The organism is Myroides gitamensis, assembly GCF_029894455.1.
Taxonomy (GTDB): Bacteria; Bacteroidota; Bacteroidia; order Flavobacteriales; family Flavobacteriaceae; genus Flavobacterium; species Flavobacterium odoratum.
The window spans coordinates 345,244-402,914 of record NZ_JARYHN010000001.1; the positions used below are offsets into that span (position 1 = coordinate 345,244).

Below are 57,671 nucleotides of genomic sequence, written 5' to 3' on the forward strand. Positions count from 1 at the left end.
TAAATTGACTATTGTTTTACCTAAAGGACAGCCTATTACAGCTGAGGTAATCGAAAAGAATATTGGTATCAGTAAGGATTATAATAATTTTGAATTGATGAAAGCGATTGTCGATCGAAATCAATTACAAGCTTATAAGATAGCTAACCACTTTGCACAAAACCCGAAAAATAATCCATTTGTCGTAACGATTGGTATTGTTTATGCCTATTTCTCTAAGTTGCTATTGTATCATGGACTGCAAGATAAGTCACCGCAGAATGCGATGAGACAGTTAAAAATCGTACAGTACGCAATAAAAGATTACGAATTGGGTTTTAAAACATATCCAATGAGGAGAGTAAGCCAAATTATTGCTCACTTAAAAGAGGTAGATTTAAAAGGAAAAGGAGTTGGAGCAGCACAATTGCCACAAGGTGATTTGTTGAAAGAAATGTTGATGAAAATCTTTAATTAAAACAAAGGAAATGGCGAATAACTTGAATAAGAATAAAATATTAGGGTATGCAACCTTAATTATGATTTTGATGGGAATTGTATTAATTGCCCTAGGAACATTAAAATACTACGAAATAGCAGGATGGGGGTTTGCAGCTGTTGGAGTTGGCTTCTTGGCCATCGCTTGGGTATTTAATGCCTTAAAAGGACGCGTATAAGTTTTTTTGACTGATGTTTCATTCAACGTCAAAAAATAAGAAAGCGTACTATACGGTCTAGCTTGAATTAAAACTACAAAAGCTAGTTAAAAAGAAGAAAATAGTTAAAAATAAAAAATCTTGTAATTGATTGTTGTTTTTTTGTCAAAAACGAATAATCAGTTACAAGATCCTATGTGCTTAAATTCCAAGGTGCTCTGCGTACTCATCGTAATAATCTATTTCTTCCTCTTCTAAATCTACGTACAGTCCAGCTGGCATATCAGCCTCACCTAGTGGATAGTTTAAGTTTTCGCCTACAGATTGGTTTGTATCAACATCCTGCTCTTGTAGGTCTTTAAAACGGATCGTTCTAAAAAATCTTTCCATACAATTTCTGTGTTTTTATTACTTTAAATATACAAATAAAAAATCGATTATTTTGGGTGTTTTTGAACGATTAATTACTATTTTTAAAAACTTTAACATATAGTGGATTTTCAATTGTATAAAAGGAGTTGATTTAACCGTTTTTAAGATTTGAGCAATGAAAAGAAAGACGCGTTTAACTCTCCAGTTGGGGTATAATCATGTTTGATATTAAAAATAGAAGATACGTAGTTTGGGGATTGGTCGCCATTCTCTTTGCAGTCAGTATGGTTTTTGTCGATTTATTCTTGTTTCCCTATCAGGAGTCTGAGGAAACAATAGTGGCCTATAGCCTCATCAAACAAGGCAAAAGCGACACTGTTACCGGCTATCATTTTTATACCGATAAGGGAACGGAGTTTTCGTTAGAGCAAGATTTTGTCAAAGAAGATGTTGTTGTTTTAAGTCGAACGACTTTGTATAAACAAGTGGTCCGTGTGAAAACGGAAAAACGCGATTACTCCTCACTTTTGTCCTCTGGATTTAATGGATTTAGTCTCGTTTTGATTGTTGTATTGACTTTTTCAACGATTATTGGATTGATCAAACTCTCGGGTACTGAACCTTTGACCGTCAATCAGTATCAAAACTATGTTTTGTTTACGGGCTTTATGTTGTTTTGTGTGGTGTCTATCTGGCTGGTTTTTAATTAAAAATAGGGGTAAAAAAAAGAAGCTACAAATGAGCTTCTTTTTTAGAAATAGATTAGAATCAACTTACATTTTTTTCAAAATCAATGCACTTGATTTCTGAGGGAATAAAACATATTCAAATAATGTCGCTTTGATTTCATTTGCATGGAGAAATTCCTCAACTGTTAAGTAATACGTATAGGCACCGTTACGGTTTTCTAAAATAAGCGTATTAGCGGAGTATTTTTCGTATTTACTCATGTACTGTACGGTTTCCATATTTGCAATTCCTGTTGCATTTTCTGCTTGGATTACGGAACATGAACCGTTGTCATTAAATGTAATGGTAAAGACTTTTTGCCCATTGAGCTCTGCTTTCCAAGTACCAATCATTTGTTGTACATCTAGGGTAACATCTTCTTTTTGGCGGATTAAACGACCAGCTTGTCCTTGTTCATGGATACCAGATACGGTTAATAGTACATTCAATTCATTAGTAGAAATGTACTTTTTAACTTCAATAATAGAATAATCTGTCATTTTCATACCAGAGGAAATCACATCTAAGTGCACTTTATCTCCAAGTATTCTGTATTCTCCTTGCATTAACGTACCGAAGTATACAAAGTTGAACGTATCATCAGCATAAAAATTATAGATGATATCGTGTGAAGCTGCATTCTCTAACTTCCATTTTCCACGGATTAGTTGCGCTAGATCGTGTTGTTCTTGCTCTATTTGAATGGCAATTTCATTGGATTTAATGTTTGTTCGCGCTGCGTAAACTTTAAGATGTGGGACGTCTGTTACTTTAACGGTGTAAGTATTACCTTCAATTGGTTTAGCATTAACGTAAAAAATCACCTTGGTTGTTATGTCTTTTTGCTCGCTATTAAGAGCAGAGAATGTGATAGTATCATTAACCTTAGCTACTTCTTTATTGGCTTTAATGGTTAACGTTTCTTCTGCAACAGTGATGCTAATAGGAGCACTGCTTTGGTAGTTTTGTTTCGTTGCTACTACTTGGTATATCGCCGCGGCTGGTGCTTTATACGTATATCCTACAATAGCTTTGTTGTCAACTAGAATGGTAGCGTCTGTGATTGCTTTCCCCTTGTTGTCTAATACAACAAAAGAAACGTCTTCTCCTAGTAAAATGTTTTTAGTACTCGCTTCAAGTGTTAAGGTTAGTTCTTCTGTTGTTGAGTCGTCACTACTGCAACCGAAAACAAAAACGCTAAGCAGTAAAATCACTGCGAAATTGGTGAATTTTTTGGTAAACATAATTGATTATTTAATGATGGGGCAAATGTAATACAACTTATTTTTATTTAGATTAAATATTGATAAAATAATATAGCGTTGTATGCTGTTGTTTATCAGTTGCTTGTTTTGATTTTCGTCTGGTTGAAGAAAAAAAGTGTACGTGAAGCAGTGGTAAAAAAGGGGAGGCGGGGGAGATGAGGTGGTGTGACGGTGAGAGGGTGAGGTTTGTTGTTTGCTCTTTGTGAAGTCGTAAGATTTCTCGATTAAAGGGTATTACTGTTTGAAAAACTCGTCTGGAAATAGATCCTTTGTTTCCATAATTTATCTTGTTAGTTGGCAAATTGCCATTTGCCACTACGGGATTTTAATTGTAAACCGTTTGAAAAACTCGTCTGGAAATAGATCCTTTGTTTCCATAATTTATCTTGTTAGTTGGCAAATTGCCATTTGCCACTACGGGATTTTAATTGTAAACTGTTTGAAAAACTCGTCTGGAAATAGATCCGTTGTTTCCATAATTTATCTTGTTACTTGGCAAATTGCCATTTGCCACTACGGGATTTTGCCTCTCATCGCCTCACGACCTCACCGCCTACCACCTCACCCTCTCATCGCCTTACCTCACCGTCTCACCCCCTCATCGCCTCACCACAAGAAAGAACAAGATATTCTTTTCGCCCTATTGAAAATTATTTCTTATCTCCGTAATAATGTGTATTTTTGGGGTATTCGATGCTATTGTTCGTACTCAGGGTGAGTGATAACAAGAGCATTACATCATTATTCAATCAATTTTTTACTTTATGTCAGACGATAAAAAGGTAATTTTTTCCATGTCGAAGGTGAGTAAGACGTACTCATCAACAAACAAAACAGTTTTAAAAGACATTTATTTGAGCTTCTTTTATGGGGCTAAAATTGGTATTTTGGGTCTTAACGGTTCAGGTAAATCTTCATTATTGAAGATTATTGCTGGTGTTGATAAGAATTACCAAGGGGATGTTGTATTTGCGCCAGGGTTTACTGTGGGGTATTTAGAGCAAGAACCAGAATTAGATGAAGAGAAAACGGTAATCGAAATTGTTAGAGAAGGTGCTGCAGAAGTTGTAGCTGTTCTCGATGAATTTAATCAGATTAACGATATGTTCGGTTTGCCAGAGGTGTATGAGGATGCTGATAAGATGCAGAAACTCATGGACAGACAGGCTGTACTACAAGATAAGATTGATGCAGTAGGTGGATGGGAGCTGGAAACTAAATTAGAAATCGCGATGGACGCTTTGCGTACGCCAGATCCAGATACACCAAATTAAAGTGTTATCAGGAGGAGAGCGTCGCCGTGTGGCTTTATGTCGTTTATTGTTGCAAAATCCAGACGTATTATTATTGGATGAGCCTACCAACCACTTGGATGCAGAATCTGTGCATTGGTTAGAGCAACACTTACAACAATATGAAGGAACAGTTATTGCTGTAACGCACGACCGTTATTTCTTGGATAATGTTGCAGGATGGATTTTAGAATTAGATAGAGGAGAGGGTATTCCATGGAAAGGAAACTATTCTTCTTGGTTAGATCAAAAAGCAAAACGCTTAGAACAAGAAGAGAAAACTGCATCTAAACGCCGTAAAACGTTAGAGCGCGAGTTGGATTGGGTTCGTCAAGGAGCAAAAGGTCGTCAAACGAAACAAAAAGCAAGGTTACAGAACTACGATAAGTTGTTGAATGAAGATCAAAAACAACTAGAAGAAAAATTAGAGATTTACATTCCAAATGGACCTCGTCTAGGTACGAATGTAATCGAAGCTAAAGGCGTTGCAAAAGCTTTTGGAGATAAGTTGCTTTATGACAACTTAAACTTTACGTTGCCTCAAGCGGGTATCGTTGGGATTATTGGACCGAATGGTGCTGGTAAATCAACTATTTTCCGCATGATTATGGGAGAACAAACACCAGATGCTGGAACATTTGCTATTGGAGATACTGTGAAGATTGCTTATGTCGATCAGTCACATTCTAATATTGATCCTGAAAAATCAATTTGGGAAAATTTCTGTGATGGACAAGAATTGATGATGATGGGAGGTCGCCAAGTGAATTCAAGAGCGTATTTAAGTCGCTTTAACTTCGCAGGATCTGATCAGAATAAAAAAGTAGCTACGTTATCTGGTGGGGAGCGTAACCGCTTGCACTTAGCTATGACGTTGAAAGAAGAAGGAAACGTGTTGTTACTGGATGAGCCTACGAATGACTTGGACGTTAATACACTACGTGCATTAGAAGAAGGGTTGGATAATTTTGCCGGATGTGCAGTAGTGATTTCCCACGACCGTTGGTTCTTAGACCGTATTTGTACACATATTTTGGCATTTGAAGGAGATTCACAAGTGTACTTCTTTGAAGGATCTTTCTCTGAATATGAAGAAAACCGTAAGAAACGTTTAGGAGATGTTGCTCCAACGCGTTTGAGATACAAAAAATTAGTTCGATAATTCGATATTTCTACGATAAAAAAGGGATGGTTTGCAATCGTAAACCATCCCTTTTTATTTTTATACTATTCTTTTTACCTCAAGATAAATTTTATCCATAGTTCATAATCTTCACTTACATAATAAATTAATAACTATTTCGTAAGGTTAAAAATAAGGAATTAACATTTTTACCGCTTAACTTTAAATAAAAGAAGTAAGTCTATGGAAATCCTTTATGTTATTATAGCGCTACATGCCGAGAATAAACAAGCTTTTACCGCTGAATTGAGTGCTTTATTTCCTTTTGCAACGATGGATTATGTCGTGCATAAAGATGATTCTTTACTGTTGTTATCTGTCAATCTTGATGAAATATGTTGGACGAATTTTGATATTTCGGTGTTGTTCTTGGAGGATAAAATCACTTCTTTTAGTCGGAAGCATCCCTATCTGAAAGTAGGTGTAATCAATAAAATCGGACAGCTACACACGTGTTTTTACGATGGGTATATCATGAAAAACAAGCAAATTGTTTTTGAATATGCTGCATTATACCAGGGATATGCCCCGGTATTGAAGCAATTGTTAGGACAAAGTGATGATGCACCACTTACTGTTTTTGATGCTATTTTTTCCAAGCAGTAGCAGGGCAGAAAAATTTGGTCATTTTTCTGTGAGAATCTCTTGTGAAAAGGTTAAAAAAGAGCAATTTCAAAGTTTAATACTTACCTTTGTAGGATTGAATACAATCAAAAAATATACTTATGCTATCATTTAATAATGAGACTAAACAACTGATTATTCAGGATAATTACAAAGGAAGGTTAACCTCTTCTCGATTGATGTCTGCTGTTATTTTGGCGATGTCTTTAGTGCGCTTATTTATGGCGAATTGGGAGAGTCCAAAAGAAATGGATTACGTTTTTTGTATTATCGCTGCGGTGTTTTTGTTTTTAGTTTATAAGAATTTTCTTACTAAAACTGCAGCCGAACAAATAGATAAAGTAGCAATTAAGTATGTGAAAATGCCTAAAGGTTTAGCTACAAAAGCTGTGGTGAAATTGAACAATGGCAAGGTAAGAGAGATTTTCAACTTGAAGACAAAAGAGCAACAAGGGGTATTGAGAAAAATCTTGACAAATGCCAAAATAACAATGAAATAAGACTGAATAATAGCGTATAAAAGAATAAAAGAAGGGATTTTATCCCTTTTTCCTTTTAGTAGATTTAGGGTTTGGTAAAACCTATCAGAAAGTTTACTTTTAAGGGAGCAATTCTTTTGACTAAATAAGAACATAAATTGATGAATAAATCATTTGATTTAAGAAGTGTAGTGGTTACACGTTATGTCACTCCTTTGAGAGAAGGAGGATCTTTACCTGCCTTAGCAGATGCGGATGATGGCTTTAAATATGTCATTAAGTTCCGCGGGGCTGGACATGGTGTAAAGGCTTTAATTGCAGAATTATTAGGCGGACTATTGGCTAAGACTTTAGGTTTGCCCGTGCCTGAATTAGTTTTTGCAACTTTAGATGAAGCATTCGGTAGAACAGAAGCAGATGAGGAAATACAAGACTTATTAAAGTTTAGTCAAGGGCTGAACTTGGGGCTACATTTTCTATCAGGGGCTTTGACATTTGATCCACAAGCCTATGAAGTAGATGAAAAATTGGCTTCTCAGGTGGTTTGGTTGGATGCTTTTATCACGAATGTCGACCGTACGTTTCGCAATACCAATATGTTGGTTTGGCATAAAGAATTATGGCTGATTGACCATGGTGCTTCTTTTTATTTTCATCATTCTTTTACCAATTGGGAAAAAAGTGCTTTGACTCCTTTCGCCCTGATTAAGGATCATGTGTTGTTGGGTAAAGCATCCCAACTAGATGAAGTAAACGAAGTGTTTACTCGTATCTTAACGGATGAGGTCTTACAAGAAGTGGTACAGCAGATTCCAGTAGATTGGTTAACTTGGGAAGAATCGGAGTTAAATCCAGAAGAAATAAGAGCTGTTTATTATCAGTTTTTACAGCTAAGACGCGATCATGCATCGCTATTTGTTAATGAAGCAAAAAAGGCACGTCATGTTGGTATATGAGTATGCAGTGATTCGATTCGTTCCTCGTGTGGAACGTGGAGAGTTCATTAACATTGGACTTTTGCTTTTTTGCAAACAAAAAAGAGCACTGCGTGGGCAGTATTTTTTAAACCGTGAAAAGTTAGCTTGTTTTGCTACAGAAATCGATCTGGATGTTTTAGAAAAACACATCCAAGCGTTTATCGCTATTGCACAAGCGGAAGCAAAGGCAAGCCCTATAACGGGATTTGATGCTGCTGAACGTTTTAGATGGCTAGCCGCAACAAAGAGCTCGTGTATTCAAGTTTCGCCTACTCATTGTGGTTTAACCGCAGATGCAGAACAAACGTTTAATCAACTTTTTGAAGAACTAGTCTTGTAGCTATGCCGTTATTTTACCTCAAGGATGTCGTTGTGAATAAAATAAAGTACTTTTTAGTTCGCTTGCCGTTCTTGCTTAGTTTTATTTCTTTATTTGTCCTGATTTTTGATTTAGGCTTCAATACGTTGAATGATTATCACAGCCATTTACACCATTTGTACAATGTGTGTTTGACTTTTGGTATGGTGATTATTATTTACCGGTATTACAGTGCTTTTCAGAAAAAGAAATTCCCTAGTTTAGGAGTCAAGATCTTCGATGTTTTTAGCGTGCTTTTATTTTTAACGCTGGTCGTTGTTCGTTGGCAACCCGAGCATACTATTCGTTTTTTTGATAGTAATGCGGTTATTTTCTTTGCAGTATTTATCATGCTTGTGCGTGAGTTTTCTATGTTGCAGCTCAACTTGAAGAAAACAAAACTAACACCTCCTCAGTTGTTTATCGTCAGTTTTTTGCTGATTATTTTCATTGGGGCCTTTATGCTGTCTTTTCCAAAGGCTACAGTTACACCAGGGAGTTTGCGCTATATCGATGCACTATTTACCGCTACAAGTGCTGTATGTGTTACGGGATTATCAACCGTTGATATAGGAAGCCAGTTTACCCTTTTCGGGAAGACGGTGATGATCTTTTTAATGGAATGTGGAGGATTGGGAATCATGACTATTGCGAGTTATTTCAGCTATTTCTTTAGAGGAAAAGCATCGTATGGGAATCAATTGGTTTTAAAAGATGTGTCGTCTATTGATAAGTTAGGGGATGTTTTTGGAACCTTGAAACGCATTATGATTATCTCTGGAATTATCCAATTGATTGGAATGATTGCCATTTTTATTAGCATTCGAAATCAAGTATTTGATTCTATTTACGAGCGAATATTCTTCGCTATTTTTCACGGAGTTTCCGCTTTTTGTAATGCGGGATTCTCTACTTTACCTGAAAACTTATATACTCTAGAATATCGATTCAACTATCCGTTGCAATTAATTATCGCTGGTTTATTTATTATGGGTGGTTTGGGCTTTCCCATCGTCTATAATGTGTATAAATACGTCAAACACCTTATTGTAAACCGAATACTTCCTTTTAGTTTGAAGGAAGCAAGTGTATATGTACCTCGCGTAATTAATTTGAGCACAAAGATTATTCTTATCACAACAGCGGGATTAATTGTAGGAGGAACGCTTTTGGTTTATTTGTTGGAATATAACAATACCTTATCTGAGCATCACGGTATCGGAAAAGTGATAGTGGCCTTTTTTACTGCTACTTCGCCGCGTACTGCTGGGTTTGCTTCGGTAGATAATAATTTGTTTACTGTACCTACGTTTTTAATTCTGATGCTTTTGATGTGGATTGGAGCGTCTCCTATTTCTACAGGAGGGGGGATTAAAACGACGACATTTGCTATTGCGTTATTGAATATATGGACGTTGATGAAAGGGAAAACGAGAATCGAAGTCAACCGTAGAGAAGTAGATGAGTCTGCTGTAAGACGCGCATTTGCCATCATTTTTTTATCGTTGTTTAGTATCGGAATTGCACTATTTGCTTTGACTTTTTTTGAGCCTAAAATCGATATTGTGCGTTTGGCTTATGAAGCATTTTCAGCCTATAGTACAGCGGGATTGAGTACAGGTATTACAGCAAAATTAGCAGACCCTAGTAAAGTAACACTCATCATGTTGATGTTTGTAGGACGCGTGAGTATCTTGACAATTTTAATTGCAATTAGCAAAAAAGAAACGATAACCAATTACAGGTATCCAACAGAAGAAATTTTGATTAACTAATAGGAAAGTTAGGATGAAATATATAATTATCGGTTTAGGAAATTTTGGTGCTTCTTTGGCTCAAAAGTTAACCGAACAAGGAAATGAAGTCATCGGAGTTGATAAAAATATGGCTCGCGTCGATGCAAATAAAGACAAAGTATCGCATACGATTTGTTTGGATTCAACGGATCAGTATTTAGTTGCAGGTTTACCTTTGGCTAATACAGATATCGTTATTGTTGCCATTGGAGAAGATCAAGGGGCTAATATTATGACTACTGCAGTTTTAAAGAATTTAAATGTCAAGCGTTTAATTAGTCGTGCGATTACACCTTTACATGAAAATGTATTACAGGCGATTGGCGTTGATGAGATTGTACATCCAGAAGAAGAAACAGCAGAACGTTGGGCGAAGAAATTATGTATCAAAGGGGTGGTCGATTCGTATGAAATTAACGGACGTTATAGTATTGTTGAAATTACAATTTCAGATCGTTTTGCCAATAAAACACTTGGGGAAATAGGCTTTAGAACCAATTATAACTTAGTTGTATTAACTACGTTGAAGGTGAGAGAAGAACGCAATTTCTTTGGTGCACAACGAAAAACTCACGAGGTACAAGGCATCGCTTCTTATGATACGGTTTTACACAAAGGAGATATCATGGTATTATATGGCGATAATAAAGATATTAAGCGCATATTGAATGATTAGTGAGGTTTGTTTTTTGTGAGGCGATGAGGTTTGCTTTTTTGCAAATCGTCTTTAATCGATAAACCCAACAACTTCACAAAAAACAAAAAAGCGATCTACCTATCATATAAGTTATGAGATAATGCGAGAGGCTTTTTTGCAAATCGTCTTTAATCGATAAAGCCTACAACTTCACAAAAAAACAAAAAAGCGATCTACCTATCATATAAGTTATGAGATAATGCGAGAGGCTTTTTTGCAAATCGTCTTTAATCGATAAACCCAACAACTTCACAAAAAACAAAAAAGCGATCTACCTATCATATAAGTTATGAGATAATGCGAGAGGCTTTTTTGCAAATCGTCTTTAATTGATACACCCTACAACTTCACAAAAAAACGACCTACATCTTCTCCTAACCCATAATGATGAGACATTCTTCTTTACCCGAAGAAATCATCAAAAAAGCTTCTAGCAAAAAAGCGAAAAAGCAATACTCTAATCAAGTGCTCTGCTCTGTATGTCTCCTTGAGGCACGAAGGGTCGCATTGCGCGCTCATACCATGCTGTGGACTATTGTTTTTTTGCAAATCGTCTTTAATTGAAAATTTACTTCTTTCCCTTTTCCTCTCTCCAATTGGTTTGTGAAGTCGTAAGATTTATCGATTAAATAAAAAAAAGAGTTGTAATTTACATTACAACTCTACATTTCCGACAGAATAATCTCCTAAATAATGAGATAAATCGATTGTCTTATACGTTAATTTCGAATACTTGTTTGAAAAGAGAATGATACAAGCATTAGAATCAGCTAAGCGAATATAAGAAGATGTATTTCCTCTCCACCAACCGTTGTGGTAGGTATAGTTTTTATCGTTCTTCATTTTGATTAAACGCATACCTAAGCCATAGTTTCGTGTGCCTTTGCTCTCAAAGCTATACCCTTTTGTCATTTGCTCTTTTAAATCAGCACTTAAAAAGTCATCCGAATACATCGCTGTATCTAATTTGAGCATATCTCTTGGGGTGGTATAAATATTTTTATCCCCATAGGTACCATCCATATAATCCCAATGCATTTCGCGGTAATTTGAATTATACGATTGGGTTACTTCATTTTTGTGTGTAATATCATCAAAGACAAAGCTGTGGTTCATTTCTAGTGGATCAAAGATTAAATCGCGAACCACTTGTTTAAACTTTTTACCTGTTACTTTTTCAGCAATGGAAGCAAGAACAACATAATTGGTATTGCTATAAGTAAAACGCGTGTTGGGTTTGAAATCCAATGCAACAGTTTTACTGTTGATTACTTCCAGGACTTGATCATTGGTAATTACATTTTGGCTGGTCCATTTGTTTGGGTAGTAGCCATAATATTTTAAACCACTGCGGTGACTTAGTAAAGTACGCACCGTAATATTTTCATAAGGAAAACCTTCGATAATTTCTGAAACAGGTTGATCTAAGCTCAATAGATCCTCTTGTACCAAGCGCAAAATAGTTATCGCTGTAACTACTTTACCCACAGAGGCTACGTGAATAGGTGTGGTTTCGGTAATGGCTTCATTTTGTCTTTTATTCGCATAACCGGAATAGTTTTCATATAAAATTTTACCGTTTTGTGCTACTAAAAAACTTCCTGTATAACCACTTTTCTTGATATATTGATTGTAGAAATCTTCGATTTGTTGTCCTTTTTCAAGGATATACTCTGGTTTTAGTTCTTGAAATGAAGTTTCATAAGGCTTATCAACAAAGACATTATGTTCTTTGATGATGGGCATATTCAAGGCTAAATCCATAGTAGCTTCTTGTTGCTGTTTGCAAGAAGCGAAAGCTAATAAGCTAACTAAAGAGATTGCGAGTTTGGTATTCATTAGTCTTGCTGTCTTTGTAGGGATTTTTTTTTAAGAAAAAACCAAATTAGTAAAAGTTATCGAATATCAAAGGAAAATCTCATTAAACTTTCAATTTACACATAAAAAAAATAGGAAGTACGCAATCCATCTTCTTTTTTAAAACGATAAATGCAAGATTGGTGATTTACTTCTACGGATAAGTTGAAGGAGTGGATTCTCTTGGTCTTTGTTTAGATATGAAGTAAAAAAGCAGTAATTTTACTCACAAATAGTAAAAGATATGAGTAAAATAGAATGGAAAACGGCGATCGAGTTTGAAGACATTACCTATAAAAAGTGTGATGGAGTAGCTCGTATTGCGTTTAATCGACCAGAAGTTCGAAATGCTTTTAGACCTAAAACAACAAGTGAGTTGTACCGCGCTTTTTACGATGCGCAAGAAGATACTTCTATTGGCGTTGTATTGCTTTCTGCAGAAGGGCCTTCACCAAAAGATGGTGTGTATTCTTTTTGTAGTGGTGGAGACCAAAAAGCGAGAGGACACCAAGGATATGTAGGAGAAGATGGAATGCACCGTTTGAATATATTAGAGGTGCAGCGTTTAATTCGCTTTATGCCTAAAGTGGTAATTGCTGTAGTACCTGGATGGGCTGTTGGTGGAGGACATAGTTTACATGTAGTTTGTGATATGACCTTAGCGAGTAAAGAACATGCTATTTTTAAACAAACAGATGCAGATGTAACTAGTTTTGATGGTGGTTATGGTTCAGCGTATTTAGCTAAAATGGTTGGACAGAAAAAAGCGAGAGAGATTTTCTTTTTAGGAAGAAACTATTCTGCTCAAGAAGCTTTTGAAATGGGGATGGTTAATGCGGTAATTCCACATGCTGAGTTAGAAAATACAGCGTATGAATGGGCGCAAGAAGTATTAGCGAAATCACCAACTTCTATTAAGATGTTGAAATTTGCGATGAACTTGACAGATGACGGTATGGTAGGACAGCAAGTATTTGCTGGAGAAGCTACCCGTTTAGCTTATATGACAGAAGAAGCGATTGAAGGACGCAATGCATTCTTAGAAAAACGCAAGCCGAATTTCCCTAAGAAATGGATTCCATAATAGAGATAAAAATAAAGTAAATAGTTTGTTCGCCTTTTCGCGGAAAGCTGTACTTTTGCAATCTTATGCAGATCGCCTTATCGCTGGTTTAGCAATAAACGAGAGGAAAGTCTGGACACCATAGAGCGGTATAGTGGGTAACACCCATCCGCGGAGCAATCCGTGAGGACAAGTGCAACAGAAAGGATGTACAGGTAATGCTGTAGTGAAATCAGGTAAACTCTATACGGTGAAATGCCATGTATATTTAGCGTTCGAGGGCTGCTCGCCCGATGCTTTAGGGGTAGGCAGATGGAGCCATTGAGTAATTGATGGCCTGGATAAATGATAAGGGTGCATTTCGGTGCATACAGAATCCGGCTTATAGATCTGCATTTATTTTTAAATCAATGTATAAGAATAAAAAAAATCCACACCTAGGTGTGGATTTTTTTTATTCTTCTTCGTTTGTATCTTCGTCCTCTTCTTCCGATGCGTATTCAAAAAAAGTAAAGACAGATCCTCCGTAGTTCTTTTCAAAAGAAAAATGAGGGAGGTGTTCTAATTTTGTGAATTTAGAGTGCTCGACCACTAACATTCCCTCTTCATCTAAGAGGTTATTGTTTAAAATATCTGTTACAATTTTTTCAAATTGCTCTTGCGTGAAATCATAAGGGGGGTCAGCAAAAATAATGTCATAGGTTCCTTGGTGTTTTTCAAGAAATTTGAATACATCCGATTTATAAGGAACGATATTTAAATCAAAATCCTTTGCTGTTTTCTTAATAAAGTTGACACAACCGTAATCAGCATCAATGCTGACAATATTTTCCACGCCTCTTGAAGCAAACTCGTAGCTAATACTTCCTGTGCCTGAAAATAAGTCTAAGACTTGTAGCTCAGAGAAATTGAAGTGATTGTTTAAAATATTAAACAAAGCTTCTTTACTCATGTCTGTAGTTGGGCGAACAGGTAAGTTTTTAGGTGGACTTAGTTTTCTTCCTTTTAATTTTCCTGAAATAATTCTCATAGATGGAATAAAATATAATGTTGTTTGGGTACTTGATAATGTAAGAGGAGGGAAGGGGCAATAGTTGCTTGTTCCTCCAAAATTTCTACGTGTCGAATGTACGTATAGGCTTGTTCAAACAAGCTGTCGTCTTTTTCGATACGACTTAACAGCTTCAAAGGAACCGTTTCTGCATCCAGTTTGAGCTGTTCATATACGAATAATAGGTAGTAGATAAAATCTTGTGCTGTGTTATATAAGAAGGAGTTGAATAAAATTAATTGCCCTTCTTGTACAACGATGAGTTTGAAGTGATCTTTTTGCACGTAGGCATATACTTCGATTCCTTTATTGTTCGCTGAAAGATCTAAGACGCGATCAACTAAAGCGGTATTAATATGTTGATACGTAAATGTCCCAAGTTGATCTAACAAAACATTGTTGATCTGTACATAGGGAATATACACATTGTTGATGTTTTTAGCTGATAATTCATCAAAAGCAAAAAAATCAGTAGAAAATACTTTGGTGTTGTATTGTAAATATGATCCTAATGCCTGCTCGTCAAATAAGGCAGTTGGCACAAACGTATTGAGGTTGCTATCGTGTAAAACTAAAATATCCTCGAAAGGAGTAGATAAAATTTCATGTTTAGCAAAGAGGCTGTGCAACTGATCTTCAATTGGTCTATTTTGGTTGAACCCTTCCGAAGTAAAATGGTGAATTTGTTTCGATTCAATTTCTTGAATGATAAACGTAAATTTCTGAAGGGATACCTGAATGATAAGTTTGTTTAAGCTTTGCTCCATCGTTTTTGCACTAAATTTCTAACTGCGAATGCGAGAGACAAATTTAAACAATTTTAAGGGAGTATATTAGTCTTGGGGTAAAAAGCTTAGTATCTTTGTGTTTTAGGTGTATTTAGGAGAATAATAGCATGAGAGGAACTGAATTTTACAAGGTATTACGACATCAATTTCCGTATGAACTGACGTTAAAACAAGATATTTTTTTACAGAAGATAGCCGAATTTATTACGGCAGATCAACAGGATGAGTTGTTTGTTTTGAAGGGATATGCAGGTACAGGAAAGACGACTTTATTATCTGTAGTGGTGAATCAACTGCGTTCGATTCAAAAATACGCCGTGATGTTAGCACCAACGGGACGTGCTGCTAAAGTGATTAGCAGTTATGCTCAGCGTTCGGCCTTTACCATTCACAAGTATATTTACTATCCTAAACCATTAAAAAATGGAGGAGGGATGCAGTATACTATGCGTCAAAATAAGCATAAAAACACCATTTTTATTGTCGATGAGGCTTCGATGATTGGCGATGGTTCTGCAGGTGATAGCAGCATGTATCCACATGGTTCTCTTTTGGATGATTTGATTTACTATGTGTATACAGGGCAAAATTGCAAGCTAATCTTGATTGGAGATGTTGCACAGCTTCCGCCAATTAATATGACGGTGAGCCCTGCGTTGGATACGGATCAATTGGGGTTTCATTACAATATGCCTATTCACCATATTGAACTAGACGAAGTAATGCGTCAAGAAGAAGATTCTGGAATCCTCTATAATGCGACAGAATTGCGCATGTTGTTAGATTCTCATTTTATGGATACGTTTCAGTTTAATTTATACGGTTTTAAGGACATCATTCGCTTAACGGATAGCTATGACATTCAGGATGCGATTCTTTCTTCCTATTCTAATGCTGGAGCAGAAGAAACGATGTTTATTGTGCGTTCAAATAAACGTGCCAATGCATATAATCAGCAGATTCGAACGCGTATTTTAGATCGTGAAAGCGAAATAGCAGCGGGAGATTTGTTGATGGTGGTGAAAAATAATTACTATTGGTTGAAAGATTCTACTGTAACTGACTTTTTAGCTAATGGGGATATCATTGAAATCCTTCAGATTTATAAAACGGTTGAACTTTATGGTTTCCGTTTTGCTTCTGTGCGCATTCGCATGATTGATTATGAAGAGATGATTCCGTTTGATACCGTAATCCTTTTAGATACGTTAACGAGTGAATCTCCTGCTTTGACTTATGAGGAGAGTAATCGATTGTATCAAGAAGTGTTGTTGGATTATGAGGATGAAATCTCAAAGTATAAAAAGAACCAGAAAGTAAAGGAAAACGAATATTTTAATGCTTTACAAGTGAAGTTTTCTTATGCGGTCACCTGTCATAAATCACAAGGTGGGCAATGGGATACTGTTTTTATTGAACAACCTTATTTACCTGAGGGGATTAATCAAGACTATGTGCGTTGGTTGTATACAGCCATCACACGGGCGAAAAGCAAATTGTATTTGATTGGTTTTCAAGAGGAGTATTTTGAAGAACAATTTGATTAATCACTAGTAATAAATCAGGCATTTCTATGGTAGGGAAATCTTGAAATCTCTTATCTTTGATTGAAATTAATACAACCGATATGAAAGTAATTGCGGTAATTCCGGCTCGTTATGCCTCTACGCGTTTTCCTGCTAAATTAATGCAAGAATTAGGAGGAAAGACTATTATTCGTAGAACCTATGAAGCTACGGTAGCAACAGGATTATTTGATGATGTTTTTGTAGTGACTGATTCACCTTTAATTTTTGATGAGATTCAAATGCACGGAGGTAAAGTAGTTCGCAGTATAAAAGAACACGAAAGTGGAAGTGATCGTATTGCAGAAGCTATTGCGGATATTGAAGTCGATATTGTAATTAATGTTCAAGGAGATGAACCTTTTGTCAATAAAGATAATCTGGAGCAGTTGATTGAGGTTTTTAAAGAAGATACCGCAAAACAAATCGATTTAGCTTCTTTAATGACGCCTATTCACGATTGGGCTATTATTGAAAATCCCAACAATGTGAAAGTAGTGGTGGATGAAAATAAAGTAGCGTTGTATTTTTCTCGTTCTGTTATTCCTTATCCTCGTGATAGAGAAACAGCGGTACAGTATTACCAACATATTGGAGTATATGCGTTCAGAAGAGAGGCGTTGTTAGAGTTTACTACTTGGCCGATGAAGTTCTTGGAAGCAACAGAGAAATTAGAACAATTGCGTTATTTGGAATACGGTAAACGCATTAAAATGGCGATTACGCACCACGTAGGAGTAGGTATTGATACGCCTGAAGATTTAGAACGAGCTAAAGCCTTATTGGCTAGTGGATTATAATAAAAAAAGAGAATCTATTTAGATTCTCTTTTTTTTATCCGTTGTTTTCCTCTTGCCCTGTTGTTGTGGTTGGAGGAATATCTGTTGTTGTAGTGTTTTCTTTGGGTATTCCGTAAGGACGAGTATAAGGTCGTCTTATGCTGTCATATACTGTTGTCGGTTGTTGATTTTGTATAATCGGAATCAAAATTGTTGTTTTCCAAGAAGAAGGTAAACGGTTATTGAAAGAAGATTGATTCAATTCGATAATCATTTTTCCTGCTGGATTATTCGTAAATACTTCTGATTTGCTGATGATTGGTCTAATCTCTCTCAATGCTTTTGGCAAATGAGAATAATATCCCGAAACAGTGCTTTCAAAGTAAGAGCTAGCTTCTAACGTAGCTGTTTTAAATAGTTCTTCTTCGTTCAAGAAGATTGAATCGTGTAGTTTAAAACCGTATTGAAAGGACAACGTCTGTGTTAATGGAGTGTTGTCAAAAACCAACAAGGGAGTAGTATCTACTTTAATATTATTTGTTGTACAAAACTCTGTTAATTTTGCGTGTAACAATTCAATGGATGGTTTGATATCCGTATAGTCAGCAGTTCCGTCGAGGTAGATATAGTTCAACGGTGCTTTCTTAACCGATCCCGTTGTGGTTAGGTCATACTCTTTGTATTGTTTAATAAAAAATACAATAAGTCCATTGATGCTATTGTCGATTGCTTCTCCAACAACTTTATTAGGAGATCCCGAAAAGAAGGTAAGGATTTTTGTTTTGAGGTCAATAGAACCTTCAAAAGAGAAATCTACTTTTGTTTTTTGCCCTTGTGTAGAGAAACGCCAAACGATGTTAGACAATTTATTGTCATATAAAATATCTTGCGAGATACTATCATTGAGTTTTTCGTATTCTTTTCGAATTTGGTAGGTACCTATATTAGGTAGGTCAATGGCGTATACTCCATTGGCTAATTTTTCTGTTGCAATCCAATCATTCCAGTTGTTTAAATCTTGAATGTATTGGTAAACAATAGGTTGAGGTGCATCTAATTCAAAGGATTTCGTTATTTTGAAATTACCACTTTGTGTCAATACAAAAACAATAAGCGAAACGCATAATAAGGTAATGAGCAGTAGGAAATACTTGAGAATTTTCATAGTAAGCAGTAGACACCTAGGATTAGAAATTATTTAAGCACATTCTTTAAGATGAATAATGAACCAATGAAGGCAAGAAACGCGAGTAGAATCCACAATCTATTTTTGTAGTACTTTCTATGAAGGTTAAGGTCTTTACGATACATGATGATTAATACAATCGTAAAAACAACAATAAAGAAAATCGCGAATTGAATTTGCCCTGATGTAAACATAATAAAGATTTTAGCAAAAATAAGTAAAAACCTTCAATATAGCGCATAAAAAAACGGCAGGATGCCTGCCGTTCTTGAAATAATATCCTTTTAGGATACTTATATTTTTTCTGTCCAGTTGAAAGTATCTTCAATTGCTTTTTGTTGAATACCTTGTAGGTTTGTTTTCAACATGATAGCATAAGAATCTTCATCTTTTACATTTGGTAATTCGTAGTATTTTTGTTGGTAAGCAAAACCTTCAATTTGTCCGATAGTTACTGCAGTTCCAGCACCAAAGATTTCTAATAATTCACCTTTAGCGTGTGCATCCAATAATTCTTGAACAACGATAGCGCGTACTTCAACATTGATTCCTTTGCTTTTAGCGATGTCAATTAAACTTTTTCTTGTAACACCATCTAAGATACGCTCACTAGTAGGAGCTGTAATTAAAGTATCTCCAATTCTGAAGAATACGTTCATTGTACCAGCTTCTTCTAATTTTGTATGTGTAGCATCATCAGTCCAGATAATTTGTTGGTATCCTTCTTGTTGTGCTAATTGAGTAGGGTAGAACTGTCCACCGTAGTTTCCAGAACATTTTGTATAACCTACACCTCCGTTAGCTGCACGGCTATAGTGCTCAGCAACTTGTACTTTTACTTTTCCTGAGTAGTATGTACGAGCAGGAGAACAAATAACACAGAACATAAATTCGCTAGATGGTCCTGCAACAACACCTTCGTGTGTACCAACCATAAATGGACGTAAGTATAAAGAGTTTCCTTCTCCTTTTCTAACCCATTCTCTATCTAAATCTAAAAGTGCTTTTAAACCATCAATAAATCTTTCTTCATCAATATGTGGCATAGCCATACGTTCTGCAGATTTATTAAAACGAGCCCAGTTCTCGCGTGGACGGAATAACCATACATCGTCATTGTTATCTTTGTACGCCTTCATTCCCTCGAAAATAGCTTGTCCGTAGTGGAAAACATTAATTGAAGGTGCGAAACTCATCGGTCCATAAGGTTTGATTTCCACTTTTCCCCATTTACCATCTTTATAATGACAAACCAACATATGATCCGTGAAAATAGATCCAAATTTTACATTCTCGAAATCAATTGAATCGACTCTAGACTTTTCTATTTTATCGATAGAAAGTTCAAATTTTGTTTCTAAACTCATTTTATAGTATTTTTTTAAAAGTTGTTGTTGTATTAAATAAAACGTTCAAGCAGTTTTTTTTATTCAACTGCCTTACAAAAATAGCAAAAAAAGTCGCTATTTATCAATTTAATTTAAAGAATATTTATGTAGCTGAATAAAATATTATATTATCAAAAAAAAACTTGAGAAAATTTAGAATACTTTGAATTTGTTTGTGTAAACCATTCGTTTTTAGTTTATTTTTTTGATTTACTTAGACCTGTCTTTATTTGCTACTAAAAAAGATGTTTTTTATTTCTAGGTAGTAAAATAGAAGAAACCAAAGTTGTTTTTTTCTTTCCTATTAATAAGGAGAAGAAATCGAGTTGAAATGGTTTACTGCAGCTTATTTTCATTTTATTTTTTAATTATCTTTGATGCAACTATATTTTAACACAATCAAATGAAATATCTCGTATTAACCCTAGGATTACTTGCTTTAGCAACGACTAGTTGTGCAAAGAAACAAGACCAACAAGCAACAGAAGAAGTCGCAACAACACCAACGAAAGAGTATGAAACGTTCGGACAAGATCTAGATGCTCAATTACCTGTTTTATCGAAAGAAGAAATGTGGAGCAAATTTGATCATTTAAAAGAAGGTGATACTTTACAAGTTGCCTTTACGTCTACGATTAAAGAAGTGTGTCAGAAAAAAGGATGTTGGATGCAAGTGGATTTAGATCAAGACAAAAGTAGTTTTGTTCGCTTCAAGGATTATGGTTTTTTTGCGCCAATGAATGCTGCAGGGCATGAGGTGGTGATGCAAGGAAAAGCTTTTGTATCTGTGGTGTCAATTGATGAGTTAAAGCATTATGCTAAAGATGCAGGTAAAAGCGAAGCTGAAATCGCTGCGATTACGGAACCTAAAGTGACCTATGCATTTGAGGCAGATGGGATTGCAATTGCTAAATAAGGAATGTATGATTCGTTTAGGCGTTGTGATGTTATTTCTTTGTTTGTGTGTGAGTTGTAAAAAGGAATCCAAAGCAGAAACGCAAACCAAGACTGTAGAAAAAGAAAGTGCATTTCAATTGTATGAAATGTCCGAAATGGCTGCGTTAATGGAGCAGATGTACGTTGATAATCAACGCATTCGAGCGCGTATTATGGAAGGGTTACCCATCGATAATGCAATGCCTAGTTTGCATCAACGTCTATTTTCGGCAGTAATGACGGATCCTTCAGATAAAGATTTGTTTTTTGAAACACAAGCACAAGCATTTATTCAAGTTGAAGAAGAATTTTATGCGGACCCTAATCAACAAACAAAAGAAAAGTTCAACGCTATTGTTGAGGCTTGTTTAAGTTGTCATCAAAAGAAATGTGGCGGACCTATACCGAGAATAAAAAAATTATTGATTCCTTAATAGTATAATGAAGAGAAAGATTATAGTCACTTCAGATGGTTCTCATTCGCTAGAAGTAGAAGAGTGGGGAGAAACGTATCACTCTATTCATGGAGCGATACAAGAATCTAACCACGTTTATATTGAACAAGGACTGATGAAGTTTATAGACCAAGACGAAATAAAAATACTAGAGTTTGGTTTAGGAACAGGATTGAATGCCTTTTTAACCATGGCTAACGTCGTACCAAAAAGGAAAAAATTAGTTTACCATACTATTGAAGCGTTTCCACTGACAGAATCAGAATATAGTGTATTGACTTTTCCTTCGCTGGTATTCTGACTTTGAGGAAGGAGAAGTATTGTTCAAGGCTTTACATCAAGCATCTTGGGATGTTGAAGTAGATTTACATCCACAAGTAAAAGTACAAAAGCTACATGCAACATTCGAAACTGTAGCTGTACAACAAGCTGAGTTTGACCTCGTCTATTTTGATGTTTTTGGCTATCAATTTCAACCCCATTTATGGTCTGAAGCTATTTTTAAAACAGCCTATGACAGTTTAAAAGAAGGTGGGATGTTGGTGACTTACGCGTGTCGAAATCCAATTAAAAGAAACATGAAAGCCGCTGGATTTACTATTGAAATTGTAGCAGGTCCACCTGGCAAAAGAGAAATGCTTCTCGCTTATAAAAATAGAAAACTTTTGTTTGAAAACCACTAGCAAACCACTGGGGATCTAGTGGTTTTTTTATGGACTAAAGTTAAGTTATTGATTCTTAAAGTCTCCAATTTTAAAATGGCATTATTTTATTTTTTTTTAATAAAAATGAAATTATCATAAAATTAAGTTTTAAATGAAAGGATTGAAATATCTGTTAAAAAACACTTCTTACAGTGTTGGTATTTCTTTTTTATGTTAAAAAACCATTATTTATTAATGTTATTATTAAATTAATTTTACTTTAATATTGTGTTGTATTTGGTTTTGATTTATTTTTTTGTTTAAATTTATGTGAATTTTAATATATGTGTATTAAAATTAAGATATGTTTTAGTGATTCAATATATTGGGTAGTATAGTGATACTGGGCAATAGAAAGGAATACCAACCATTAAATAAAACTTATATGAGTCAGAATTATTTCAAATTAACCTCCTTGCTTCTTGTTTGTGTGCATACCTTATCTTATGGGCAAGACGAATCGGAGCATATTCAACTAGTGAATACAGGTTTATTCAGTGTTCGTCCAGAAACTATTTTATCTACTCGATCCGATTTTACAAATACAGCTTCTGGTACTTTTGTGAATGATGGGAGTGTGTATTATTATAAGGATTTTACGAATGATGGTTATTATGGGATTTCTTCTTCGCTGAAGAGCTCTTCTACTTTTTTTATTTTATCTAATTCTACCCTAGCAAAGCGAATCAGTGGCAATAGTTTGGCTTCTTTCTACAATATTGAATTTGACAGCGAACTAAATGGGATTGCTTTTGACTTAAAGAACAATATTGATATTTCAGGTTTGGCTCATTTTAAAAATGGTATTGTACAAGTAGATCCAACAAAAAATGCTAGTACTTCAGTTTCTAATGGTATGGTTACTTTCCTTGCAGGGGCTCGACATGAGAATGTTGGCAATCACAGCTTTATTGAAGGAGCAGTAGAAAAGAAAGGAAATGATCGCTTTGAATACCCTATTGGATATAAAAAATATTTTCGTCCAGCAGTGATAAGTGCACCAGATGACATTTTAGCCACTATTGTCGGGCAATATTATTTAGAAGATGCTCCGTTTTTTGCAGCACACAAAAAAACAGCAGGGGTAATTAAGGTGTTAAACGAGAAAGAATATTGGCGATTGGAAGGGAATTTAACACAACCGAATATGGTTGTCTTGAGTTTGGATTGGAATGAGGAAACTACGCCTCCGGAATTACTTAAAAATCCAGAAGAGGAATTGCATATTGTCCGTTGGGATGCCAAAGAACAGCTATGGGTGGATGAAGGAGGAGTTGTGGATATGTCTCTTAATAGGGTAACAACAGTCGCAGAAATTAAAGATTTTGGTTATTTCACGCTAGCTACAGTAAAAAAAGATTGGCTTATTGAAGGTGATGTCGTGATTTACAATTTAGTCACACCTGATGGAGATGGTAAAAATGATTACTTCATCATTGATAATATCAACAAATATCCCAATAACCGCGTAGAAATTTACAACCGTTGGGGGGTAAAAGTATATGAAACTACGGGATATGATCCAAAAGGAGATGGAAGTGTAAATGTATTTAGAGGCTATTCAGACGGTAAGATTACAGTGGATAAAAATAAAAAAATTACCAAGTGGAACGTATTACTACGTAGTGACTTATGAATACAAAGATGCTAATGGTAGTCGTATGATTAAGAAAGCCGCCAATTTACATGTAGAGACCAATTAAATCCCAAAATAGATGAGACTAAAAAACACAATAAAGACTTTTGTTCTTGGAGGGGTAGGCTTGTTTTGTATGGAACAATCCTATGCACAACAAGATCCACAATATACGCAGTATATGTATAACCACTCGAACATCAACCCTGCTTATGCGGGAAGTAGAGAAGGGTTGAATATTTTTGGTTTGTATCGCACCCAATGGGTGGGGTTAGAAGGGGCTCCTAAAACAGCAACTTTGTCTGTCAATACTCCTTTGGGTGAATCAGGATTGGGATTAGGGGTGAGTTTTGTCAATGATCATTTAGGTGTGATGGACGATAATACCTTAGCGGTTGATTTATCTTATGCTGTGAATCTGAACTACAATTATAAGTTAGCTTTTGGATTGAAAGGGTCTGCAAATTTACTAGATGTCAATTACAGTAAGCTGCATATTTACAACCCGACAGATCCTGTAGCAGAAGATGATATTAAGAATGAATTTAATGCCAATATAGGGGCGGGATTATTCTTGTATTCGGACCGGGCTTATGTAGGTGTTTCGGTACCCACATTACTAACTCGTTCACGCTATGACGATAATAATGTCAAAACAATGCGTGAAAAGATGCACTTGTATGTGACAGGGGGGTATGTGTTTGACCTGAATACAAACATCAAGTTTAAACCGGCTGCTATGGTAAAAATGGAACAAGGATCTCCGCTGCAAATGGATGTATCAGCCAACTTTATGTTTGTAGATAAGTTTACCGCAGGAGTTGCTTACCGATGGGATGCTGCCGTGAGTGGCTTAGTTGGTTTTCAAGTGTCAGATCAGATTATGGTTGGTTATAGCTATGATGCTGAAACTTCCAAATTGGCTCGATATAATTCGGGATCTCATGAAATCTTTATGCGATTCACTTTGTTTAATAGCTACAAGCGCGTTGCTGCGCCAAGGTTCTTCTAATGGGTACAAGTATGGTGAAACAGATAATACAACTTGGAATATTAAGTATAGCCTTGGGCTTAAGCACAACAGGTTATAGTCAAATTAAAAAGGAAAAACAGGCTGATAAAAGCTTTGATCGATTGGCCTATGTTGATGCCATTAAAGTGTATGAACGCATGGCAAATCAAGGGTATGTCAATACCTCTATTCTGCAAAACCTCGCTGATGCCTACTATTTTAATGGGAAATTAGTAGAGGCGAATACATGGTATACGGAGCTCTTTGAAGGGAATTATGAAGATAAAGAATTGGCCAAATTACCTTCAGAATATTACTATCGCTATGCACAAACTTTAAAGTCAGTGGAAGATTATACAAAATCGAAACAAATGATGGATCAGTTTGCAGTATTAGAACAGCGAGATTCTAGGGTAGAGCTATATAGCAAGAACCGCGATTATTTGGCTCATATTGAAAATCGATCGGATCGCTATGATATTAAACGCTTAGATTTTAATACAGCCTATTCAGATTATGGCGGAACCCTGCTTGGGGATCAATTTATATTTACGTCAGCACGAGCTACCGATCAGCAAAAGGATAGTAAAATCCATGCTTGGACAAATGAAAGTTATACCAGTTTATATCGTTCAACGATTGGTCAAAGTGGTTTTGGAGAACCGGTACTTTTTGCACCAGAAATTGACTCTGAGGTCAATGATGCAACAGCTGTTTTTACGCAAGATGGCAATACCATGTATTTCACGCGTAATAATTCCAAAGCGAGCGGAAAAAGCAAACAAAATAAAGAGAAAACTTCTTTATTGAAATTATACAAAGCAGTAAAACAAGCGGATGGAAAGTGGGGACAAGTAGAAGAATTGCCTTTTAATTCGGATAATTTTAATACCGCCCATCCTGCATTAACACCAGACGATAAGTGGTTGTACTTTGCTTCTGATCGACAAGGTACAAGAGGACAATCCGATTTGTTTCGCGTGGCTTTATATGAACATGAAGGATATGGACCAGTTGAAAATTTAGGTTCCTCCATCAATACAGAAGGTAGAGAAAATTTTCCTTTTATAGCTTCTGATTATCAGTTGTATTTCTCTTCTGATGGGCATCTAGGTTTAGGGGGATTGGACATATTTACCGCTAAGATTTATCCTAATGGAAGTTTTGGTCCTGTCGTGAATATGGGAACCCCTATTAATAGTAGCATGGATGATTTTGGGTTCTACTTGGATCCCAAACAAAATAAAGGATTTGTTAGTTCAAACCGCGCTGATGGACAAGGATCAGATGATATTTATTTCCTTGCTGAAAAACCGTGTAAGCAAACGATTGAAGGAACAGTATACGACAAAGACACCAATGAAATCGTTGCAAATGCCTTGATTGTTATTTCAGATGCGCTTTATCAAAAATCAGATACACTTTACACCAATGCGAAAGGATATTATATCACTTCACTTTTAGATTGTGGATATAAGTACCGCATTAAAGCAGAAAAAGAATCCTATAATACCGTTGAAGTTGCTTTTAATGTAAATCGAGAACCTGGGGTAAAAACAGTAAATATTGGCTTAGAAAAAGCAGAGAAACCGCTAGGCTTAAATGATGATTTATTTAAAAGACTCAATTTACAACCGATCTACTTTGATTTTGATAAATCGAATATTCGCAGAGATGCTGCGATTGAGTTGATGAAAGTAGTCGAGGTATTGAAAGAATACCCTTCCATAAAAATTGATGTTCGCTCTCATACAGATAGTAGAGGAAATGATGTATACAACATGAGTTTATCCGATCGTCGTGTGAAATCAACTATTAAATGGATGATTGAACAAGGAATCGATCCAAGTCGCTTGACTGGACGAGGATATGGAGAAAGTCAGTTGCTAAACAAATGTAGCAATGGTGTACCGTGTACGACTTCGGAACACCAAGAAAATAGACGCAGTGAATTTATTATTAAAGAAATATAAAGTCTGGTTGGTCATGTAAAGGTTTATCAAGACTGTGTTTATGTACTAAGAGTAAGGAACACAGTTTCGATAAAACCGAAATAGAACTCTTAACTCAACTGGTTGAGCAACATCGTTGTTCATGAAAGTTTGAAGTAATCCTATTTTGAGCATGTTCATGCTGGAAATATAAATTTAATAATAAGAGAAACAAGATGAATTGTTTCTGACGAGTAATGGACATGCACTTCATTCACACCTAAGGCATTGATGTTATTGTTCGTCGTTTTTTAAAGTAAGTGTGTTATTAATTAATCTACTGAGAGAAATTATGATTAGAAAAGTTATTCCTTTATTATTTTTATTTTTAGGAAATTTCGTTAGTGCTCAGGTCGGTATAGGTACAAAAGAACCGAATCCAGCTTCTGCATTAGACATTGTTGCTAAAGATAAAGGTATTTTGCTTCCTAGAATTCAATTAAAGAGCGAGCAAGATAAATCAGCTATTGTTAATCCCGAAGAAAGTTTACTCGTTTACAATACAGGAAGTACATCTCTTGTTGCAGGCTTTTACTATTGGAGAGATGCAAGATGGACACAATTATTATCTGGAGATAATTATATAGATACAAAGAATCAAACGTTTACGATTGAAAAAGATAGTAATAATATTGAAAGTTTAGTCATCACAGATACGCAGGGAGGAAAAGTGTTTCTTGCTATTTCGGCTATTGCAAAAAACAATACGTTTGTAACAAATTTGGTAGAAAACCAAGAGTTCATTACCAAGTTGGGAGATAATATTGAGTTTGTCAATCACATCACAAACAATGAGGATTTTATTACCAATATCGTCAATGAATTAAAAGGGAAGTATGGAAACGTCAACTACAATCCAACAACTAATACTTTTGTTTATTACGATGAACATGGAGCAGAGCACGACGTTGATTGGAGTGCCTTAAACACAACTAACGTTAGCTTTACGCTAGTGAATGACAAGTTGGTTGTGACGGATTCAGAACAAAATGTGGTTGAATTAGCGGTAACGGATATTGCTAGTAACAAAACGTTTGTAGAGCACATTGCTACGAATCAAGATTTCATTACCAAGTTGGGCGATAATCTTGAGTTTATCAATCACATCACAAATAATGAAGATTTTATTACCAATATCGTCAATGAATTAAAAGGGAAATACGGAAACGTCAACTACAATCCAACGACTAATACTTTTGTTTATTATGATGAACATGGAGCAGAGCACGACGTTGATTGGAGTGCCTTAAACACAACTAACGTTAGTTTTACATTAGTGAATGACAAGTTGGTTGTGACGGATTCAGAACAAAATGTGGTTGAATTAGCAGTAACAGATATTGCTAGTAACAAAACATTTGTAGAGCACATTGCTACGAATCAGGATTTCATTACCAAGTTGGGTGATAATACTACTTTCATCACGACAATTGTCGATAAGTTAAAAGGAAAATACGGAAACGTTGGTTTTGATGCTGATACGCAGAAACTATTCTATTATGATGAGAATTATGCGGTTAAACCTATTGAATGGGAAGATATTGTATCCGCAGCAGAAACATTAACTGCTTTAACATCTTCTAATGCAGATGATAAAGCATTATTAATCTATGAGGATGAGAATAATGTAGAGAATAAAATTGATTTAGTTGCGGTTTTACAAGGAAGCCTTGTATTTGAAACTTATTTGAAAGACTATATTTCGAGTGTTTCTATTGAGGAAACGACGACTAAACTAAATCGAATTGAAACAGGGTTATATGAATACCTAAATGAAGAGGCCGTTAAAAATGGAACAGCTGGTGTAAAAATCACTGTAACGCAAGATGTTATTGATGATTTTGAGACCATTGTAGATAATGAAGATGTATTGTCTATTTTAACAACAATTATCAATAATACAGCAGGTGATGTTTCAGTAGAAAAAGTAGGAGAAGATATTGTAATTAAAAACAAAGCTGGATTAATAGTAAATCTAACAGAAGAAATTCAGAATAAGGAAACAAAAACTTGGTTAGAACATGTCAAGCGAAGAGAAGTTGAAGAAACTCCTAGTGGTGATATTGAATACTTTGTACATTCCATAAAGTACCATGGAGAAGATAGTACAGATCAAAGAAATCAAGAAATTTTGATCTCTGAATTAATTAAAGGTTCAGAAACGATTACAGAATTAGATTATGATGTGCAAACTGGAGAATTAATCTATACAAATGAGGTAGAGACAAAAACAATTATTCCTTTGAATATGTTAGTAAAGCAGTTTGAATCCAAAACAGAATTAATTATTGATCAGGATGCAAAAAAACTAATTTACCAAGGAGAAAACTCTAGAAAAGAAATTGATTTAGCTCCAGTTATACAAGAACCGTGGTTGCAAGTAGCTACACAGACAGGTGCTACCAATAGCAATCAAGATATGTATGTAAATGGCTGGGTAGGTATTGGATATGATAAACCATCAGGAACGGTGAATGAAAAATTAAGAGTAAATGGTAGTATAACAGCGACGAATAGTTACTATGCAGATTATGTATTTGAGAAGTATTTTACTGGAGAATCCGAGCTAAAATATGATTATGTTTTTAATGACTTAAATACGGTAGCATCATTTATTAAAAACAATAGACATTTACCTGGTATTACACCTATTTCTGAATTAGAAAAAGGAGAAGGTGGTTATAGTTTTAATGTGTCAGAGTTGTCCATTCAGTTATTAGAGAAGACAGAAGAGTTGTATCTACATATCATAGAACAAGCCAATAAAATCAGTGAGCTTGAAAAGCAAAATGAAGAGTTGAAAGAATTGGAACAAGAATTCGAAAAAGTGAAACAAGACTCACAAAGTAAGAATGAAACATTATTGCTATTAGTGCAAAAAATCGAAGAATTAGAACAAACTGTAAACGCGTTAAAAAAATAGTGCTATGAGATTGAATCATCAAAAAAATAAATTATCTTCTAACATTTATATGTTTAGTTTTTATTGCGTTGTTTAGTTATGGACAGCGTCCTATGACTAAAATTAAAGATAATTCCAAAACGGGTACTTCAGCAACGCCTGAGAGTACTGTAATCTTAGAATTAGAATCTTTGAATAAGGGTTTTTTAGCTCCACGTATGTCAACGGCACAACGTGATGCAATAGAACAGGACCAACTACCCGATGGGTTGATTATTTTTAATACAACATCAGGATGTGTGAATTACTGGTCGGGGATTCAGAGCACTTGGTTGAGTTTGTGTGGTACACCACCACCAGCGATTGTGTCTTTAACTAACTTGCAATGTAATTCCATTGAAACGGAAACATTAAAGCAAGGAGTATCTTTAAATACATCAAATAAATTATTAGTGCCAGTAACTGTTTCACAAGCAGGAACCTATGATATCTTGGTGAAAACAGACAATGGGTATTATTATCATGCTTCAGGTACTTTCCCGAGCACAGGTACTTATGATTTAATTCTGCAAGGAGTTGGAACACCTATAACAGGATATAACACGGGAAGTAACGGAGATCAGATGACCATTACCTTGAATGGAAAAGTAAGTACTTGTCAACCCTATACATTTGTAGAAAAAGCAGATGTTTCTTATGAATTGAGATGTGCTACGATTAGTATTGAAGGAGATTTATTCATTAATGTTCCGCTCAATGACACCAATAAATTAAAAGTAACAGTAGAAGTAACCAATACGGGATCTTGGAATATTAGAACGAATACGGTCAATGGAATTTCTTATTCGGGTAATGGAACTTTTACTACTGCAGGAAGCCATACGGTTGAATTAGTAGGTAATGGAGCACCTACTCAACCAGGTTCAACTCAGCTTATTTTGACGTCAAATTCAGCAGATGGTACAACAAATTGCCCTGGCATTGAAGCTGTCGTTAAAGATGTGGCATTTACCATGAACTGTGCTGATCTTACTGTTGAAGGGAATTATAAAGAAAATGTTTCTTTAAATGAGAGTAATTATATCGTACTTCCAGTACAAGTTTTGGCACCAGGAAAAACGATTATTTCAACCAATACAATTCACGGCATGCAGTTCTCTTCTGGTGAAGTTGTTTTAGAATTTAATCCTGCTGAGAATAATATACAAAATATTGTTCTTAGACCAACAATCATGAGCCCAACAGTAGTAGATGATTACAGTTTTACAATTTCTGCCAATAAAGGAACTCAAAGCACATGTACGGCTAGTATTACTATTGGTGCTCAAGATGTAGCTTTTACTTTTCAATGTAATGAAATCGTAACCAATGGGAAATATGCTCCTGGCGTAGCTATGGATGCAACTAATTCTCTTCAAGTTAAGGTAAATGTTCAGTATAGAGGAAATTATCAAATTAGCACAGATGAAGTTAATGGAGTAAAATTCCAGGCGACAGGCACATTCAATACTACTGGAGAACAAACCGTTGTGCTCAATGCAAGTGGTACACCGGTAGCTGGAGGTAAACACAATTTTAGAATTTCTTCTAATTCAAATGCAACATCCGGTAATAGAACTTGTCTACATCCTATTACATTTGTGTATAGAACCATGAATATTTTGGTGATACCTGGAGTAAGTGATTACAGTATTACAAGTGGTAATTCAAAACCTGGAGGGGTATTGATGCGCAATGCAGCTAATTTCGGAAGAGACGATAATTCGATTGTTAAAGTTGAAAACTTAAACATGATAAATCGTGGATTACCAAATGCAACTAACTTAAGAAATTATATTAATTCAGATAAGATTGATATTATTTGGATTAGTATATCTGGAGTAAATAGAGGACTTGAAGATGTCTTAACGGAATTTGTTAACGATAAAAAAGGAGTCTTAATCTTGAGTCAAGAGGCAAATTTAAGTGATTTAAGTCATTTAATCGACCGCATTGGTAGTGTGGTTACAAGCTCTACTGCACCTGCTGTAACACAAGGTAGTACGGTTTATACACAATCTAATTTAGTTTCTGCTATTGATGATCCTATTTTAAATGGTTCATTTGGAGATATTCGTTCGAAATACTTAGGTAATGATGCAACTAACGGTTTTTACTGGTCTGGATTCCCAGCAGATAAATATACAGTATTGGCTACTAAATCGGATGATACTAGTTGGGCTTGGTCGCTTAAGCACAAAACCAAAGGGTTTGTTATTGTCGGTGATGGAGGATGGTTACAAGGTACTATTAACACTGCCGCATCATCTACATCTGCTTATCCTACGTTGAGTACTAATATTGGAGTGCCTTTGTCACGTCCTGGATTTACGAAAGTGAGAAGTGCATCTGACAGAGTAAATGTTGAAAATGCATTTTTCTTAGTTAACATGATGGAATGGGCGATTAAGTTTTCTCAAGAAAATACCAACCAATCGTATATTATGACTGGTACGCCTCAGACCAATTAAAAATAAAAGTATAAAGTGCACTTAGTCGGTTGAATAAGACTAAAGTATGATCTTAAATACCAACTTTTATCCAAAAGTTGAGATACTATTGAAAGGGTTAGATTTGAATTCAAATCTAACCCTTTCCTGTATGAAATATCAGCTGTTTGTTTGCATTGAATTTACATGAATTATTGGATTAAATAGGGTTTATGGAACATTGGAAGGGAATGGAGAGAAAGAGTAGACGAGAAAAATAGAGAAAGCCTTTTAGGTTTATCCAAGACTCCTTAGAGGTTTCTTAGAGGTTTCTTAGAGGTTTCTTGGAGTATTCTTGGAGTATTCTTGGAGTATTCTTCGACAAAAAGACCTTTTATCCAAGCAATCTCCAAGGATACTCCTCGCATTGTCGAACAAATAAAAAGGAAAATAAGAGGAAAAGGGTAGAAAAGCATAACTTATAAAAAGAGAAGGAAGAGGAAAAGTAGTGTAGCAGAAGGATGAGCAATTTCCTACTTATTGTTTGGTGAAAAGTCAAATTAGATGAATAAAATGTAAACAAAATTGGAATAATAAGAAGAGGATTCTTATAATATTTCGTTTATATTGATTTTAGTTTAAAAAAATGTAAAAAAACGTATTGAGTTTGTTTTTTATTTGTTAATACATTATTTTTGATTGTTGTTTAATGTGAAAAAGAAATAAATACAATGGAAAACAGACTAATGTTTGATTACACCAAAAGAATTTTAGAAAATGTAAGTTTTGATTCAGCACTATTCGTAAAAGAATTTAATAAAGCTTTACTCCAAATGGTGCCTTATGATGTAGATCGATTAGAACAGTGGGTTGAAAAATATGTTGAAGACAAACCCTCCTTACATCAAAAACTAAGTCAAATGGAAATGCAAGAAGTATAAGAAGTAAATATTCAGACAAAAGTAGGTTTTGGTTACAGTTAGTTAAAAAAGAAGAGAGCTTGGGCTCTCTTTTTTGTTTGTGCGATGAGGAAAACTTGGATAGAAAATGATGTCAATGTATCAACGTTTTATACCAAGATTAGTGACTCACCTTATACCATAAAAAAAAATCCCGCTTTTGGCGGGATTTTATATCTATTAATAGTACGTATAACGTCTTACTTGTGCGATGTACTTCGCTAAGCGGATAACTTGGTGGCTATAGCCATATTCGTTATCATACCAAACATACATTACCACGTTTTTACCGTCTGCAGAAACAATTGTTGCTTTACTATCGAAGATAGCTGGCGCAGATGTTCCAACAATATCAGAAGATACTAACTCGTTGTTCAATGAATATTTGATTTGCTCTACTAAATTACCGTTTAATGCAGCATTGCGCATTACTTCATTTAATGCATCAACTGAAGTTTCTTTTCCAATCTCTAAGTTTAATACAACTAAAGATCCGTTTGGAACTGGTACACGGATAGCATTTGAAGTTAATTTACCTGCTAATGAAGGTAACGCTTTCGCAACAGCACTTCCTGCTCCTGTTTCTGTAATTACCATGTTCAATGCAGCTGCTCTACCACGACGGTATTTTTTATGCATATTATCAACCAAGTTTTGGTCATTAGTATACGCATGGATAGTCTCTAAGTGACCTTTTACTACACCAAAGTTATCTTCCATAACTTTTAAAATAGGTGTAATCGCATTTGTTGTACAAGAAGCAGCTGACCAAATGTTTACTTCCGCAGGGTTGTATTCTGTGTGGTTTACTCCATGTACAATATTAGGAATTCCTTTTCCAGGTGCTGTCAATAATACTTTTGAAGCTCCTTTTGATGATAAGTGACGTTTTAACGCTTCCTCTGTAGTGAATGCTCCTGTATTGTCAATGATTAATGCGTTGTCAATATCAAAAGCAGTATAGTCAATTTCTTCAGGAGTATTAGCTGAAATCATGTGAACAGTTGTTCCGTTGATGATTAAAGCATTGTTTGCTGGATCTGCAATTACAGAACCTTCGAAATCACCGTGTACAGAATCGTATTTTAATAAAGAAGCTCTTTTCTCTAATAAAACCGCATCGTTTTTATCACGGGTAACGATAGCTCTTAAACGCATTTGTTGTCCTTTTCCAATTTTGTTCATTAACTCGCGAGCTAATAAACGACCAATACGTCCAAAACCGTAAAGAACTACATCTTTAGGAACAATTTCTCCTGTATTTTTAGCATCTTTTAATTTGCTAACAACAAAACCTAACGCATTGCTGTGCTTGTTGTCTTCTAAATGATATTCATACGTTAAACGACCAATATCAATTCGTGAAGGTGGAAGATCAGCTTGTTGAATTGCTTTCGCTATTTCAACCGTATCAAAAATGTTAATCGGTTTCTCAACAAACTTAGCAGCATATTCATGTAAATTGATGATATCACTAACGCTACGGTCAATTAATTGATTGCGGAACATTAATAATTCAATAGATTTGTCAAACCATAAATCACTTACGATTTTGATAAACTCTACACATGCTTTTCTTCTGTCTGCTTGAAAAGCCAATTCCTTTTCGTATAAACTTGTATCTTTCATATTGTGTTAGATTGTGTTGTATAAAATTAGTGCAAAAGTCTACTTTTTTTATGAATAAAGCAAAAGTTAAATTTTGATTTAAACCCTCCCGTTTTTACAAATAAACCTTAATTAGTTCACCCTTAGGAGATAAAATATCCAATTTGATGCGTTGATTTTCATTGATTTGACTAAATAATGTTTTCGCCTCGTCAATTGAGTTAATTTTTTGCCCATTTATAGCCAGCAAAATAGCATCTACTAGCTCCCCTCGATACGGCATAAATTTTGTATTGGTAATCGCTGTGATTTTAACCCCATAGTTTACCTTGTATTTGGCCTGTTCTTCTGCTGTTAAGTCTTCAAACTCGATGCCATTAAACGCAAAAGTAGGGGCTTGAGCAGCAATTAAGCGAATCTCCTTTTGTTGGATGTTGTTGTTACTATTGATCGTTAGTTGCACTCGATCTCCAGGGCGTTTGGTATTGAGGATATTTTTAATATCTACAAAAGAGGTGATTGTTCGCCCATTAATAGCGGTAATAATATCTCCTTTTTTTAGCTGAACTTTAGCTGCATCGGAATCTTGTACCACTTCTTGGATATAGAATCCCTGATTTGTTGTTAAGTTGAGTTGTTTAGCCGAATTAGCATTCAGTTCAAAACCCGATACCCCCAGTGCTCCTTGTTGTACATTGCCAAATTCTAAGAAGTCTTCTACGATTTTTTTTGTTACATTAGAAGGAACGGCAAAAGCATAACCGACATAGGAACCCGTATTGGATGAAATCATGGTATTGATACCAATTAACTCCCCTTTTACATTCACCAAAGCACCACCGCTATTCCCTGGATTGACTGCTGCATCTGTTTGAATAAATGATTGAATCCCCGTTTCAGATAAATTTCTCGCTTTTGCTGATATAATACCCGCTGTCACGGTAGAGGTTAAGTTGTACGGATTCCCAACAGCTAATACCCATTCACCCAGTTGAATGGCATCAGAATCTCCAAAGGTTAAAAAAGGGAGCTTTTCGGGTGCGTCAATCTTGAGTAAGGCCAAGTCCATCTGTTTTTCGGATCCAATTAATCGAGCTTTATACGTTTTGTTGTTGTTTAAGGTAATTTCCAATTCTGAAGCATTGGCAATCACGTGGTTATTTGTCACAATATACCCATCTTCAGAAATAATTACACCCGAACCTGTCCCTACTTGGGTTTGTGTACCGCCTTTATACCCGTAAAAAAATTCCAATAAAGGATTGCTACGCGTGGTGATGTAACTTAAATTTTTTACGTGAACCACAGCATTGACGGTGTTTTCGGCCGCACTTGTAAAGTCAACAGGTGAAGCCTTTGGTACTTGATGCGAGGAGGAGGACTCCAATAAAGGGATTGATTCTCCAGCTGCTGCTCGTTTGTCCAAATAATATGTATAGCCTATTAACGTAATACCTGCTGTAAGAAGACAGGTGAAAAAAGTTGTAAAAAATTTTTTCATAATAGAACGAATAAAATGTGATACTAGTAAAATTAAAAAAGGATGTCGGGAATTAAAAAGTGTTTAACCAATGGTTAACAATGTATCAAATACAACGGATTATTCGTAAATTTGATTCCGAACACAGAAAAAACAATTGTATATGTTATCATTTTGGAAATACCAAGGAACAGGAAATGACTTCGTTATGCTCGATAACCGCAACAAAACTTTTGATGCGTCCAAGGAAGAGTTGATTGCTCATTTATGTGATCGCCGATTTGGAATAGGAGCAGACGGATTGATTCTTGTAGAAGAAGATGAACAGGCAGATTTTAAAATGGTATATTTCAATTCTGACGGAAAAGAAAGTACGATGTGTGGCAATGGAGGACGTTGTATTGTTGCCTTTGCTAAGCAATTGGGCATCATACAAGATACGTGTAATTTTACTGCAGTTGATGGGTTGCATTATGCAACGATTGATTCGCAGGGGATTGTTGCGTTACAAATGATTGATGTAGATCGCGTTGAACTACAAAAAAAAGGTGCGTTTCTCAATACAGGTTCCCCCCATCATGTTGAGATTGTACGTGATTTAGCTTATTTTGATGTGTATAAAAAAGGAAAACAGATTCGAAATAGTGAAGCGTATGCACCCAAGGGAACCAATGTCAACTTTGTAGAACAAGAAGGTCCTAATCACTTTAGAATTCGCACATTTGAAAGAGGGGTAGAGGATGAAACACTTTCTTGTGGAACTGGAGCTACAGCAGTAGCTTTGGCGATGCACAATTTAGGAAAGGTAGATAGCAATGAGGTGAAGATAGAAGTAGAAGGTGGTGAACTCGCTGTTCATTTTGAATACACAAACCAAACGTATCAAAAGGTATTTTTAAAAGGACCTGCAACTTTAGTTTTTCAAGGATCCATTAACCTATAACTATGATTAGATTAGAACACGAAACGATTTATCTTCGTGCCTTAGAACCGGAAGATTTAGAATTTATTTATCAAATAGAAAATGATTTGAGCTTTGTGGGAAGTGAGTAATACACAAACACCATACAGCCGATTCTTGATTCACCAATATTTAGAAAATGCCCATTTGGATATCTATGAAGCCAAACAATTGCGTTTGGTAATTTGTTCAAAGGCAACAAATGAAACCTTGGGATTGATTGATTTATTTGATTTTGACCCGAAGAATGGAAGAGCAGGGGTAGGAATTGTGATTCAACACGATACTAATCGAGCGCAAGGAGTTGGTTCTCAGGCATTGGAATTAGTACTAAATTATAGTAGAGAATATCTATATTTGAACCAACTTTATGCTAATATTGCATCCGATAATCAAGCGAGTATTCAGCTGTTTACAAAGTTTGATTTTAGCGAAATTGGAATAAAAAAAGCGTGGACTAGAGTAGGTCAAACGTATAAAGATGAAATAATGTACCAGTTAATATTTTAAAAAGAAGATGAAATTAAAAAATATACTGATCGCACTTTCGGTAGTAGGTGCTTTTGTTTTTTTGGGTTATTTGTATGTATGGTATCAGAAGGCCTTTTCGCCCAATTTAAAAAACTGGGATGAAAAAGAGTTTTTTTATATTCGTACATCCGATAATTTCATGGATGTATTGCAAGCGTTACGTCCGTATTTGAATAATCCAGAAGGATTTGAAGAAATTGCAAGTCAACGAAGCTTCAATAGCAACCTAATTGCAGGTCGTTTCAAGTTGACTAATGGGATGGATAGCTACAGCTTAATTGAAGCATTGAGAAAAAATGTTCCTGTGCGTTTAACGTTTAATAACCAGGAGCGTATTGAGAATTTAGCAGGAAGAATTGCTTCTCAAGTAGAGGCTGATAGTATTGCAATGATGGAGGTGTTTTACGATTCTCAATTCTTGGAAGAAAATGGCTTTACGAAAGAAAGTGTTTTAGTTGGTTTTTTACCTGAAACGTATGAATTCTATTGGACAGTTACTCCATTGAAAATGCGCAATAGAATGCATAAGGAATACCTGAAATTCTGGGATGAAGAGCGAAAAGAAAAGGCAGCAGCTTTAGGATTAACACCAGTAGAAGTAGCAATTTTAGCTTCTATTGTACAAAAAGAAACAAGTAAAAACGACGAGAAGTCTAAAGTAGCGGGTGTATATTTAAACCGTATGCGTATTGGAATGCCACTACAAGCAGATCCAACCGTAGTATACGCGAAAAAATTATATACGGATGATTTTGATCAAGTAATCAAAAGAGTGTACCACAAGGATACAGAAATTGCTTCTCCGTATAATACCTATCAAAATGTAGGACTTCCTCCAGGGCCTATCTTTATGCCAGACAAAGGAACCATTGATGCTGTATTAAACGCCGAAAAACACGATTATATCTATTTCTGTGCTAGCGTTGATCGCATGGGATACCACGAATTCGCTGAAACATTGGCACAACACAACCAGAATAGTAGAAAATATAGCGCCTGGTTGAATCAATCGGGGATTAGATAGTTTATGGTTAAGAGTTAAGAGTTAACAGTATAAAAATCATAAATAAGAAAACCATCCTTTGTAGGGATGGTTTTTTGTTTTTTATAAAGTAGATTGATTTTTCGATTAAAAGCATTTTTTTACCACTCACCATCTCATCTTCTCACCATCTTCCATCAATCGTTGAAATTCCTCCACAAACAAACCCACATGATAGCCATCAACAAGCGCATGATGAGCGTGAATAGACACAGGCATACTTAAAATACCTTGATTCTCTGTGACTTTTCCGAAAGAAATCTTAGGGGAACTATCGGGAAAAGAAAAACTTCTCGCGTGTGAAAGAGAGGTGAAATTTAGCCAGGGAACTGCAGAAAAGTGAATGACGTTTTCTCCCGTTATTGCAGGGAGTAGAGCGGTTGATTCTTGTGTTTTTTTAATTTCTTCTTGCGCATGTTGAATGAAGGTGGCTTCATCGATATGGTAATTCATATAAGCAAAATCAAAGGTACCATTAGGTCTATTGATGGTTAGAGAAGCGTGAATTTGATCATACAGATAAACTTCTTGATTAACGATGCGATAGCGGAAATTCTCTATGTGATTAGCGGCCTGTAAAGCGCGGTATAAGTAATATAAGAAAAATGATTGCCCGTTTTGTTTGGCTTGGGAATACGCCTGTGTACAATCGATAGTCACTGTAATACCAAAAAAAGGTTCATCAAAGGTGGAAAAGAATTTAAATTGTTCTTTTCTGTTCCATTCTTCTAGGTGGATTAAATGTCTCATAAGCTATAAATAGTGTAAAAGATCTGGTAATGTTTGTAAGGTAATTAATTTTTCGTGCTGTAGGGGAGTGTCATGTTGTTCATGAGACCAAGTAACAGAATAGGGAATATAACCCGCATGAGCATCCAAGGCTAATACAGGTAGGATGTCCGATTTCATTGAATTACCTACCATAAGAAACTGCTCGGGTTTACACGACAAGCGACGCAACAAGTGTTCATAATCCACGGTTTGCTTATCACTCATAATTTCAATATGATGAAAATAATCACCGAGAGCAGAATTTTTTATTTTTCGCTGCTGGTCGAGTAGATCTCCTTTGGTAGCGAGAATCAAATCGTACTTGCCGTGCAGTGCATCGAGCGTTTGGTGCACACCCGCGAGTAACTCAACGGGACGTTGCAATAAAGCATGACCTAAATCTAGGATGTTAGCTATAATTTGTGGGGACACTTGATGGTGACTTACTCGTTGAGCAGTCTCAATCATACATAAGATAAATCCTTTAATACCGAAGCCATACAAAGGTAAATTCTTAACTTCAGTCTGGTATAGTTCACTTGAAAGTTGTTCTGCCGTTTGATAATCTTGTAAAAGATGGACGAATTGCTGTTCCGCTTCTTGAAAATAAGGTTCATTTACCCAGAGCGTATCATCAGCATCAAAAGCAAGAGTCGTTATTTTATTTTGTAGTTGCATGTTTTGTATTTTTGCAATTTATGCGGTAAATTTCTGTAAATTAAAATAAACAAAAGGGACAATTGTCTTACAAGCTATGATACGAACCAACGAAACTTTCTTACACTATCTTGATGAACTTTATCTTCAGCATACCTATCCCAGTGATGCTATTGCCATTGTGACGTTTGCTCCTGGAGATTATTTATTTCTACAAAATGAAAAAGCATCCCATGTTTTATTAATCAAGCAAGGAGTGACTAAAGTTTTCTTTGAAGAAGAAAATGAAAAAGAATATATCGTTGAGTTTTTGGGTAAAGGGGAGATTATTGGGGATATTGAATACATCCGAAAAATTGAAGGGTTGTGTAATGTACAAGCCTTAGATGTGGTAGAAACCTATGTGTTGTCCTATTCTTTTTTTCAATCCTTACTCAACAAAGATAGTGCGTTATATGAATTGCTCTTGGATGCCTTTGCTTCGCGCATTGTCAATACAGCACGTAGAGCCTCTTATCAGCAGTTGTATACCATAGAGTATAGCTTACATCAATTGGTCGAAATGCAGAAAAAACAAGCCATTACCTTGTCAAAAGAAGACATGGCAGCTTATCTTGGCATTTCAGTGCGAAGTTTGAATCGCAGTTTGAAACAGCTGAAAGATGGTGAGGTGGTAAGAGGTTGAGGCGATGAGAGGTTGAGGTGATGAGAAGGTGAGGTGGTGAAATCGAAACGCAGTGAAAATCGAAACGCAGTGTAGATTCATCGAACACCAAAACAAATATAAAATCTGTGAGATATATTCATCGAACACCAAAACCAATATAAAATAGGTGAGATAGAAGGTGAGGTGGTGAAATCGAAACGCAGTGTAGATTCATCGAACACCAAAACCAATATAAAATAGGTGAGATAGAAGGTGAGGTGGTGAGAAGGTGAGGTGGTGAGAAGGTGAGGTGGTGAGAAGATGAGGTGGTGAGAAGATGAGGTGGTGAGAAGGTGAGGTGGTGAGAAGGTGAGGTGGTGAAATCGAAACGCAGTGAAAATCGAAACGCAGTGTAGATTCATCGAACACCAAAACAAATATAAAATCTGTGAGATATATTCATCGAACACCAAAACCAATATAAAATAGGTGAGATAGAAGGTGAGGTGGTGAGAAGGTGAGGTGGTGAGAAGGTGAGGTGGTGAAATCGAAACGCAGTGAAAATCGAAACGCAGTGTAGATTCATCGAACACCAAAACCAATATAAAATAGGTGAGATAGATGATGAAAATACGTAGTGGCAAATGGCAATTTGCCAGGTAACCGGATAATTCATCAAGTAACTGGATCATTCACCAAGTAACCGGATAATTCACCAAGTAACTGGATAATTCACCAAGTAACTGGATAATTCGCCAAGTAACCGGATAATTCACCAAGTAATTGGATAATTTTTCTGGTTAAGAGTGAATCAAAAAATAAAAGAGGATGCAAAAAACACCCTCTTCTTATTTGAACAATACTTGCGTATCTATATAACTAATTATTTGTCAATCTCTTCTGAAGTAAATCCTAGTTTTACTGTAGGGAATTTACTCTGTGTCATTTGAACGGAAAATTCACTATCTGCTAAGAAAACCAATTGCCCTGATTTATCTATCGCTAAGAATTTTTGCTTGATGCGTTTAAATTCTTTGAACTCTTCATTCTTTGGATCTTCAGGTCGAACCCAACAAGCTTTGTAAGCAGGGAAGTTTTCATACGTACATTTAGCTCCGTATTCGTGCTCTAAACGATATTGAATAACTTCATATTGTAACGCTCCAACGGTTCCAATTACTTTACGACCATTCATTTCTAACGTAAATAACTGAGCAACTCCTTCATCCATCAACTGGTCAATTCCTTTTTCCAATTGCTTTGATTTCATCGGATCTGCATTATTGATGTATCGGAAGTGTTCTGGAGAGAAGCTAGGAATTCCTTTAAAGCTCATGATTTCTCCCTCTGTCAAGGTATCTCCAATCTTGAAGTTTCCTGTATCGTGTAAGCCTACAATATCTCCTGCATAAGAAATATCTACAATTTCTTTTTTCTCTGCGAAGAAGGCATTCGGACTTGAAAATTTTAGTTTTTTATTTTGACGAACGTGTAAATAAGGAGTATTTCTCTCAAATGTACCTGATACAATCTTGATGAAAGCCAAACGGTCTCTGTGTTTTGGGTCCATATTGGCGTGAATTTTGAATACAAAACCACTAAATCCTTTTTCTGTTGGTTCAACTACTCGCGTATCTGATTCTTTTGCTCTTGGAGAAGGTGCAATTTGAATAAAGCAATCCAATAATTCTCGAACTCCAAAATTGTTTAAAGCAGATCCAAAAAATACAGGTTGCAATTGCCCTTGTACATAAGCTTCGCGATCGAAATCAGGATAAATCTCATGAATAATTTCTAATTCTTCTCTTAATTTATCCGCTGGTTTACTACCGATTAATTCGTCTAATTCTTTTGATTCTAAGTCAGAAATATTAATCACATCATCGATATTCTTTCTGCTGTCATCTGTGAATAAGTTAATGTTCTTTTCCCAAATGTTGTAGATTCCTTTGAAATCATACCCCATTCCGATAGGATAACTCAAAGGGGTTACTTTCAATTGAAGTTTTTGCTCCACTTCATCCATCAAGTCAAAAGCATCACGTCCTTCACGGTCTAATTTATTGATGAAAACAATCATCGGAATGTTGCGCATACGACATACTTCAACCAATTTTTCCGTTTGTTCTTCCACCCCTTTTGCAACGTCAATCACTACAATCACACTATCAACGGCTGTTAAGGTACGGAATGTATCTTCAGCAAAATCCTTGTGACCAGGTGTATCTAAGATGTTGACTTTTTTGTCTTTATAGTTAAAGGCTAATACAGATGTAGCAACTGAGATTCCTCTTTGGCGCTCAATCTCCATGAAATCGGAAGTAGCTCCTTTTTTAATCTTATTATTTTTTACTGCACCAGCTTCTTGAATTGCCCCTCCAAAAAGTAGCAATTTCTCTGTTAAGGTTGTCTTACCAGCATCGGGGTGAGCAATTACACCAAATGTTCTTCTGCGTTCTATTTCTGTTAAAAAACTCATCTCTAAAAAAATTAGGTTGCAAAAATACTCATTATTTGCTGAAAATAATAATAATGAATCGCAATCGTTTCTTTAGGATGTAGTTTCTTTAGTAAAAAGAAGAGCTAAACGAATTGGGACAAAGGAATTAACGGAAGCTAAGAAAGGGAAATTAGATTGAAAAAACTAAATAGAATGTTAATCCTTAAGGTAAATAAATGAGGTATTAGTAATATTGTTAATTACGTTTTTTAACTCGTTTATTTAAGCGTATTTTGATTCGTTTTTTTAAAAATAATCCCATTTATGGCTTATAAATGTTATTTTTGTTAGCGAATAAGAAATATAAAGTATAGGTAATGAAGTATAGAGAAATTAGATACATCAAATATAGCGTTGTTTTACTAGCGGTACTTTTGGGCTATACTAGTTGTGACAAGCAAAAGAAACTCGATGGAGATAAATATGTCGCTCGAGTGGATAATAAATATTTAGAACGTTCTTCTTTGCAAAGTATCGTGCCTCCACAAAGTACAGTGAAGGACAGTATTGCAATGGTAGAATTATTCATCAATAAATGGGCAACTAAACAGCTGTTAATGGATGCTGCAGAGTTTAATTTATCCGATGAAAAGAAGAAAGAGATAGATGAGTTAGTCGCTAATTTTAAATCGGAATTACTCATTAAAGGGTATCTGGAAAAATTAGTGCAACAATCGATTGATACGGTTGTTCGAGCAAGCGATCTAAAAACATATTATGATCAAGTGAAACAAGGATTTCGAGTAGACGATATGTTGGTCAAGCTTTCTTATGTCAATATTTTAAATTCCAATACGCATTTTAATAAGGTGAAGAGTGGATTTAATGGAGGGAAGGAAATCAAGTACGAATTGCTAGATCAGCTGTCCTTACAAATGAAATCATATGTCTTGAATGATTCATTATGGGTGAATGTCTCTCAAATCTATGAGAAACTACCTTTTATTAATGCAGAAAATAGAGAACAATATTTAAAAAATAATACCTATTTCGAGGTTAAGGATGAAAATAGTACGTACTTTGTGCGTATCAATCAAGTTTTGAAAAAAGGAGACATGGTTCCTTATTCCTATTTAGAACCCTCATTGCGATTAATGGTTTTGAATAATCGAAAAATGGAATTACTAAAACAGATAGAAGAAGATATTTTAAAAGATGCAAAAAAAGATAAAAATTATGAAATTTATCAGTAAGAAGGTGCTGTTTGCACTAGGACTATCATGTGTGATGATAGGCGGTATGCAAGCGCAAAATCCGGCAGGAAAGAGAAAAATTGATGGGGTAGTTGGGGTAGTTGGAGATTATGTAATCTTAGAATCCGAAATTGATAAAACCTTGTTGGAGCTAAAAGCACAGCGTATTCCTATTGATAATTTGTCAAAATGTGATTTATTTGAGCGTTTATTAGAAGATAAATTATATGCCCACCAAGCAGTTCAAGATAGTATCGAAGTGAATGATGCAGAAGTAACTGGATTCATGAATGATCAGATCAACAGAATGGTAGAAGAAGTTGGTGGAATTGATCGTATTTTAGGGTTTTACAACAAAAAAACAGAAGAAGAATTTAGAGATTATTTCTTTGATATTGTAAAGCAAAATAAATTAACTCAAGCAATGCAAAAACACATTGTTGAGAAAGTAACGATTACACCAGAAGAGGTAAGACAGTTCTTTAAGGCTATTCCAGAGGATGAAAGACCAACTGTTGGTGATGAGGTAGAAATTGCAGAAATTGTAATCAAACCAGAAATCTCAAAAGAACAAAAGCAAAAAGTAATTGACCGTTTAAACGAAATGCGTAGTGACGTAATAGACAACGGAGCCAGTTTCTTCAGTAAAGCAGTTTTATTTACGGATGATAAAGGTTCAGCAGCTAATGGTGGATTCTATTCAATTACGAAAAAAGCTCCTTTTGCTAAAGAGTTTAAAGAGGTTGCTTTTAGTTTAGCAGAAGGTGAAATATCAGCGCCTTTCGAAACAGAATTTGGATTTCACATCATCTATTTAGAGAAGATTAGAGGACAACATTTAGATGTTCGCCATATTTTATTAGTTCCTAAGCCAACAGAACAAGCATTGGAAGATGCCAAGAAAAAGTTAGAAGGTGTTCGCGAGAAAATTGTAAACAATGAAATTACATTTGCTGAAGCAGCAGCAGCTTCTTCTGATGATAAGGATACAAAACAAAATGGGGGAGTTTTAAGAGATCCAATGACCATGGACCCTCGTTTTGACCTAAATAAAATGGAAGATAGAGAATTGTATTTCTTAGTTAATTCACTTAAAGAGAAAGAGATTTCCCCTGTAGCCTTAAAAACGGATTACAGAGATCAAAAAAGCTATCGTATTGTAACCATCAATAAGAAAATTGCTTCGCATAAAATTGACTTTGTTGACGATTATACGAAGGTAAAAACCATGGCTTTGAACAAAAAACAAGAAGGTGAGCTTCAAAAATGGATTACAAAGAAGATAAATGATGCCTATATTAACATTCAAGGGGAATATAGAGACTGCAAATTCCATAATAATTGGCTCAAAAAATAATAAAATAATAATCTAAACGATTGAAAACGACATTTTAGCAATAGACTAAAATGTCGTTTTTTTATTAAATAGGAATGAAAAGTTGAAATATCTTAAAATTATAAGGTAAAAAATAATTTATTTCAGATTAATTGATTAGAAACGCTAAAAGTATTGTTGTTTTTTTATCAAAGTAGAATGTTTGTAAATAATAATTTTTGGATTTGAGGGAAATATTAAAAACTTTTGAAAATTAATTAGATTGATTAAATTTGCGACGACAAAAAATAAAATACAAGTCAAATACTCTTTCGAAGTAGAAGACTGTAAGTTTTGATTTTATCAGCTGAAGAATAACTGATAGGAATATCAGAAGTATTATAAAGTACTTTATTAGATGTTTTTAGAGGCTGTAAAAGAAGAAGCAATGATGCTGATTCAACAGAAGAAATTTGAAACGAACAGACTTGCGAGAGTAGAAGTACAAGTGAAAAAATAACTAATACAAAATAATCAGTTATGGGGAAGAGGAGATCTTTGATTTTCAACAACCTGTAAGTAATAGACCTGAATTATGAGCTTTTATAAGGATTACATCAACGAGATTGAAGAAAGAAAAAATCAAGGACTTAACCCTAAGCCAATTGATGGAGCTGAGCTATTAAGTGAAATTATAGCACAGATTAAAGATACAGAGAACGCACACCGTGCAGAATCTCTTAAGCTTTTTATTTATAACGTTTTACCTGGTACAACTAGTGCTGCTGGGGTTAAAGCTAAATTTTTAAAAGAAATCATCTTAGGTGAGGCTGTGGTAAGTGAAATTACACCTGCTTTTGCTTTTGAATTATTATCACACATGAAGGGTGGACCTTCTATCGAGGTGTTATTAGATTTAGCTTTAGGAAATGACGTAGCAATCGCTCAAGAGGCTGCTAAAGTATTGAAAACACAAGTGTACTTGTACGAAGCTGATACAGATCGTTTAAAAGAAGCGTTCTTAAGCGGTAATGCTGTAGCAAAAGATATCTTAGAAAGTTATGCAAAAGCAGAGTTCTTTACGAAATTGCCTGAAGTAGATGAGAAAATTGAAGTAGTTACTTTCATCGCTGGTGAAGGAGATATTTCAACAGATTTACTTTCTCCAGGAAACCAAGCACACTCTCGTGCAGACCGTGAACTTCACGGATTGTGTATGATTAGTACAGAAGCACAACAACAAATCAAAGCTTTACAAGAATTACATCCAGGTAAAAAAGTGATGTTAATTGCTGAAAAAGGAACGATGGGAGTTGGATCTTCAAGAATGTCAGGAGTAAATAACGTAGCACTTTGGACAGGTAAACAAGCAAGTCCATATGTTCCATTCGTAAACATTGCTCCAATTGTTGCTGGTACAAACGGAATTTCTCCAATTTTCTTAACTACAGTTGACGTAACTGGAGGTATTGGAATTGACTTGAAAAACTGGGTGAAAAAAACTGATGCTGCTGGTGAAGTAGTTCGCAATGAAAAAGGAGAGCCAGTATTAGAAGAAGTTTATTCTGTAGCTACAGGTACTGTATTGACAATTAATACAAAAACCAAAAAATTATACAACGGAGATCAAGAGTTAATCGATATTTCGAAAGCTTTAACTCCACAAAAAATGGAATTTATCAAAGCTGGTGGATCTTATGCTATCGTATTTGGTAAAAAAATCCAAACATTCGCTGCAAAATTATTAGGAATGGAAGCTCCTGTAGTTTTTGCTCCTTCTAAAGAAATCTCTGTTGAAGGACAAGGATTAACAGCAGTTGAAAAAATCTTCAACCGCAACGCAGTAGGTGTAACAAACGGAAAAGTATTACATGCAGGTTCTGACGTTCGTGTAGAAGTGAATATCGTAGGATCACAGGATACAACTGGATTGATGACTGCTCAGGAGTTAGAAGCAATGGCAGCAACTGTTATTTCTCCTATCGTTGATGGAGCTTACCAATCAGGATGTCATACAGCATCAGTTTGGGATAAAAAAGCACAAGCAAATATCCCGAAATTGATGAAATTCATGAACGAGTTCGGTTTAATTACTGCACGTGACCCTAAAGGAGAATACCACTCAATGACGGACGTTATCCACAAAGTATTGAACGATATTACTGTGGACGAATGGGCTATCATCATCGGTGGGGATTCACACACTAGAATGTCTAAAGGGGTTGCTTTTGGAGCAGATTCAGGAACAGTAGCTTTAGCGTTAGCAACAGGTGAGGCTTCAATGCCAATTCCAGAGTCTGTAAAAGTTACGTTTAAAGGAAGCATGAAAGAACACATGGATTTCCGTGACGTAGTGCACGCAACTCAATCACAAATGTTGAAACAATTTGGAGGTGAAAACGTGTTCCAAGGTAGAATTATCGAAGTTCATATCGGTACTTTACTTGCAGATCAAGCGTTTACATTCACAGACTGGACAGCTGAAATGAAAGCAAAAGCGTCTATCTGTATTTCACAAGATGATACTTTAATCGAATCATTGGAAATCGCGAAGAGCCGTATCCAAATCATGATCGATAAAGGAATGGATAACAAAAACCAAGTGTTACAAGGATTAATCAACAAAGCGAACAAGCGTATTGAAGAAATTAGAACAGGTGATAAACCTGCTTTAATGCCAGATGCAAATGCAAAATACTATGCTGAGGTTGTAGTTGATCTTGATATCATTGAAGAACCAATGATTGCCGATCCAGATGTAAACAATGATGACGTTTCTAAACGCTATACACACGATACAATTAGAGAGCTTTCTTTCTATGGTGGAGATAAAAAAGTAGATTTAGGTTTCGTTGGTTCATGTATGGTTCACAAAGATGACTTGAAAATTGTTTCTCAAATGTTGAAAAATATTGAAAAACAAACAGGTGCTGTGAAATTTAATGCACCACTTGTTGTGGCAGCTCCAACATATAACATCATTGATGAGTTAAAAGCAGAAGGAGATTGGGAATACTTACAAAAATATTCTGGTTTCGAATTCAGTGACCTTTTACCTAAAAACAATGCACGTACTGAATATGAAAACATCATGTATTTAGAGCGTCCTGGTTGTAACTTATGTATGGGTAACCAAGAGAAAGCAGCAAAAGGAGATACGGTAATGGCTACATCAACGCGTTTATTCCAAGGACGTGTGGTAGAAGATTCAGAACGCAAAAAAGGAGAATCTTTATTAGCTTCTACTCCAGTAGTTGTTCTTTCTGCGATTTTAGGTAGAGTTCCAACAATGGAAGAATATAAAGCTTCTGTAGAAGGAATTAACTTGACAAAGTTTAAACCAATTTCGACAAAATAATTAGAATAGTATTTATAAAAAAAGCGAGGTAGTCTGTGTAGATTACCTCGTTTTTTTATAGTGTATTAGCTTTTAATCAAACATGTACTTTAATTAAAGCATTGTGCATGATGTTCTATTTCAAAATTGCAAGAATTAGCAATAAAACAAAGTTTATTGGATTGGATATGAAGTTGTAGGGCTAATTCTTTTTGTGATTCCTCTTTGATGCGTACTATCGGATTTAAAACTACTTTGGTTATACGTCCACTACCATCAGCATTTAGTATCAATGTAGCTTCCGAATTATCTTCATAAGCAAGCACTTCTATATTGTGTTGCTGGCATATATATAAATACGACATCATATGACACGATGTAAGGGCACTCAACAATAAATCTTCTGGATTTAGCAATGTAGGATCCCCTTTAAAAGCTTTGGCTGCTGAAATAGATAAAATATCTTTTCCTTCTATTTTGATGGTATGGCTTTTGGCATATACCTTTATGTTTTGCTCTTTCACTTTGTCGGTAGCCATCCAATTTAGTGCTGCTTTAAAAAGATGTTTGTACATAATAAATGTCTTAAGCGAGGTTGTGTATATTGGTTTAAGTGTTGAAATAAGAGATGAAGATGGTAGTATAGATCGTTTTTATATTATAATAGTACCTATAAAAAAGAAAGTCATTCTCGCATTTTCTATAAATTCTTCGATAGTAGTTTTTTTAGTAGCATTTTTATTATATAGTTCGAAGTAATACGCTGTTGGATTTGCCATTCCCATTCTAAATAACCAAAAAACAAATCTCTTTGTTTGAGGATTTGGATTCAGTTCTTTTAATTCTTTTACACAACAGATAACTAAACTATCATTCCTTATTAGATTATAAAAAACTTTTTGCTTTTGAGTTAAAGTATCTAGCTCAGCTTGAGTTTTTTTAGATGTTTCTTTTCCAAATACAATATCAGGGTTAAAAATTCCTAATTTGAAAATATTTTCATATTGAGGATTATCTAATTGAAGGTTCAAATATTTTTCATCGAATTTATAGGTACCATTCTTAAGTTTGCTTATTTCTCCATTAAATCGAACATAATCATGTAGTTTATAATTTTGAGACTTGAACGTTTGTTTTGCAAATCTATATTTATCACTTTCACTTTTTCCAAGTAATAGTTGGATATTACATAAGAACAAAATTGTTAAGCGTAGTGCTCTCATATAACTGGATATAATGTTTATTTACTAGGTTTAGAATAGGAATTAATGCTGAGAATTAAATCTACATAACCACAACCTATTGATAGACAAATTTATAAAAAATACTTGACTATTCACCTTTTGAGATATCATCCTTAAACATTGCATTAAAGTATCCCTCCTAAATTTAATTCATTTAAGTGGAATCATTTTAAATACAGTGTTTTAACATTTGTATAGAACTTATTAGAGGTAAAAAACTGTAAATTGTTTAGAAATTTTAATTCACATAAATAAAAGAATTGTTATTATGGCTTTTGATATTGAAATGATTAAAAAAGTGTATGAAAAGATGCCAGATCGCGTGGCGAAAGCGCGTGAATTAGTTGGACGTCCTTTGACACTTACAGAGAAAATTTTATACACACACTTATGGGAGGGAATGCCTACGCAAACCTTTGAACGTGGAAATGATTATGTAGACTTTGCTCCAGATCGCGTAGCCTGTCAAGATGCAACAGCACAGATGGCGTTATTGCAATTTATGCATGCTGGAAAAGAAAAGGTAGCTGTGCCTACTACGGTACACTGTGACCACTTGATTCAAGCAAAAGTTGGAGCTGCAACCGATTTAAAAGTAGCAGAAACACAATCTTCAGAAGTGTTTAATTTTCTATCTTCTGTATCAAATAAATATGGAATCGGATTCTGGAAACCAGGAGCTGGAATTATCCACCAAATTGTTTTAGAAAATTATGCTTTCCCAGGGGGATTGATGATTGGAACGGATTCACATACAGTAAACGCAGGTGGATTGGGAATGTTAGCCATCGGAGTTGGAGGAGCAGATGCTGTAGACGTTATGTCGGGTATGGCTTGGGAATTGAAGTTTCCAAAATTAATCGGAGTGAAGTTAACCGGAAAATTAAACGGATGGACGGCACCGAAAGATGTGATTTTAAAAGTTGCGGATATCCTTACGGTAAAAGGAGGAACTGGAGCTATTGTTGAATACTTCGGAGAAGGAGCTTTATCGATGTCTTGTACTGGAAAAGGGACCATCTGTAATATGGGAGCTGAAATCGGAGCGACAACTTCGACTTTCGGATATGACGATTCAATGCGTCGTTATTTAGCAGCTACAGGACGTCAGGATGTAGTGGATGCTGCAGATAAAGTAGCGGAACACTTAACAGCGGATGCTGCAGTATATGCAAACCCAGAGCAATACTTTGACCAATTAATCGAAATTAACTTATCGGAATTAGAACCACATATAAACGGACCTTTCACGCCAGATAGAGGAACACCTGTATCAAAAATGAGAGAAGATGCAGAGAAAAATGGATGGCCGTTAAAAGTAGAGTGGGGGTTAATCGGATCTTGTACAAACTCTTCGTATGAAGATATGTCAAGAGCAGCTTCGATTGTTGAACAAGCTGTTAAAAATGGAATTACGCCTAAAGCTGAATTTGGAATTAATCCAGGATCAGAACAAATTCGCTATACTATTGAACGTGATGGAATCATCGAGACGTTTGAAAAAATGGGAACCAAAGTATTTACAAATGCTTGTGGACCTTGTATTGGGCAATGGGATCGTGAAGGAGCAGATAAGGAAGAAAAGAATACAATTGTACACTCGTTTAACCGAAACTTCTCTAAACGCGCCGATGGGAATCCAAATACCCATGCTTTCGTTACTTCTCCAGAAATGGTAGCTGCTTTAGCTATTGCAGGAGATTTGGGATTCAATCCAATTACAGATACATTAATTAATGACGAAGGGCAAGAAGTAAAATTACTTCCTCCGACAGGAGATGAATTGCCAACAAGAGGATTTGATGTAGAAGATCCAGGATACCAAGCACCAGCCGCAGATGGTTCAAGTGTAGAGGTAATCGTTTCTCCAACATCTAGTCGCCTTCAGTTGTTAGAACCGTTTACTCCTTGGAATGGACAAAACATTACAGGAGCTAAATTATTGATTAAAGCTTTTGGAAAATGTACAACGGATCACATTTCTATGGCAGGTCCATGGTTGCGTTTCCGTGGTCACTTAGACAATATTTCAGACAACATGTTGATTGGTGCTGAAAATGCATTCAATCACTTAACGAATAAAGTAAAAAACCAATTGACAGGTGCATATGATGCAGTACCTGCTGTACAACGCGCATATAAAGCAGCTGGAATCCCTTCTATTGTTGTAGGGGACCAAAACTACGGAGAAGGATCTTCTCGTGAACATGCGGCTATGGAACCTCGTCATTTAGGGGTTACTGCAGTATTGGTGAAATCATTTGCTCGTATTCACGAAACAAACTTGAAAAAACAAGGAATGTTAGCCCTTACGTTTGCAAATGAAGCAGATTATGACAAAGTACAAGAAGATGATACCATCAACTTCTTAGACTTAACTGAATTTGCTCCTGGGAAACAGTTACACTTAGAATTTGTCCATGCAGACGGATCTAAAGACGTAATTGCAACCAATCATACTTATAACGCAAGTCAGGTGAAATGGTTTAAAGCCGGATCTGCTTTGAATTTAATTGCAGCTGGTAAATAGCGTAGTGTAGATGGGAAATCGAAACGTAGTGTAGATTCATCGAACACGAAAACAAATATAAAATTTGTGAGATAAAGGAGAAATGAGAGATTGAATAACCGATTTTCAACTAACAATATTGACATCAAATAAAAAAGCGAAAGATTTTATCTTTCGCTTTTTTTATTATTACTTGGTTATTGGTTAGAAGTTAAGGGTTAAGGGTTAAGGGTTAAGGGTTAAGGGTTAAGGGTTAAGGGTTAAGGGTTAAGGGTTAAGGGTTAAGGGTTAAGGGTTAAGGGTTAAGGGTTAAGGGTTGATCCCTTTTCTACTTTCCAATCTCCAATTTAAAGTTGATTGTATTCCTCTTTATCTTCTGCTTTCAATAAGTCAATAAAATAAATAGCGGCTTTCTTTTGGTAGCTGTCTTTTAAACGCAAGGTTACCGCTTCTCTTCTCATGTTTTTACCTCGAATAGGGATAGCACATAAATCTTTTTCACCATGCACGGTCGCTAGGGTTAGAATCGTTTGAAAAGCTCCAGTACGCACTAAATCGACAATCGTTGCGGTATAGTTCACTTCTACAGTTACATTCGGGTGAATTTTGTATTTTTCAAATTGACGATCTAAGAAGTCACGGGTACTGAACCCTTTAACAGGAAGTGCTAAAGTCAATTGTTCCACTTCTTTTAGATCGATACTTTCCTTCATTGCTAAAGGGCTCGTTGCAGCAACAATAACAGCCATATCTGAACTCATAATAGGTTCGTGTACAAGTTCATCACTGTGTTTGCCTTCATAGAACGTCAAGGCAAAATCAATCTCTTGTTTGAGCAAAGCATCAATTAATTCTGTTGTGGTTCCAAAAGTCACTTGCAATTTAATTTTAGGAAATTGTGCGATGAAATTTTTAAACGCATTAATAACAATAGATTTGAGTCCCCAAGTCAAACCAATACTCAACGTACCTGTGTTCACTTGCTTTAAATCATCGAGAATGAGTTTGCCATCATTGGAAGCTTGAATACTCTTTTCTGCATATGTTGCAAAGAGTTCGCCTGCTTCAGTAATAGAGACGCGTTTACCAATGCGATCAAATAGGGGAATACCCAATTCATCTTCCAATTGCTTAATCTGTTGAGAGAGTGTGCTCTGTGTAATGTAAAGCTCTTTTGCCGCTTCAGTAAAATTGAGCAGTTCTTTTGCTTTTAAAAAATATTTGAGTTGTCTTAGCTCCATGGGTTAATCGGTTTTATCGATTGATATTATAGAAAAATACCGTTTTACAAATTTAGAACTTAAGCTTAACTTTACTTCAAATATTAAGATAAAAATGGCAACAACCGCTTATATTGACTTTAGCGAAGCAGAAAAAGCAGTCAAAGGTAGTGTGCGCTATAAGCGAATCAAATGGGGCATCTTTTTAATAGGCGTTTCTGTATTTGCTCAGTTGTATAACTACCAACCGCTCTTGTCAGAAATTACGCAATTTTTTGCTGTAACTCCAGCCGAAAGTAGCTATTTGGTTTCAGCCTCTACCTTTGGGATGGCTATTGGATTACTATTGTTTGCTTTTATTGCAGATCGTTATCCTCGTAAAGATATCATGTTATTTTCTTTGGTGACTTCGACCTTGTTGACGCTACTCTCCGTTTTTGTATATGATTTTGCACTACTGATTAATATTAACTTTTTAAAGGGGATTTGTATCTCTGGGGTATCAGCGGTTACGTTGACTTATTTAGCTGAGGAAATTGATTCTAAATCCATCGGAACGGCGATTAGTTTTTATCTTGCAGGAAATACCTTCGGAGGAATGTTTGGGCGTATTATTGCCGCTTTAGTCAGTGGTTGGTTCAATTGGCAAATTGCAGTGCTTACCATTGGCTTGCTTGCTTTTAGTATTGCCATTGTATTTTACTATCTCTTTCCGGAGTCTCAATTTTTTCAACCTCAAAAAGTAAAATTCAATAAGAAAATGCGTCAGATGCAAAGTATCTTTCGAAATAAGAAAATCTTAGCCATGTATGTGGTGGGGATTTGTTTGATGGGAACTTTCGTCAGTATTTATAATTATTTGGGCTTTAAATTAGAAGCACCACCCTATAGTTTACCTCATTATATCATTGCTTTAATTTTCTTGATGTATGCCTTTGGTATTGTAGGTAATTTAGTTGCTGGGCGCTTATCCGATCGCTATGCAGCCAAAAATATCTTATTATTAGCCTTGGGATTATTGTTGGTGGGATTAGGGCTGATGTATATAGCGAATTTAACAGTCATCTTATTGGGCTTGACCATTTTTACGGTTGCTTTTTTTAGTGGGCATACCATCGCCAGCCGTGTGGTAACCCAATTGGGAGGCAAGGCGAAAAGTTCAGCGACTGCTTTGTATTGGTTCTTTTACTATATGGGATCTACATTAATTGGAAGTTCAACTGGTTTTTTTATCAACAATGATAATTGGGGCGGATTCTTTATTACCCTTGTGATTTTAGCTTCTCTAGCGTTGCTATCTACTTATGCAACAACGAGAAGTAGAACTGCTAAATAGAAGTATACGTTGTTATTGTTTCCGTTTTGTGTGAAAATGCTCTATTTTCGTACCTGTTTTAAATAAATAACAACATGAACGAAAGTACAGATCAAAACATTGTATTGGCTATTGATGAAAAACCTAAATTCGGGCAATGGTTATTGTTGAGTATTCAACATCTATTTGCCATGTTTGGGGCAACGGTATTAGTACCTACCTTAACGGGAATGGATCCTGCCATTGCGTTGATATCAAGTGGAATAGGTACCCTGGTTTTTATCGCTATTACAAGAGGAAAAGTCCCTTCTTATTTAGGATCTTCTTTCGCTTTTATTAATCCCATCATTGCTATTAAGGCAATGGAACAAGTAACCACAAATGAGGTGCCGGTGGGAAGTTTCTTAGTAGGAAGCTTTTTGGTAGGTGTGGTATATTCCTTAGTAGCGCTTTTAATTGCTAAAGCAGGTACCAATTGGTTGATGAAATTATTACCTCCTATTGTAGTGGGGCCTGTGATTATGGTGATTGGTTTGGGTTTGGCGAGTACAGCTGTTGGAATGATTACCAATAATCCATCAAATGAATACGATATTACCTATGTGTCTATTGGTTTGGTTACTTTGGCTATTACCATTATAGCGGCTATTTTTACCAGAGGTTTTTTGAGTGTTATCCCAGTTTTAGTTGGAATTATTGGAGGGTATGTGTTTTCAGCTAGTATAGGGGTTGTCAATTTTGCACCCGTGATGGAAGCTTCTTGGTTTCAGGTGCCTAATTTTACCATTCCTTTTGTAGATTATACACCAACTGTAACCCTATATGTCGTATTTGTGATGCTACCTGTGGCGATTGTACCCATTGCAGAGCACATCGGACATCAATTGGTACTGAGTAAAGTAGTCAATAAAGATTTAATCAAAGATCCAGGACTAGATCGTTCTATGCTAGGAGATGGAGTAGCTACCATGTTAGCGTCTTTAATTGGAGGGCCTCCTAATACAACTTATGGAGAAAATATTGGGGTATTAGCCATCACGCGTGCTTTTAGTATTTATGTATTCATTGGAGCCGCTTGTTTTGCTATTTTATTTGGATTTTGTGGAAAAATAACAGCTTTGTTAGCCACTATTCCTTCTCCTGTAATGGGCGGAGTATCAATCTTGTTGTTTGGAATTATTGCTTCAAGTGGATTGCGTATGTTAGTAGAGAATAATGTAGATTTTAAAGTAAAACGCAATTTAATTATCTCTTCTGTCATCTTAATCATTGGAATAGGGGGCGCAGCGATCCATATAGGTGATTTAATGTCTATTGAAGGGATGGCTTTGGCTTCCATTATTGGTATTATTTTAAATATTGTATTGCCAGGAAGGAAAGAAATTACCTTTGATGATATGTTTAAGGAATAATATTGTGAATATATTAAATAAAAAAGGTTAAAAATTATTAAAAATAAAATTAATAATTTTTATTTGGCAGTATGGGTGTAAATTTTATATATTTATGCTAAATAAATTTAGGTATGTTTAATAAAGGAGAAAAAAAGAAAAAAGGATGGATAGGCAATCTGGTTTTTATCCTTATTCTTTTTGTGCTGTTATTCACTCCATTGGGGACAACGTTTAAGGTTTGGGTGAATCGACTAATAGCGATGAGTCCCAGTTTAGAGAAGCAAGAAGATGTTGAGCAAGTAAGCTTGGATGGTTGGACTTTATTAGATGAAGAAGGCCGCGTATTTGATATAAACCAAACAAAAGGAAAAGTGGTTATCCTGAATTTTTGGGCTACTTGGTGTCCTCCTTGTATTGCAGAAAAACCTAGTTTTCAAGCCTTATATGACGATTATAAAAATAGCGTTGTCTTTTTATTTGTCACAACAGATACTCCTGAGAAAGTAAAAGCGTTTAAAGAGAAACATGGATATACCTTACCGAGTTACTTTCAACAAGATGGGCCACCAGCGGCTTTGTATTCTACTTCATTACCCGCTTCTTATGTCATAGATAAACACGGAAATATCGTAGTGAAAAAGTTCAGAGCTGCAGATTGGAATAGCTCCAAATTTAGAGTAACATTGGATGAGTTAATTCAAGCAAAATAATAGAAAAAGTCTTTGGGAAACCAAAGACTTTTTTTTGTTGATCTATTAGTTAAATCACTTTTTGCAAGGTGATAATTACTTTATAAGTACT

The 57,671-nt window shown here is 35.5% G+C and carries 48 protein-coding genes, 1 other RNA gene and 3 pseudogenes (2 of these 52 only partly in view); 35 read left to right on the plus strand and 17 right to left on the minus strand.

Going from position 1 to position 57,671, the window contains the following annotated elements; all coding sequences use genetic code 11:
* Together holA and M2306_RS01640 are read left to right on the plus strand one after the other, a co-directional pair.
* Positions 1-457: the 3' end of a DNA polymerase III subunit delta gene (gene holA, locus M2306_RS01635; RefSeq protein WP_115091094.1), read on the plus strand. Its footprint begins 548 nt before the window's first position; 457 of the gene's 1,005 nt are visible here — the last part of the coding sequence; the start codon falls outside the window, past its left edge; the stop codon is at positions 455-457.
* 10 nt (positions 458-467) lie between these two features.
* The gene (locus M2306_RS01640) at positions 468-656 is read left to right on the plus strand and encodes a CAL67264 family membrane protein (RefSeq protein WP_002986661.1); all 189 of its coding nucleotides are present in this window, start codon (positions 468-470) and stop codon (positions 654-656) included.
* A gap of 180 nt (positions 657-836) precedes the next feature.
* Here M2306_RS01640 and M2306_RS01645 read toward each other — a convergent pair whose 3' ends face one another.
* Entirely contained in the window at positions 837-1,025 is a 189-nt protein-coding gene (locus M2306_RS01645) for a hypothetical protein (RefSeq protein ID WP_115091092.1), read from the minus strand.
* A 200-nt stretch (positions 1,026-1,225) separates the two neighbouring features.
* Here M2306_RS01645 and M2306_RS01650 point away from each other — a divergent pair, with 200 nt between their 5' ends.
* Positions 1,226-1,717 carry a hypothetical protein gene (locus M2306_RS01650; protein WP_002986658.1) on the plus strand — a complete coding sequence of 164 codons (492 nt, stop codon included), beginning with the start codon at positions 1,226-1,228 and terminating at the stop codon, positions 1,715-1,717.
* 63 nt (positions 1,718-1,780) lie between these two features.
* Here the strand turns inward: M2306_RS01650 and M2306_RS01655 are convergent, their stop codons facing one another.
* Positions 1,781-2,980, minus strand: coding sequence for a hypothetical protein (locus M2306_RS01655; protein ID WP_115091088.1), 1,200 nt, complete (start codon positions 2,978-2,980; stop codon positions 1,781-1,783).
* Positions 2,981-3,765: 785 nt separating this feature from the next.
* Here M2306_RS01655 and ettA point away from each other — a divergent pair.
* The 7 genes and pseudogenes from ettA to M2306_RS01690 all read left to right on the plus strand — a co-directional run bounded on the left by ettA (position 3,766) and on the right by M2306_RS01690 (position 10,386).
* Positions 3,766-5,455: pseudogene (ettA, locus tag M2306_RS01660) on the plus strand (energy-dependent translational throttle protein EttA).
* Positions 5,456-5,659: 204 nt separating this feature from the next.
* Positions 5,660-6,082 carry a hypothetical protein gene (locus M2306_RS01665; protein ID WP_115091083.1) on the plus strand — a complete coding sequence of 141 codons (423 nt, stop codon included), beginning with the start codon at positions 5,660-5,662 and terminating at the stop codon, positions 6,080-6,082.
* Positions 6,083-6,201: 119 nt separating this feature from the next.
* Positions 6,202-6,600 carry a hypothetical protein gene (locus M2306_RS01670; RefSeq protein WP_115091081.1) on the plus strand — a complete coding sequence of 133 codons (399 nt, stop codon included), beginning with the start codon at positions 6,202-6,204 and terminating at the stop codon, positions 6,598-6,600.
* A 140-nt stretch (positions 6,601-6,740) separates the two neighbouring features.
* On the plus strand, positions 6,741-7,535 hold the full coding sequence (locus tag M2306_RS01675) for a HipA family kinase (RefSeq protein WP_259190942.1): 795 nt from the start codon (positions 6,741-6,743) through the stop codon (positions 7,533-7,535).
* Positions 7,522-7,896 carry a DUF3037 domain-containing protein gene (locus M2306_RS01680; protein ID WP_115091076.1) on the plus strand — a complete coding sequence of 125 codons (375 nt, stop codon included), beginning with the start codon at positions 7,522-7,524 and terminating at the stop codon, positions 7,894-7,896. Before M2306_RS01675 ends, M2306_RS01680 begins: the two co-directional genes overlap by 14 nt.
* Positions 7,897-7,898: 2 nt before the next feature.
* Positions 7,899-9,689 carry a TrkH family potassium uptake protein gene (locus M2306_RS01685; RefSeq protein WP_259190941.1) on the plus strand — a complete coding sequence of 597 codons (1,791 nt, stop codon included), beginning with the start codon at positions 7,899-7,901 and terminating at the stop codon, positions 9,687-9,689.
* Between the two features lie 13 nt (positions 9,690-9,702).
* Positions 9,703-10,386: a potassium channel family protein gene (locus M2306_RS01690; RefSeq protein ID WP_259190940.1), complete on the plus strand. Its 684-nt coding sequence runs from the start codon at positions 9,703-9,705 to the stop codon at positions 10,384-10,386.
* 675 nt (positions 10,387-11,061) lie between these two features.
* Here M2306_RS01690 and M2306_RS01695 read toward each other — a convergent pair.
* Positions 11,062-12,246 (minus strand): serine hydrolase domain-containing protein, encoded by a 1,185-nt coding sequence (locus tag M2306_RS01695; protein WP_259190939.1) that lies wholly within the window; start codon positions 12,244-12,246, stop codon positions 11,062-11,064.
* 262 nt (positions 12,247-12,508) lie between these two features.
* Here M2306_RS01695 and M2306_RS01700 point away from each other — a divergent pair, with 262 nt between their 5' ends.
* Positions 12,509-13,348, plus strand: coding sequence for a 1,4-dihydroxy-2-naphthoyl-CoA synthase (locus M2306_RS01700; RefSeq protein ID WP_115091071.1), 840 nt, complete (start codon positions 12,509-12,511; stop codon positions 13,346-13,348).
* 64 nt (positions 13,349-13,412) lie between these two features.
* Positions 13,413-13,728: RNase P RNA component class A (gene rnpB / locus M2306_RS01705), an RNA gene on the plus strand.
* A 53-nt stretch (positions 13,729-13,781) separates the two neighbouring features.
* On the opposite strand, the gene M2306_RS01710 is transcribed toward rnpB, so the two are convergent.
* Together M2306_RS01710 and M2306_RS01715 are read right to left on the minus strand one after the other, a co-directional pair.
* On the minus strand, positions 13,782-14,357 hold the full coding sequence (locus M2306_RS01710) for an RsmD family RNA methyltransferase (RefSeq protein WP_259190938.1): 576 nt from the start codon (positions 14,355-14,357) through the stop codon (positions 13,782-13,784).
* The gene (locus M2306_RS01715; RefSeq protein ID WP_259190937.1) at positions 14,354-15,145 is read right to left on the minus strand and encodes a DUF3822 family protein; all 792 of its coding nucleotides are present in this window, start codon (positions 15,143-15,145) and stop codon (positions 14,354-14,356) included. Before M2306_RS01715 ends, M2306_RS01710 begins: the two co-directional genes overlap by 4 nt.
* Positions 15,146-15,273: 128 nt before the next feature.
* On the opposite strand from M2306_RS01715, the gene M2306_RS01720 reads away from it, so the two are divergent.
* Both M2306_RS01720 and kdsB read left to right on the plus strand, forming a co-directional pair.
* Positions 15,274-16,713: an ATP-dependent DNA helicase gene (locus tag M2306_RS01720; RefSeq protein ID WP_115091064.1), complete on the plus strand. Its 1,440-nt coding sequence runs from the start codon at positions 15,274-15,276 to the stop codon at positions 16,711-16,713.
* 80 nt (positions 16,714-16,793) lie between these two features.
* Positions 16,794-17,531, plus strand: coding sequence for a 3-deoxy-manno-octulosonate cytidylyltransferase (gene kdsB, locus M2306_RS01725; protein ID WP_259190936.1), 738 nt, complete (start codon positions 16,794-16,796; stop codon positions 17,529-17,531).
* Positions 17,532-17,565: 34 nt separating this feature from the next.
* Here kdsB and M2306_RS01730 read toward each other — a convergent pair whose 3' ends face one another.
* The 3 genes from M2306_RS01730 to M2306_RS01740 form a co-directional block, all read right to left on the minus strand.
* On the minus strand, positions 17,566-18,675 hold the full coding sequence (locus tag M2306_RS01730; RefSeq protein ID WP_259190935.1) for an SRPBCC family protein: 1,110 nt from the start codon (positions 18,673-18,675) through the stop codon (positions 17,566-17,568).
* Positions 18,676-18,704: 29 nt separating this feature from the next.
* A complete protein-coding gene (locus tag M2306_RS01735) occupies positions 18,705-18,890 on the minus strand; it encodes a hypothetical protein (protein WP_115091058.1) in 186 nt (61 codons plus the stop codon).
* A gap of 99 nt (positions 18,891-18,989) precedes the next feature.
* A complete protein-coding gene (locus tag M2306_RS01740) occupies positions 18,990-20,063 on the minus strand; it encodes a branched-chain amino acid aminotransferase (protein ID WP_002986632.1) in 1,074 nt (357 codons plus the stop codon).
* A 424-nt stretch (positions 20,064-20,487) separates the two neighbouring features.
* Here M2306_RS01740 and M2306_RS01745 point away from each other — a divergent pair, with 424 nt between their 5' ends.
* The 10 genes and pseudogenes from M2306_RS01745 to M2306_RS01790 all read left to right on the plus strand — a co-directional run bounded on the left by M2306_RS01745 (position 20,488) and on the right by M2306_RS01790 (position 33,129).
* Positions 20,488-21,000: a DUF4920 domain-containing protein gene (locus M2306_RS01745; protein ID WP_115091056.1), complete on the plus strand. Its 513-nt coding sequence runs from the start codon at positions 20,488-20,490 to the stop codon at positions 20,998-21,000.
* A gap of 7 nt (positions 21,001-21,007) precedes the next feature.
* Complete coding sequence (locus M2306_RS01750; protein ID WP_236594123.1) at positions 21,008-21,454, plus strand: hypothetical protein; 447 nt, start codon at positions 21,008-21,010, stop codon at positions 21,452-21,454.
* Positions 21,455-21,461: 7 nt separating this feature from the next.
* Positions 21,462-21,776, plus strand: a complete 315-nt coding sequence (locus M2306_RS01755; RefSeq protein WP_498882736.1) for a hypothetical protein — start codon at positions 21,462-21,464, stop codon at positions 21,774-21,776.
* A gap of 19 nt (positions 21,777-21,795) precedes the next feature.
* The gene (locus M2306_RS01760) at positions 21,796-22,158 is read left to right on the plus strand and encodes an MnmC family methyltransferase (RefSeq protein WP_498882737.1); all 363 of its coding nucleotides are present in this window, start codon (positions 21,796-21,798) and stop codon (positions 22,156-22,158) included.
* A gap of 406 nt (positions 22,159-22,564) precedes the next feature.
* Positions 22,565-23,882 (plus strand): annotated as a pseudogene (locus M2306_RS01765) (T9SS type B sorting domain-containing protein).
* Between the two features lie 12 nt (positions 23,883-23,894).
* Positions 23,895-24,827 carry a PorP/SprF family type IX secretion system membrane protein gene (locus M2306_RS01770; RefSeq protein ID WP_115091048.1) on the plus strand — a complete coding sequence of 311 codons (933 nt, stop codon included), beginning with the start codon at positions 23,895-23,897 and terminating at the stop codon, positions 24,825-24,827.
* An 11-nt stretch (positions 24,828-24,838) separates the two neighbouring features.
* Positions 24,839-26,800 carry an OmpA family protein gene (locus tag M2306_RS01775; RefSeq protein WP_115091668.1) on the plus strand — a complete coding sequence of 654 codons (1,962 nt, stop codon included), beginning with the start codon at positions 24,839-24,841 and terminating at the stop codon, positions 26,798-26,800.
* Positions 26,801-27,110: 310 nt separating this feature from the next.
* Complete coding sequence (locus M2306_RS01780) at positions 27,111-29,741, plus strand: phage tail-like protein (RefSeq protein WP_259190934.1); 2,631 nt, start codon at positions 27,111-27,113, stop codon at positions 29,739-29,741.
* A gap of 92 nt (positions 29,742-29,833) precedes the next feature.
* Entirely contained in the window at positions 29,834-32,230 is a 2,397-nt protein-coding gene (locus tag M2306_RS01785; protein WP_115091042.1) for a phage tail-like protein, read from the plus strand.
* 689 nt (positions 32,231-32,919) lie between these two features.
* Complete coding sequence (locus M2306_RS01790) at positions 32,920-33,129, plus strand: hypothetical protein (protein ID WP_115091040.1); 210 nt, start codon at positions 32,920-32,922, stop codon at positions 33,127-33,129.
* Positions 33,130-33,327: 198 nt separating this feature from the next.
* Here the strand turns inward: M2306_RS01790 and M2306_RS01795 are convergent, their stop codons facing one another.
* Together M2306_RS01795 and M2306_RS01800 are read right to left on the minus strand one after the other, a co-directional pair.
* Complete coding sequence (locus tag M2306_RS01795; protein WP_115091038.1) at positions 33,328-34,776, minus strand: glyceraldehyde-3-phosphate dehydrogenase; 1,449 nt, start codon at positions 34,774-34,776, stop codon at positions 33,328-33,330.
* 94 nt (positions 34,777-34,870) lie between these two features.
* Positions 34,871-36,256, minus strand: a complete 1,386-nt coding sequence (locus M2306_RS01800; RefSeq protein ID WP_115091036.1) for a trypsin-like peptidase domain-containing protein — start codon at positions 36,254-36,256, stop codon at positions 34,871-34,873.
* 142 nt (positions 36,257-36,398) lie between these two features.
* Here M2306_RS01800 and dapF point away from each other — a divergent pair, with 142 nt between their 5' ends.
* From dapF to mltG, 3 genes and pseudogenes are all read left to right on the plus strand, one after another.
* Positions 36,399-37,178, plus strand: a complete 780-nt coding sequence (gene dapF, locus M2306_RS01805) for a diaminopimelate epimerase (protein WP_259190933.1) — start codon at positions 36,399-36,401, stop codon at positions 37,176-37,178.
* Between the two features lie 2 nt (positions 37,179-37,180).
* Positions 37,181-37,706: pseudogene (locus M2306_RS01810) on the plus strand (GNAT family N-acetyltransferase).
* A 7-nt stretch (positions 37,707-37,713) separates the two neighbouring features.
* A complete protein-coding gene (gene mltG, locus M2306_RS01815; protein WP_259190930.1) occupies positions 37,714-38,751 on the plus strand; it encodes an endolytic transglycosylase MltG in 1,038 nt (345 codons plus the stop codon).
* Between the two features lie 126 nt (positions 38,752-38,877).
* On the opposite strand, the gene M2306_RS01820 is transcribed toward mltG, so the two are convergent.
* A complete protein-coding gene (locus tag M2306_RS01820; RefSeq protein ID WP_259190929.1) occupies positions 38,878-39,519 on the minus strand; it encodes a chloramphenicol acetyltransferase in 642 nt (213 codons plus the stop codon).
* Positions 39,520-39,522: 3 nt separating this feature from the next.
* Entirely contained in the window at positions 39,523-40,218 is a 696-nt protein-coding gene (locus tag M2306_RS01825; RefSeq protein ID WP_259190928.1) for an HAD family hydrolase, read from the minus strand.
* A gap of 76 nt (positions 40,219-40,294) precedes the next feature.
* Between M2306_RS01825 and M2306_RS01830 the strand changes: the two genes are divergently transcribed.
* Positions 40,295-40,882: a Crp/Fnr family transcriptional regulator gene (locus M2306_RS01830; RefSeq protein ID WP_259190926.1), complete on the plus strand. Its 588-nt coding sequence runs from the start codon at positions 40,295-40,297 to the stop codon at positions 40,880-40,882.
* A gap of 844 nt (positions 40,883-41,726) precedes the next feature.
* Here the strand turns inward: M2306_RS01830 and M2306_RS01835 are convergent.
* Positions 41,727-43,322, minus strand: a complete 1,596-nt coding sequence (locus M2306_RS01835) for a peptide chain release factor 3 (RefSeq protein WP_115091023.1) — start codon at positions 43,320-43,322, stop codon at positions 41,727-41,729.
* A 338-nt stretch (positions 43,323-43,660) separates the two neighbouring features.
* On the opposite strand from M2306_RS01835, the gene M2306_RS01840 reads away from it, so the two are divergent.
* From M2306_RS01840 to M2306_RS01850, 3 genes are all read left to right on the plus strand, one after another.
* The gene (locus tag M2306_RS01840; protein WP_259189060.1) at positions 43,661-44,536 is read left to right on the plus strand and encodes a hypothetical protein; all 876 of its coding nucleotides are present in this window, start codon (positions 43,661-43,663) and stop codon (positions 44,534-44,536) included.
* The gene (locus tag M2306_RS01845; protein ID WP_115091667.1) at positions 44,520-45,893 is read left to right on the plus strand and encodes a peptidylprolyl isomerase; all 1,374 of its coding nucleotides are present in this window, start codon (positions 44,520-44,522) and stop codon (positions 45,891-45,893) included. Before M2306_RS01840 ends, M2306_RS01845 begins: the two co-directional genes overlap by 17 nt.
* A gap of 553 nt (positions 45,894-46,446) precedes the next feature.
* Positions 46,447-49,209, plus strand: coding sequence for a bifunctional aconitate hydratase 2/2-methylisocitrate dehydratase (locus M2306_RS01850; protein ID WP_259189059.1), 2,763 nt, complete (start codon positions 46,447-46,449; stop codon positions 49,207-49,209).
* Positions 49,210-49,298: 89 nt separating this feature from the next.
* Here M2306_RS01850 and M2306_RS01855 read toward each other — a convergent pair whose 3' ends face one another.
* Both M2306_RS01855 and M2306_RS01860 read right to left on the minus strand, forming a co-directional pair.
* Entirely contained in the window at positions 49,299-49,763 is a 465-nt protein-coding gene (locus M2306_RS01855; RefSeq protein WP_259189058.1) for an OsmC family protein, read from the minus strand.
* Between the two features lie 78 nt (positions 49,764-49,841).
* A complete protein-coding gene (locus M2306_RS01860) occupies positions 49,842-50,411 on the minus strand; it encodes a hypothetical protein (RefSeq protein ID WP_259189057.1) in 570 nt (189 codons plus the stop codon).
* Positions 50,412-50,700: 289 nt separating this feature from the next.
* Between M2306_RS01860 and M2306_RS01865 the strand changes: the two genes are divergently transcribed.
* A complete protein-coding gene (locus tag M2306_RS01865; protein WP_259189056.1) occupies positions 50,701-52,962 on the plus strand; it encodes an aconitate hydratase in 2,262 nt (753 codons plus the stop codon).
* Positions 52,963-53,288: 326 nt separating this feature from the next.
* On the opposite strand, the gene M2306_RS01870 is transcribed toward M2306_RS01865, so the two are convergent.
* Entirely contained in the window at positions 53,289-54,182 is an 894-nt protein-coding gene (locus M2306_RS01870) for a LysR substrate-binding domain-containing protein (protein WP_259189055.1), read from the minus strand.
* A 94-nt stretch (positions 54,183-54,276) separates the two neighbouring features.
* Here M2306_RS01870 and M2306_RS01875 point away from each other — a divergent pair, with 94 nt between their 5' ends.
* The 3 genes from M2306_RS01875 to M2306_RS01885 all read left to right on the plus strand — a co-directional run bounded on the left by M2306_RS01875 (position 54,277) and on the right by M2306_RS01885 (position 57,580).
* Positions 54,277-55,497, plus strand: a complete 1,221-nt coding sequence (locus M2306_RS01875; protein WP_259189053.1) for an MFS transporter — start codon at positions 54,277-54,279, stop codon at positions 55,495-55,497.
* Between the two features lie 74 nt (positions 55,498-55,571).
* A complete protein-coding gene (locus tag M2306_RS01880; protein ID WP_115091008.1) occupies positions 55,572-56,888 on the plus strand; it encodes a solute carrier family 23 protein in 1,317 nt (438 codons plus the stop codon).
* 113 nt (positions 56,889-57,001) lie between these two features.
* Positions 57,002-57,580: a TlpA family protein disulfide reductase gene (locus M2306_RS01885; protein ID WP_002986550.1), complete on the plus strand. Its 579-nt coding sequence runs from the start codon at positions 57,002-57,004 to the stop codon at positions 57,578-57,580.
* Between the two features lie 49 nt (positions 57,581-57,629).
* Here M2306_RS01885 and M2306_RS01890 read toward each other — a convergent pair whose 3' ends face one another.
* Positions 57,630-57,671, minus strand: the 3' portion of a protein-coding gene (locus M2306_RS01890) for a hypothetical protein (protein ID WP_259189052.1). 759 nt of this gene lie beyond the right edge of the window; only the last 42 of its 801 coding nucleotides appear in the window; its start codon lies beyond the right edge, outside the window — the gene reads right to left on this strand; it ends in the stop codon at positions 57,630-57,632.

What these genes read in the sequence shown, in the direction of transcription:
- M2306_RS01695 (WP_259190939.1), bottom strand. Translation starts at nt 12,246, where the DNA reads ATGAATACCAAACTCGCAATCTCTTTAGTTAGCTTATTAGCTTTCGCT.
- M2306_RS01800 (WP_115091036.1), bottom strand. Translation starts at nt 36,256, where the DNA reads ATGAAAAAATTTTTTACAACTTTTTTCACCTGTCTTCTTACAGCAGGT.
- M2306_RS01650 (WP_002986658.1), top strand. Translation starts at nt 1,226, where the DNA reads ATGTTTGATATTAAAAATAGAAGATACGTAGTTTGGGGATTGGTCGCC.
- M2306_RS01690 (WP_259190940.1), top strand. Translation starts at nt 9,703, where the DNA reads ATGAAATATATAATTATCGGTTTAGGAAATTTTGGTGCTTCTTTGGCT.
- M2306_RS01665 (WP_115091083.1), top strand. Translation starts at nt 5,660, where the DNA reads ATGGAAATCCTTTATGTTATTATAGCGCTACATGCCGAGAATAAACAA.
- M2306_RS01770 (WP_115091048.1), top strand. Translation starts at nt 23,895, where the DNA reads ATGAGACTAAAAAACACAATAAAGACTTTTGTTCTTGGAGGGGTAGGC.
- M2306_RS01700 (WP_115091071.1), top strand. Translation starts at nt 12,509, where the DNA reads ATGAGTAAAATAGAATGGAAAACGGCGATCGAGTTTGAAGACATTACC.
- M2306_RS01775 (WP_115091668.1), top strand. Translation starts at nt 24,839, where the DNA reads ATGGTGAAACAGATAATACAACTTGGAATATTAAGTATAGCCTTGGGC.
- M2306_RS01680 (WP_115091076.1), top strand. Translation starts at nt 7,522, where the DNA reads ATGTTGGTATATGAGTATGCAGTGATTCGATTCGTTCCTCGTGTGGAA.
- M2306_RS01845 (WP_115091667.1), top strand. Translation starts at nt 44,520, where the DNA reads ATGAAATTTATCAGTAAGAAGGTGCTGTTTGCACTAGGACTATCATGT.
- M2306_RS01850 (WP_259189059.1), top strand. Translation starts at nt 46,447, where the DNA reads ATGAGCTTTTATAAGGATTACATCAACGAGATTGAAGAAAGAAAAAAT.
- M2306_RS01740 (WP_002986632.1), bottom strand. Translation starts at nt 20,063, where the DNA reads ATGAGTTTAGAAACAAAATTTGAACTTTCTATCGATAAAATAGAAAAG.
- M2306_RS01710 (WP_259190938.1), bottom strand. Translation starts at nt 14,357, where the DNA reads ATGAGAATTATTTCAGGAAAATTAAAAGGAAGAAAACTAAGTCCACCT.
- M2306_RS01685 (WP_259190941.1), top strand. Translation starts at nt 7,899, where the DNA reads ATGCCGTTATTTTACCTCAAGGATGTCGTTGTGAATAAAATAAAGTAC.
- M2306_RS01795 (WP_115091038.1), bottom strand. Translation starts at nt 34,776, where the DNA reads ATGAAAGATACAAGTTTATACGAAAAGGAATTGGCTTTTCAAGCAGAC.
- M2306_RS01875 (WP_259189053.1), top strand. Translation starts at nt 54,277, where the DNA reads ATGGCAACAACCGCTTATATTGACTTTAGCGAAGCAGAAAAAGCAGTC.
- M2306_RS01785 (WP_115091042.1), top strand. Translation starts at nt 29,834, where the DNA reads ATGACTAAAATTAAAGATAATTCCAAAACGGGTACTTCAGCAACGCCT.
- M2306_RS01790 (WP_115091040.1), top strand. Translation starts at nt 32,920, where the DNA reads ATGGAAAACAGACTAATGTTTGATTACACCAAAAGAATTTTAGAAAAT.
- M2306_RS01645 (WP_115091092.1), bottom strand. Translation starts at nt 1,025, where the DNA reads ATGGAAAGATTTTTTAGAACGATCCGTTTTAAAGACCTACAAGAGCAG.
- M2306_RS01880 (WP_115091008.1), top strand. Translation starts at nt 55,572, where the DNA reads ATGAACGAAAGTACAGATCAAAACATTGTATTGGCTATTGATGAAAAA.
- mltG (WP_259190930.1), top strand. Translation starts at nt 37,714, where the DNA reads ATGAAATTAAAAAATATACTGATCGCACTTTCGGTAGTAGGTGCTTTT.
- M2306_RS01870 (WP_259189055.1), bottom strand. Translation starts at nt 54,182, where the DNA reads ATGGAGCTAAGACAACTCAAATATTTTTTAAAAGCAAAAGAACTGCTC.
- M2306_RS01750 (WP_236594123.1), top strand. Translation starts at nt 21,008, where the DNA reads ATGATTCGTTTAGGCGTTGTGATGTTATTTCTTTGTTTGTGTGTGAGT.
- M2306_RS01675 (WP_259190942.1), top strand. Translation starts at nt 6,741, where the DNA reads ATGAATAAATCATTTGATTTAAGAAGTGTAGTGGTTACACGTTATGTC.
- M2306_RS01715 (WP_259190937.1), bottom strand. Translation starts at nt 15,145, where the DNA reads ATGGAGCAAAGCTTAAACAAACTTATCATTCAGGTATCCCTTCAGAAA.
- M2306_RS01745 (WP_115091056.1), top strand. Translation starts at nt 20,488, where the DNA reads ATGAAATATCTCGTATTAACCCTAGGATTACTTGCTTTAGCAACGACT.
- M2306_RS01820 (WP_259190929.1), bottom strand. Translation starts at nt 39,519, where the DNA reads ATGAGACATTTAATCCACCTAGAAGAATGGAACAGAAAAGAACAATTT.
- M2306_RS01735 (WP_115091058.1), bottom strand. Translation starts at nt 18,890, where the DNA reads ATGTTTACATCAGGGCAAATTCAATTCGCGATTTTCTTTATTGTTGTT.
- M2306_RS01840 (WP_259189060.1), top strand. Translation starts at nt 43,661, where the DNA reads ATGAAGTATAGAGAAATTAGATACATCAAATATAGCGTTGTTTTACTA.
- M2306_RS01865 (WP_259189056.1), top strand. Translation starts at nt 50,701, where the DNA reads ATGGCTTTTGATATTGAAATGATTAAAAAAGTGTATGAAAAGATGCCA.
- M2306_RS01720 (WP_115091064.1), top strand. Translation starts at nt 15,274, where the DNA reads ATGAGAGGAACTGAATTTTACAAGGTATTACGACATCAATTTCCGTAT.
- M2306_RS01670 (WP_115091081.1), top strand. Translation starts at nt 6,202, where the DNA reads ATGCTATCATTTAATAATGAGACTAAACAACTGATTATTCAGGATAAT.
- M2306_RS01640 (WP_002986661.1), top strand. Translation starts at nt 468, where the DNA reads ATGGCGAATAACTTGAATAAGAATAAAATATTAGGGTATGCAACCTTA.
- dapF (WP_259190933.1), top strand. Translation starts at nt 36,399, where the DNA reads ATGTTATCATTTTGGAAATACCAAGGAACAGGAAATGACTTCGTTATG.
- kdsB (WP_259190936.1), top strand. Translation starts at nt 16,794, where the DNA reads ATGAAAGTAATTGCGGTAATTCCGGCTCGTTATGCCTCTACGCGTTTT.
- M2306_RS01825 (WP_259190928.1), bottom strand. Translation starts at nt 40,218, where the DNA reads ATGCAACTACAAAATAAAATAACGACTCTTGCTTTTGATGCTGATGAT.
- M2306_RS01885 (WP_002986550.1), top strand. Translation starts at nt 57,002, where the DNA reads ATGTTTAATAAAGGAGAAAAAAAGAAAAAAGGATGGATAGGCAATCTG.
- M2306_RS01655 (WP_115091088.1), bottom strand. Translation starts at nt 2,980, where the DNA reads ATGTTTACCAAAAAATTCACCAATTTCGCAGTGATTTTACTGCTTAGC.
- M2306_RS01780 (WP_259190934.1), top strand. Translation starts at nt 27,111, where the DNA reads ATGATTAGAAAAGTTATTCCTTTATTATTTTTATTTTTAGGAAATTTC.
- M2306_RS01835 (WP_115091023.1), bottom strand. Translation starts at nt 43,322, where the DNA reads ATGAGTTTTTTAACAGAAATAGAACGCAGAAGAACATTTGGTGTAATT.
- M2306_RS01860 (WP_259189057.1), bottom strand. Translation starts at nt 50,411, where the DNA reads ATGAGAGCACTACGCTTAACAATTTTGTTCTTATGTAATATCCAACTA.
- M2306_RS01755 (WP_498882736.1), top strand. Translation starts at nt 21,462, where the DNA reads ATGAAGAGAAAGATTATAGTCACTTCAGATGGTTCTCATTCGCTAGAA.
- M2306_RS01730 (WP_259190935.1), bottom strand. Translation starts at nt 18,675, where the DNA reads ATGAAAATTCTCAAGTATTTCCTACTGCTCATTACCTTATTATGCGTT.
- M2306_RS01830 (WP_259190926.1), top strand. Translation starts at nt 40,295, where the DNA reads ATGATACGAACCAACGAAACTTTCTTACACTATCTTGATGAACTTTAT.
- M2306_RS01855 (WP_259189058.1), bottom strand. Translation starts at nt 49,763, where the DNA reads ATGTACAAACATCTTTTTAAAGCAGCACTAAATTGGATGGCTACCGAC.